The 55732-nt window shown below is 74.2% G+C and carries 54 protein-coding genes (2 of these 54 running past the window's edge); 28 read left to right on the forward strand and 26 right to left on the reverse strand.

The window, feature by feature from the left end; all coding sequences use genetic code 11:
* From ACF1AL_RS20655 to ACF1AL_RS20665, 3 genes are all read right to left on the reverse strand, one after another.
* On the reverse strand, positions 1 to 440 hold the 5' portion of the coding sequence (locus ACF1AL_RS20655) for a VWA domain-containing protein (protein WP_391826807.1). It extends 928 nt beyond the left edge of the window; 440 of the gene's 1368 nt are visible here — the first part of the coding sequence; its start codon is at positions 438 to 440; its stop codon lies beyond the left edge, outside the window.
* On the reverse strand, positions 437 to 1294 hold the full coding sequence (locus tag ACF1AL_RS20660; RefSeq protein ID WP_391658649.1) for an AAA family ATPase: 858 nt from the start codon (positions 1292 to 1294) through the stop codon (positions 437 to 439). Before ACF1AL_RS20660 ends, ACF1AL_RS20655 begins: the two co-directional genes overlap by 4 nt.
* Before the next feature lie 150 nt (positions 1295 to 1444).
* Entirely contained in the window at positions 1445 to 2290 is an 846-nt protein-coding gene (locus ACF1AL_RS20665) for an NAD(P)H-binding protein (protein WP_391826809.1), read from the reverse strand.
* Between the two features lie 97 nt (positions 2291 to 2387).
* On the opposite strand from ACF1AL_RS20665, the gene ACF1AL_RS20670 reads away from it, so the two are divergent.
* Positions 2388 to 2777 (forward strand): winged helix-turn-helix transcriptional regulator, encoded by a 390-nt coding sequence (locus ACF1AL_RS20670; protein ID WP_391826811.1) that lies wholly within the window; start codon positions 2388 to 2390, stop codon positions 2775 to 2777.
* A gap of 47 nt (positions 2778 to 2824) precedes the next feature.
* Here ACF1AL_RS20670 and ACF1AL_RS20675 read toward each other — a convergent pair whose 3' ends face one another.
* The 6 genes from ACF1AL_RS20675 to rhaI all read right to left on the reverse strand — a co-directional run bounded on the left by ACF1AL_RS20675 (position 2825) and on the right by rhaI (position 10551).
* The gene (locus tag ACF1AL_RS20675; RefSeq protein ID WP_391826813.1) at positions 2825 to 3466 is read right to left on the reverse strand and encodes a lactate utilization protein C; all 642 of its coding nucleotides are present in this window, start codon (positions 3464 to 3466) and stop codon (positions 2825 to 2827) included.
* Positions 3463 to 4941, reverse strand: coding sequence for a lactate utilization protein B (locus ACF1AL_RS20680; protein WP_391818265.1), 1479 nt, complete (start codon positions 4939 to 4941; stop codon positions 3463 to 3465). Before ACF1AL_RS20680 ends, ACF1AL_RS20675 begins: the two co-directional genes overlap by 4 nt.
* Entirely contained in the window at positions 4938 to 5693 is a 756-nt protein-coding gene (locus ACF1AL_RS20685; protein ID WP_391826815.1) for a (Fe-S)-binding protein, read from the reverse strand. The genes ACF1AL_RS20680 and ACF1AL_RS20685 overlap by 4 nt, the downstream gene beginning before the upstream one ends.
* 73 nt (positions 5694 to 5766) lie before the next feature.
* Complete coding sequence (locus ACF1AL_RS20690) at positions 5767 to 7155, reverse strand: rhamnulokinase family protein (protein WP_391826996.1); 1389 nt, start codon at positions 7153 to 7155, stop codon at positions 5767 to 5769.
* A 56-nt stretch (positions 7156 to 7211) separates the two neighbouring features.
* Positions 7212 to 9251: a bifunctional aldolase/short-chain dehydrogenase gene (locus tag ACF1AL_RS20695; RefSeq protein ID WP_391818263.1), complete on the reverse strand. Its 2040-nt coding sequence runs from the start codon at positions 9249 to 9251 to the stop codon at positions 7212 to 7214.
* Between the two features lie 139 nt (positions 9252 to 9390).
* The gene (rhaI, locus tag ACF1AL_RS20700) at positions 9391 to 10551 is read right to left on the reverse strand and encodes an L-rhamnose isomerase (protein ID WP_386417715.1); all 1161 of its coding nucleotides are present in this window, start codon (positions 10549 to 10551) and stop codon (positions 9391 to 9393) included.
* A 245-nt stretch (positions 10552 to 10796) separates the two neighbouring features.
* Here rhaI and ACF1AL_RS20705 point away from each other — a divergent pair, with 245 nt between their 5' ends.
* From ACF1AL_RS20705 to ACF1AL_RS20745, 9 genes are all read left to right on the forward strand, one after another.
* On the forward strand, positions 10797 to 12314 hold the full coding sequence (locus ACF1AL_RS20705; protein WP_366840260.1) for a sugar ABC transporter ATP-binding protein: 1518 nt from the start codon (positions 10797 to 10799) through the stop codon (positions 12312 to 12314).
* Between the two features lie 25 nt (positions 12315 to 12339).
* Entirely contained in the window at positions 12340 to 13413 is a 1074-nt protein-coding gene (locus ACF1AL_RS20710) for an ABC transporter permease (RefSeq protein WP_366840259.1), read from the forward strand.
* Positions 13406 to 14383, forward strand: coding sequence for an ABC transporter permease (locus ACF1AL_RS20715; protein ID WP_391826818.1), 978 nt, complete (start codon positions 13406 to 13408; stop codon positions 14381 to 14383). The genes ACF1AL_RS20710 and ACF1AL_RS20715 overlap by 8 nt, the downstream gene beginning before the upstream one ends.
* Positions 14384 to 14483: 100 nt before the next feature.
* Complete coding sequence (rhaS, locus tag ACF1AL_RS20720; protein WP_366840257.1) at positions 14484 to 15566, forward strand: rhamnose ABC transporter substrate-binding protein; 1083 nt, start codon at positions 14484 to 14486, stop codon at positions 15564 to 15566.
* Between the two features lie 16 nt (positions 15567 to 15582).
* Positions 15583 to 15903 (forward strand): L-rhamnose mutarotase, encoded by a 321-nt coding sequence (locus ACF1AL_RS20725; protein WP_366840256.1) that lies wholly within the window; start codon positions 15583 to 15585, stop codon positions 15901 to 15903.
* Positions 15904 to 16129: 226 nt separating this feature from the next.
* A complete protein-coding gene (locus tag ACF1AL_RS20730) occupies positions 16130 to 17152 on the forward strand; it encodes a LacI family DNA-binding transcriptional regulator (RefSeq protein ID WP_391826821.1) in 1023 nt (340 codons plus the stop codon).
* A gap of 206 nt (positions 17153 to 17358) precedes the next feature.
* Positions 17359 to 18660, forward strand: a complete 1302-nt coding sequence (locus ACF1AL_RS20735; RefSeq protein WP_391826823.1) for an alpha/beta fold hydrolase — start codon at positions 17359 to 17361, stop codon at positions 18658 to 18660.
* Positions 18661 to 18742: 82 nt separating this feature from the next.
* Positions 18743 to 19486 carry a PIG-L deacetylase family protein gene (locus ACF1AL_RS20740; protein ID WP_366840253.1) on the forward strand — a complete coding sequence of 248 codons (744 nt, stop codon included), beginning with the start codon at positions 18743 to 18745 and terminating at the stop codon, positions 19484 to 19486.
* A gap of 23 nt (positions 19487 to 19509) precedes the next feature.
* Entirely contained in the window at positions 19510 to 20418 is a 909-nt protein-coding gene (locus ACF1AL_RS20745) for a sigma-70 family RNA polymerase sigma factor (protein ID WP_391658635.1), read from the forward strand.
* A gap of 60 nt (positions 20419 to 20478) precedes the next feature.
* On the opposite strand, the gene ACF1AL_RS20750 is transcribed toward ACF1AL_RS20745, so the two are convergent.
* Positions 20479 to 22026, reverse strand: a complete 1548-nt coding sequence (locus ACF1AL_RS20750; protein ID WP_391826825.1) for a cytochrome P450 — start codon at positions 22024 to 22026, stop codon at positions 20479 to 20481.
* Between the two features lie 118 nt (positions 22027 to 22144).
* On the opposite strand from ACF1AL_RS20750, the gene ACF1AL_RS20755 reads away from it, so the two are divergent.
* The gene (locus tag ACF1AL_RS20755) at positions 22145 to 22753 is read left to right on the forward strand and encodes a TetR/AcrR family transcriptional regulator (protein WP_391826827.1); all 609 of its coding nucleotides are present in this window, start codon (positions 22145 to 22147) and stop codon (positions 22751 to 22753) included.
* Between the two features lie 150 nt (positions 22754 to 22903).
* Positions 22904 to 23629: a DUF2470 domain-containing protein gene (locus ACF1AL_RS20760; RefSeq protein WP_391818253.1), complete on the forward strand. Its 726-nt coding sequence runs from the start codon at positions 22904 to 22906 to the stop codon at positions 23627 to 23629.
* Here ACF1AL_RS20760 and ACF1AL_RS20765 read toward each other — a convergent pair.
* The 3 genes from ACF1AL_RS20765 to ACF1AL_RS20775 form a co-directional block, all read right to left on the reverse strand.
* Complete coding sequence (locus ACF1AL_RS20765; RefSeq protein ID WP_391818750.1) at positions 23597 to 24715, reverse strand: lactonase family protein; 1119 nt, start codon at positions 24713 to 24715, stop codon at positions 23597 to 23599. The genes ACF1AL_RS20760 and ACF1AL_RS20765 overlap by 33 nt on opposite strands.
* Positions 24716 to 25543: 828 nt before the next feature.
* Complete coding sequence (locus ACF1AL_RS20770; RefSeq protein ID WP_391826829.1) at positions 25544 to 26638, reverse strand: hypothetical protein; 1095 nt, start codon at positions 26636 to 26638, stop codon at positions 25544 to 25546.
* A 66-nt stretch (positions 26639 to 26704) separates the two neighbouring features.
* Positions 26705 to 28003, reverse strand: a complete 1299-nt coding sequence (locus ACF1AL_RS20775; protein ID WP_366840246.1) for an FUSC family protein — start codon at positions 28001 to 28003, stop codon at positions 26705 to 26707.
* 150 nt (positions 28004 to 28153) lie between these two features.
* Between ACF1AL_RS20775 and ACF1AL_RS20780 the strand changes: the two genes are divergently transcribed.
* Positions 28154 to 29494, forward strand: a complete 1341-nt coding sequence (locus tag ACF1AL_RS20780) for an erythromycin esterase family protein (protein ID WP_391826831.1) — start codon at positions 28154 to 28156, stop codon at positions 29492 to 29494.
* 123 nt (positions 29495 to 29617) lie between these two features.
* On the opposite strand, the gene ACF1AL_RS20785 is transcribed toward ACF1AL_RS20780, so the two are convergent.
* On the reverse strand, positions 29618 to 30112 hold the full coding sequence (locus ACF1AL_RS20785) for an FBP domain-containing protein (protein ID WP_391818247.1): 495 nt from the start codon (positions 30110 to 30112) through the stop codon (positions 29618 to 29620).
* Between the two features lie 198 nt (positions 30113 to 30310).
* On the reverse strand, positions 30311 to 30955 hold the full coding sequence (locus ACF1AL_RS20790) for a PAS domain-containing protein (RefSeq protein ID WP_391826998.1): 645 nt from the start codon (positions 30953 to 30955) through the stop codon (positions 30311 to 30313).
* A gap of 141 nt (positions 30956 to 31096) precedes the next feature.
* Here ACF1AL_RS20790 and ACF1AL_RS20795 point away from each other — a divergent pair, with 141 nt between their 5' ends.
* The 3 genes from ACF1AL_RS20795 (at position 31097) to ACF1AL_RS20805 (ending at position 36061) form a co-directional block, all read left to right on the forward strand.
* The gene (locus tag ACF1AL_RS20795) at positions 31097 to 34291 is read left to right on the forward strand and encodes a cytochrome P450 (protein WP_391826833.1); all 3195 of its coding nucleotides are present in this window, start codon (positions 31097 to 31099) and stop codon (positions 34289 to 34291) included.
* A gap of 117 nt (positions 34292 to 34408) precedes the next feature.
* Positions 34409 to 35698 carry an ROK family protein gene (locus ACF1AL_RS20800; RefSeq protein WP_386915321.1) on the forward strand — a complete coding sequence of 430 codons (1290 nt, stop codon included), beginning with the start codon at positions 34409 to 34411 and terminating at the stop codon, positions 35696 to 35698.
* 102 nt (positions 35699 to 35800) lie between these two features.
* Positions 35801 to 36061 (forward strand): hypothetical protein, encoded by a 261-nt coding sequence (locus ACF1AL_RS20805; RefSeq protein WP_391658627.1) that lies wholly within the window; start codon positions 35801 to 35803, stop codon positions 36059 to 36061.
* 194 nt (positions 36062 to 36255) lie between these two features.
* Here the strand turns inward: ACF1AL_RS20805 and ACF1AL_RS20810 are convergent, their stop codons facing one another.
* Positions 36256 to 37284, reverse strand: a complete 1029-nt coding sequence (locus tag ACF1AL_RS20810; RefSeq protein ID WP_391777527.1) for an SDR family oxidoreductase — start codon at positions 37282 to 37284, stop codon at positions 36256 to 36258.
* Positions 37285 to 37495: 211 nt separating this feature from the next.
* Here ACF1AL_RS20810 and ACF1AL_RS20815 point away from each other — a divergent pair, with 211 nt between their 5' ends.
* Positions 37496 to 38122 (forward strand): DUF1326 domain-containing protein, encoded by a 627-nt coding sequence (locus ACF1AL_RS20815; RefSeq protein ID WP_391826835.1) that lies wholly within the window; start codon positions 37496 to 37498, stop codon positions 38120 to 38122.
* A 107-nt stretch (positions 38123 to 38229) separates the two neighbouring features.
* Here the strand turns inward: ACF1AL_RS20815 and ACF1AL_RS20820 are convergent, their stop codons facing one another.
* On the reverse strand, positions 38230 to 39057 hold the full coding sequence (locus ACF1AL_RS20820) for a DUF2182 domain-containing protein (protein WP_391826837.1): 828 nt from the start codon (positions 39055 to 39057) through the stop codon (positions 38230 to 38232).
* Between the two features lie 150 nt (positions 39058 to 39207).
* Here ACF1AL_RS20820 and ACF1AL_RS20825 point away from each other — a divergent pair, with 150 nt between their 5' ends.
* Positions 39208 to 40041 (forward strand): alpha/beta fold hydrolase, encoded by an 834-nt coding sequence (locus ACF1AL_RS20825; RefSeq protein WP_391700139.1) that lies wholly within the window; start codon positions 39208 to 39210, stop codon positions 40039 to 40041.
* A gap of 101 nt (positions 40042 to 40142) precedes the next feature.
* Here ACF1AL_RS20825 and ACF1AL_RS20830 read toward each other — a convergent pair whose 3' ends face one another.
* The 4 genes from ACF1AL_RS20830 to ACF1AL_RS20845 all read right to left on the reverse strand — a co-directional run bounded on the left by ACF1AL_RS20830 (position 40143) and on the right by ACF1AL_RS20845 (position 44361).
* Positions 40143 to 41102, reverse strand: a complete 960-nt coding sequence (locus ACF1AL_RS20830) for an SDR family NAD(P)-dependent oxidoreductase (protein WP_391818748.1) — start codon at positions 41100 to 41102, stop codon at positions 40143 to 40145.
* Between the two features lie 273 nt (positions 41103 to 41375).
* On the reverse strand, positions 41376 to 42599 hold the full coding sequence (locus ACF1AL_RS20835; protein WP_391826839.1) for an aromatic acid exporter family protein: 1224 nt from the start codon (positions 42597 to 42599) through the stop codon (positions 41376 to 41378).
* A 31-nt stretch (positions 42600 to 42630) separates the two neighbouring features.
* Positions 42631 to 43287: an HAD family hydrolase gene (locus ACF1AL_RS20840; protein WP_391658621.1), complete on the reverse strand. Its 657-nt coding sequence runs from the start codon at positions 43285 to 43287 to the stop codon at positions 42631 to 42633.
* 39 nt (positions 43288 to 43326) lie between these two features.
* Complete coding sequence (locus ACF1AL_RS20845; protein ID WP_391826841.1) at positions 43327 to 44361, reverse strand: PHP domain-containing protein; 1035 nt, start codon at positions 44359 to 44361, stop codon at positions 43327 to 43329.
* A 339-nt stretch (positions 44362 to 44700) separates the two neighbouring features.
* Between ACF1AL_RS20845 and ACF1AL_RS20850 the strand changes: the two genes are divergently transcribed.
* From ACF1AL_RS20850 to ACF1AL_RS20860, 3 genes are read left to right on the forward strand one after another with little or no spacing between them, the layout of a single operon-like run.
* Complete coding sequence (locus ACF1AL_RS20850) at positions 44701 to 45510, forward strand: SDR family oxidoreductase (protein WP_386419220.1); 810 nt, start codon at positions 44701 to 44703, stop codon at positions 45508 to 45510.
* A gap of 10 nt (positions 45511 to 45520) precedes the next feature.
* Positions 45521 to 46546, forward strand: coding sequence for a DNA topoisomerase IB (locus tag ACF1AL_RS20855; protein ID WP_391826843.1), 1026 nt, complete (start codon positions 45521 to 45523; stop codon positions 46544 to 46546).
* A 35-nt stretch (positions 46547 to 46581) separates the two neighbouring features.
* Positions 46582 to 46818, forward strand: coding sequence for a hypothetical protein (locus ACF1AL_RS20860; RefSeq protein WP_366838522.1), 237 nt, complete (start codon positions 46582 to 46584; stop codon positions 46816 to 46818).
* A gap of 16 nt (positions 46819 to 46834) precedes the next feature.
* Here the strand turns inward: ACF1AL_RS20860 and ACF1AL_RS20865 are convergent, their stop codons facing one another.
* Together ACF1AL_RS20865 and ACF1AL_RS20870 are read right to left on the reverse strand one after the other, a co-directional pair.
* Positions 46835 to 48085 carry a ricin-type beta-trefoil lectin domain protein gene (locus ACF1AL_RS20865; RefSeq protein ID WP_391826845.1) on the reverse strand — a complete coding sequence of 417 codons (1251 nt, stop codon included), beginning with the start codon at positions 48083 to 48085 and terminating at the stop codon, positions 46835 to 46837.
* Positions 48086 to 48216: 131 nt separating this feature from the next.
* Positions 48217 to 48762, reverse strand: a complete 546-nt coding sequence (locus tag ACF1AL_RS20870) for a VanZ family protein (RefSeq protein WP_391826847.1) — start codon at positions 48760 to 48762, stop codon at positions 48217 to 48219.
* Between the two features lie 142 nt (positions 48763 to 48904).
* On the opposite strand from ACF1AL_RS20870, the gene ACF1AL_RS20875 reads away from it, so the two are divergent.
* The 6 genes from ACF1AL_RS20875 to ACF1AL_RS20900 all read left to right on the forward strand — a co-directional run bounded on the left by ACF1AL_RS20875 (position 48905) and on the right by ACF1AL_RS20900 (position 53046).
* On the forward strand, positions 48905 to 49225 hold the full coding sequence (locus ACF1AL_RS20875) for a hypothetical protein (protein ID WP_391826849.1): 321 nt from the start codon (positions 48905 to 48907) through the stop codon (positions 49223 to 49225).
* Positions 49222 to 49674 carry a monovalent cation/H+ antiporter complex subunit F gene (locus ACF1AL_RS20880; protein WP_386419224.1) on the forward strand — a complete coding sequence of 151 codons (453 nt, stop codon included), beginning with the start codon at positions 49222 to 49224 and terminating at the stop codon, positions 49672 to 49674. Before ACF1AL_RS20875 ends, ACF1AL_RS20880 begins: the two co-directional genes overlap by 4 nt.
* Before the next feature lie 228 nt (positions 49675 to 49902).
* Positions 49903 to 50172: a Na(+)/H(+) antiporter subunit B gene (locus ACF1AL_RS20885; protein ID WP_391658617.1), complete on the forward strand. Its 270-nt coding sequence runs from the start codon at positions 49903 to 49905 to the stop codon at positions 50170 to 50172.
* Entirely contained in the window at positions 50169 to 50930 is a 762-nt protein-coding gene (locus ACF1AL_RS20890) for an MnhB domain-containing protein (RefSeq protein WP_391826851.1), read from the forward strand. The genes ACF1AL_RS20885 and ACF1AL_RS20890 overlap by 4 nt, the downstream gene beginning before the upstream one ends.
* Positions 50931 to 50935: 5 nt before the next feature.
* A complete protein-coding gene (locus tag ACF1AL_RS20895; RefSeq protein ID WP_366838651.1) occupies positions 50936 to 51286 on the forward strand; it encodes a sodium:proton antiporter in 351 nt (116 codons plus the stop codon).
* Positions 51286 to 53046, forward strand: a complete 1761-nt coding sequence (locus tag ACF1AL_RS20900) for a complex I subunit 5 family protein (protein ID WP_391818235.1) — start codon at positions 51286 to 51288, stop codon at positions 53044 to 53046. Before ACF1AL_RS20895 ends, ACF1AL_RS20900 begins: the two co-directional genes overlap by 1 nt.
* Here the strand turns inward: ACF1AL_RS20900 and ACF1AL_RS20905 are convergent, their stop codons facing one another.
* A complete protein-coding gene (locus ACF1AL_RS20905; RefSeq protein WP_391777537.1) occupies positions 53047 to 53724 on the reverse strand; it encodes a DUF4230 domain-containing protein in 678 nt (225 codons plus the stop codon). It abuts the gene before it with no gap.
* A gap of 140 nt (positions 53725 to 53864) precedes the next feature.
* Here ACF1AL_RS20905 and ACF1AL_RS20910 point away from each other — a divergent pair, with 140 nt between their 5' ends.
* Positions 53865 to 54821, forward strand: coding sequence for a ribose-phosphate diphosphokinase (locus tag ACF1AL_RS20910; RefSeq protein WP_391700167.1), 957 nt, complete (start codon positions 53865 to 53867; stop codon positions 54819 to 54821).
* 3 nt (positions 54822 to 54824) lie between these two features.
* Here ACF1AL_RS20910 and ACF1AL_RS20915 read toward each other — a convergent pair whose 3' ends face one another.
* Both ACF1AL_RS20915 and ACF1AL_RS20920 read right to left on the reverse strand, forming a co-directional pair.
* Positions 54825 to 55205: an anti-sigma factor antagonist gene (locus ACF1AL_RS20915; RefSeq protein ID WP_391700170.1), complete on the reverse strand. Its 381-nt coding sequence runs from the start codon at positions 55203 to 55205 to the stop codon at positions 54825 to 54827.
* Between the two features lie 155 nt (positions 55206 to 55360).
* Positions 55361 to 55732, reverse strand: partial view of an amidohydrolase gene (locus ACF1AL_RS20920; protein ID WP_391826853.1) — the 3' portion only. The gene runs 1260 nt beyond the window's last position; 372 of the gene's 1632 nt are visible here — the last part of the coding sequence; the start codon falls outside the window, past its right edge; the stop codon is at positions 55361 to 55363.

A 55732-nucleotide genomic window follows, 5' to 3' on the forward strand; every position in this document is an offset into this window, starting at 1 on the left:
AGCGTCTGCGGCCGCAGCCGCTCCAGAGTCTGGTACGAGGAGAAGCCGTCCGAGCCGGAGGGACCGCCGTATCCGCCGAGCGCGTCGACGGCCTCGGCCGCCAGCCGGCCGAGCAGCGCGCTGTCGCCGGCCGCCAGGGCCGCCGTGAGCCGCTCCCGCAGCTCCTGCCGTCCGGCCTTCTCCTCGCCGCCACCGCCGACGGCCCGCGGGAAGTACAGGTCGAAGACCGGGTCGAACACCGGCCGCTGCCCGGCGGTGTGCAGCAGCGTGGCGGCCAGCCCCTCCCGCAGCAGCTCCCGGTCGGCCAGGCCCAGCGCCGCCACCGCCGAGGCCGCGTCCACGCTCTCCCCGGTGCCGATGCGCACCCCGTGCGTCCGCAGCGCGGCCACGAGGCCGGTCAGCCGCGCCGCGAGATCCGCCTCCCCGGCCGGGTGCGTCATACGGCGTCCAGGTCCAGCTTGGCCGCCGCCCTCAGCACGTCGTCCTGGTGCTTGAGCAGCACGCCCAGGGTGTCCCGTACGACGTCCTCGTCCAGGGTGTCCGCGCCGAGCGCCAGCAGCGTGCGGGCCCAGTCGACGGTCTCCGCCACCGAGGGCACCTTGCGCAGCTCCATGGCCCGCAGCGCGCCGACCACCCGCACCACCGACTCGGCCAGCGCCGTGTCCAGCTCCGGCACCTTCAGCCGCACGATCCGCCGCTCCAGCTCCTGCTCGGGGAAGCCGATGTGCAGGAACAGGCAGCGGCGGCGCAGCGCCTCCGACAGCTCGCGGGAGGCGTTGGAGGTGACCACGACGAAGGGACGGCGGGTCGCGGTGATCGTGCCCAGCTCCGGCACGGTCACCTGGAAGTCGCTGAGCACCTCCAGCAGCAGTCCCTCGACCTCGACGTCGGCCTTGTCCATCTCGTCGATCAGCAGCACCTTCGGCTCGTCGCCGCGGATCGCGGTGAGCAGCGGCCGGGAGAGCAGGAACTCCTCGCCGAAGATGTCGGTGCGGGCCTCGTCCCACGTCTCGTCGCGGCCGGCGCTGATCCGCAGGAGCTGCTTGGCGTGGTTCCACTCGTACAGCGCCCGGGACTCGTCCACGCCCTCGTAGCACTGCAGCCGCACCAGCCGTGCCTCGGTGACCTGGGCGACGGCCTTGGCCAGTTCCGTCTTCCCGACCCCGGCCGGGCCCTCCACCAGCAGCGGCTTGCCCAGCCGTGCGGCGAGGAAGACGGTGGTGGCCACGGCCGGCGAGGCCAGATAGCCGGTCTCGGCCAGACGGGCGGAGACCTCGTCGACGGACGTGAACACCTTCGCCTCCGTGGGGGTGCGGTGCGACTCGGGACGGGCTCCTATCTAAGCGCTTGTTCAGCCGCGTGTCACCCGGTGCCCGCCCCGCATGGGTCACTCCGCCGGCCGCGCATGTGCCACTCCGCCCGCCCCGCGATGCCCCGCTTCCCGTCAGCGGAACGCCTCGACGTGCCGGCGCGCCCAGTCGGCGAAGGTCAGCGCCGGCCGGCCGAGGAGACGCTCCACCTCCCCGGTCACCCGCCGCTCGGCGGCCGTCGGCGTACCGAGGATGTCCAGCGTGGTGTCCGCGACCGGCTCCGGCAGGAACGCCGGCAACTGCGCCCGCGCCTCCTGCCGGGTCAGTTCGACGAATCGCACCGGCTCGCCGAGCGCCGCCGCGATCGCCTCCGCGCGCTCGCGGGGCGTGGTCGGGGCCGGACCCGTCAGCTCGTGGATCCGCCCCGCGTGGCCGGGCTCCCGCAGCGCCAGCGCCGCGACGCCGGCGATGTCGGCCGGGTCGACGCTCGGCAGGCCCACGTCCCCGAACGGCGCCGCCACGACCCGCTCGGCGCGCACCGAGGCCGCCCAGGCGAGGGCGTTGGAGTGGAACCCGCCGGGACGCAGGACGGTCCACTCCGCGTCCGCCTCGCGCACCGCGTCCTCCACGGCCTTCACCGCCTGTCCGTGGGAGGGCGACTCCGGCCGGGTCGCGACCCCCTGGGACGACAGCAGGACGATCCGGCGCACGCCGCCGGCCTTCGCCGCGTCGACGATGTCCCGCGGCCTGATCTGCCCCAGGCTCGCCCCGCCGTTCTGCAGGAACACCGCGTCGGCCCCCTCGAACACCGGCCGCAGGGACTCCGCGTCCGTCAGATCCGCCGGCACCGCCCGCACGCCCGGCGGTACGTCCTTCGGCCCGATGCCGCGCGAGGTCGCGGTCACCCGCTCCTGCGACCCGGCCAGGATCCGCACCAGTTCACGGCCGACGTTCCCGGTCGCACCCGTCACCACGATCATGCTGAACTCCCCGTCCCGTACGTCTTGTTGGCGATGACGGGGACGCTAGCACCGGCGATATAGTAGGTACCTAGAGGAAAGTGACTTACCCAAGGGGATGCGCATGGCCGTCCGGACCCTCCGCGAGGAGACCGCCCCCGAACTGGCCTGCCCGGTCAGTCCGGTGGTCGACATCGTGTTCTCCCGCTGGACCACACCGATCCTGTGGACCCTGCACGCCCACGGGCGCCAGCGCTTCGTCGAACTGGAGCGGCGGATCACCTCCATCACGCCCAAGGTCCTCACCCAGCGGCTGCGCCGGCTGGAGCGCGACGGTCTCGTCACCCGCACCTATCACCCCGAGGTGCCGCCCCGCGTCGAGTACGAGATCAGCGCGCTCGGTCTCACCCTCGCCCCGCTCTTCGCCCACCTCGCCGACTGGGCCGCCGGCCACCTCCCCGAGGTCGAGCGGGCACGCGAGCGCTACGACGAAGCCCCCAACCGGTAGGCGCCGCCGACGGGGTCGCGCAGCGCCTACCGGTTGGGGGCCGCCGGTCAGCCGACGAGGACGACCTCCAGGGTGCGCGGGCCGTGGACGCCCTCGACGCGGTCGAGTTCGATGTCGCTCGTCGCCGACGGACCCGAGATCCACGTCAACGGACGCGTGGGGTCGAGGCGTTCGAGGGCCTGCGGGACCGAGGAGACGACCTGCTCGGGCACCCGCACCACACAGATGTGGTGGTCGGGGATCAGGGTGATCCGGCGCCGGCCCTGGTCGGGGGAGCCGTCGAGGACGAGGGTGCCCGTCTCGGCGATCGCCACGGCGCAGCCGGTGACGACGCTGTCGACCTGGTCCAGCTCGTGCGGGGTGCTCTCGGCCCGGTCGCCGACAGGGGTGGCCTCGGCTGCCGACAGCCACTCCGGTGGCAGTCCCTGCGGCACCAGCACCGTCCTCGACCCGTGCGCGGCGAGGATGCCCGCGACGGTCGAGGCCAGGTCCGCGGCCGAGGTGCGGTGCACCACCGCCCGGTAGTCCGCCAGGTTCTCCGCCAGCAGCTCCACCGTCTGCTCGACGGTCCGCTCGCCGTGCTCGGGCAGATAGTCCCGCGCGAGCACCTCCTCGTACGGCCGCTCGTCGGGGGTCACGTCCGCCAGGGCGCGCCGCACCCGGCCGAGGATCCGCTCCCTGCTGCTCACCTGGTCTCCTCCTTGCCGCCGCGCGTGCGCTGCCACCAGTCCCGGAACGGCTCCGCCGGCACGGCCGGCAGCTCCCGGCTGCCCGTCCACGCCCGGCCGGGTCCCGGCAGGGTGCGGGGATGGAACCGGCGGGTGCGCGAGGCGAGCCGCTGCCCTGCGCCCAGCGCCCCGGGGTGGGTGAACGCCCAGCGCGCCGCGCGCATCGCGGCCCGCTCGGCGGCGTGCCCCTTGGCGGGCTTGAGCACCACCTTGTTGCCGCCGCGTACCGCCGGGCCGCCCTCGACGACCCGCTCCCGCAGATGCACCAGCACCTCGGGGATGTCGATGGCGACCGGGCAGACCTCGTAGCACGCCCCGCACAGCGAGGAGGCGTACGGCAGCGAGGCGTCGATCTCGCTCCCGGTGCCGCGCAGCTGGGGGCTGAGGATCGCGCCGATCGGGCCGGGGTAGACCGAGCCGTAGGCGTGGCCGCCCGCCCGCTCGTACACCGGGCAGACATTCAGGCAGGCCGAGCAGCGGATGCAGCGCAGGGCCTGGCGGCCGACCGTGTCGGCGAGGGTGTCGGTGCGACCGTTGTCGAGCAGCACCAGATGGAAGGTGCGCGGCCCGTCCCCGTCCGTCGTCCCGGTCCAGGTCGAGGTGTACGGGTTCATCCGCTCGGCGGTGGAGGAGCGGGGGAGGGTCTGCAGGAACACCTCCAGATCCCGCCAGGTGGGCACCACCTTCTCGATGCCGACGACCGAGATCAGCGTCTCGGGCAGGGTCAGGCACATGCGGCCGTTGCCCTCGGACTCCACGACGACCAGCGTGCCGGTCTCCGCGACCATGAAGTTCGCGCCGGAGACGCCGACCTTGGCGCGCAGGAACTTCTCCCGCAGATGCAGCCGGGCCGCCTCCGCCAGCTCCGCCGGGGTGTCGGTCAGCCCCTCGGGCGCCGGGCGGCCCCAGTCGGCCATCTCGGAGCGGAAGATGTCCCGGATCTCGCCGCGGTTGCGGTGGATCGCCGGGACCAGGATGTGCGACGGCCGGTCCTTGCCCAACTGCACGATCAGCTCGGCGAGATCGGTCTCGTAGGCCCGGATGCCCTCGGCCTCCAGCGCCTCGTTCAGCCCGATCTCCTGCGTGGCCATCGACTTGACCTTGACGACCTCCGACTCGCCGGTGGCCTTGACCAGTTCGGTGACGATCCGGTTGGCCTCCTCGGCGTCGGCCGCCCAGTGGACGACGCCGCCCGCCGCGGTGACCGACTCCTCCAGCTGCACGAGGTAGCGGTCGAGGTGGCGCAGCGTGTGATCCTTGATCCGCCGGCCGGCCTCCCGCAGCTCGGCCCAGTCGGACACCTCGGAGACCGCCTTGGCCCGCTTGGCGCGGATGGTATGGGTGGCGTGCCGCAGATTGCCGCGCAGCGTCTCGTTGCCCACCGCCTCGCGCGCGGCCCGGGGAAAGGCCGGCATCCCCAGATAGGTCCCGCTCATACCGCCGGTTCCTCCTCCGTGCTCGCCAGGATCTCCGCGATGTGCACCGGCCGCATGCCGACCCTCAGCCGGGCCATGGTCCCGCCGATGTGCATCAGGCAGGAGTTGTCGGCCGCGCACAGCACCTGCGCGCCGGTCGACTCGGCGTTGCGCACCTTGTCCGCGCCCATCGCCGCCGAGACGTCGGCGTTCTTCACCGCGAACGTGCCGCCGAAGCCGCAGCACTCCTCCGCGCCCGGCAGCTCCACCAGTTCCAGGTCCTTGACGGCCCGCAGCAGCCGCAAGGGACGGTCGCCGAGCCCCAGCGAGCGCAGCCCGTGGCAGGTCGGATGGTAGGTGACGGTGTGCGGATAGCGGGCGCCGACGTCCGTCACACCCAGCACGTCCACCAGGAACTCCGTCAGCTCGTACGTCTTCGGCACCACCGGCGCCACCGCCGCGGCCAGCGAGTCCCCGCGTCCCTCGGCCCGGGCCCGCTCGCCCATCCGCGGATACAGCTCCCGCACCATCGCCCCGCACGAGCCCGACGGCGTCACGATCGCGTCGTAGTCGCGGAAGACCTCGGCGTAGCGCCGGGCCAGCGGCTCCGCCTCGTGCCGGTACCCGGTGTTGTAGTGCGCCTGCCCGCAGCAGGTCTGCGCGGCGGGGAAGTCCACCTCGACGCCCAGCCGGTTCAGCAGTTTCACCACGGCGCGGCCGGTGTCCGGATAGAGCGTGTCGTTGACGCAGGTCAGGAACAGGGCGACACGCATCGCGGCTCCTCGGGAATCGATCATCGGACGAGTGCAGGGTAGTCGGCGCCCTGGGGGCCCGGGGAGACCCGGCTCACGGGGCGGCGAGCCGGGTCTCGGCCTCCCGCCAGCGCTCCGTGCCGCCGCGCGGCTCGTACCGCGTGAGCGGCTGGGTGCGCACCAGCAGGCGCCGCATGCCGGTCAGATCGCCGACCAGCCCGTGCGCCCGGGCCTGCACGAGGACGTTGCCGAGCGCGGCCGCCTCCGTCGGGCCGGCCACCACCGGGAGCCCGCAGGCGTCGGCGGTGAGCTGGCACAGCAGCGCGTTGCGCGTGCCGCCGCCGACCACGTGCACGACGTCCACCGGATGCCCGGCCAGCCGCTGGGCGTCCTGGACCGCCCGCCGGTGGGCGAGCGCCAGGGAGTCCAGGATGCAGCGCGTGATCTCGCCCGGTGTGCCGGGCACCGGCTGCCTGGAGTCCCGGCACGCCGCGGTGATCCGCTCCGGCATCCGGCCCGGCGCCAGGAACGCCGCGTCGCCGGCGTCCACCACGGAGCGCAGCGCGGGCGCGGCGGCCGCCTCCCGCAGCAGCGCGCCCAGGTCCCGCTCGCCCCAGGCCCGCTGGCACTCCTGGAGCAGCCACAGGCCCATGATGTTGCGCAGGTAGCGGACCGTGCCGTCCAGGCCCAGCTCGTTGGTGAAGTTGGCGGCCCGGCTCTCCTCGGTCAGCACGGGCGCGTCCAGCTCCAGACCGGCCAGGGACCAGGTGCCGGTGCAGATGTACGCGAACCGTTCACCGGCCGCCGGGACCGCGGCCACCGCCGACGCCGTGTCGTGCGACCCGACCGCCATCACCGGCACCGGCCCGCGCAGACCGGTCTCCTCCAGCACCTCGGGCCGCAGCAGCCCGGCCGGATCGCCGGGCTGCCGCAGCGGCGCGAACAGCCCGAGGTCGATGCCGAGCCGCTCGGCGAGGCCGGACGCCCACGTCCGGGTCCGCGGGTCGATCAGCTGGGTGGTGGAGGCGTTGGTCAGCTCGGTGCCCTGCTCGCCGGTCAGCCAGTACGTCAGCAGGTCCGGCACCAGCAGCACCCGCGCGGCCTGGGCGAACTGGGCGGTGCCGGCGGCCGCCGCCAGCTGGTAGAGCGTGTTGAAGGGCGCGTACTGGACGCCGGTCGCCGCGTACAGCTCGGCCGCCGGCACGGTCGTCCACACCTTCTCCGCGACCCCGTCGGTGCGCCCGTCGCGGTAGTGCACCGGGTTGCCCAGCAGCGCCCCGTCGGCATCGAGCAGGCCGTAGTCCACGGCCCAGCTGTCGATGCCCACGGAGTCGGCCTGCCCGGCCGCCCGCAGCCCGTCCAGCACCCCGGCGTACAGCGCGAGGATGTCCCAGCGCAGCCCCTCGGGTGTCCGCACGGGCCGGTTGGGGAACCGGTGCGCCTCGGTCAGCTCCAGCGAGTCCGGGCTCACCCGCCCGGTCATCACCCGCCCGCTGGAGGCGCCCAGATCGACGGCGGCGTACGTCTTCACGCGCCCGCTCACCGCAGGAAGGCGGCGGCGACGCCGGCGTCGACCGGGACGTGCAGGCCGGTGGTGTGGGTGAGGTCGCCGCCGGTGAGCGCGAACACGGCGGCCGCGACGTGCTCGGGCAGCACCTCCCGCTTGAGGAGGGTGCGCTGGGCGTAGAACTCGCCCAGCTTCTCCTCCTCCACCCCGTACACCGCGGCCCGCTGGGCGCCCCAGCCGCCCGCGAAGATGCCGGAGCCGCGCACCACGCCGTCGGGGTTGACGCCGTTGACCCGGATCCCGTGCTCGCCCAGCTCGGCCGCCAGCAGCCGCACCTGGTGGGCCTGGTCGGCCTTGGTCGCCGAGTAGGCGATGTTGTTCGGCCCGGCGAAGACGGCGTTCTTGGAGGCGATGTAGACGATGTCGCCGCCGAGTCCCTGCGCGATCATCACCCGGGCGGCCTCCCGGGACACCAGGAAGGAACCGCGGGCCATGATGTCGTGCTGCAGGTCCCAGTCCCGGGCGGTGGTCTCCAGCAGCGGCTTGGAGATGGAGATCCCGGCGTTGTTCACCACCAGGTCGACCCCGCCGAAGGCGAGGACCGCCTCCCGGAAGGCGACCGCGATCTGCTCCTCGTCCGTGACGTCCACGGTCACGGCGACGGCCCGGTCCGGCCCGCCCAGCTCCTTGGCCACCTGCGCGGCGTTCTCGCCGTCGAGGTCGGCGACGACCACGCACGCGCCCTCGGCGACCAGCCGGTGCGCGATGGCCTTGCCGATGCCGCTGCCGGCTCCGGTGACCAGCGCCACCCGGGTGGCCAGCGGCTTGGGCTTCGGCATCCGCCGGAGCTTGGCCTCCTCCAGCGCCCAGTACTCGATGCGGAACTTCTCGGACTCCTCGATCGGCGCGTACGTCGAGACGGCCTCGGCGCCGCGCATCACGTTGACGGCGTTGACGTAGAACTCGCCGGCCACCCGGGCGGTCTGCTTGTCCTTGCCGAAGGAGAACATGCCGACGCCCGGCACCAGCACGATCGCCGGGTCGGCGCCGCGCATGGCGGGGGAGTCGTCGCTCGCGTGCCGCTCGTAGTAGGCGGCGTACTCCTCGCGGTAGGCGGCGTGCAGCTCCTTCAGCCGCGCGACGGCCTCCTCCAAGGGCGCGGTCGGCGGCAGGTCCAGGACCAGCGGACGCACCTTGGTGCGCAGGAAGTGGTCCGGGCACGAGGTCCCGAGGGCGGCCAGCCGTGGATGCTCGGCGCGGGAGACGAAGTCCAGCACCGTCTCCGAGTCGGTGAAGTGCCCGACCTGCGGCTTGTCCTGCGAGGCGACGGCGCGGACGTACGGCGCGAGCGCGGCGGCCCGCGCCCTGCGCTCGGCCTCGGGCAGCGCCTCGTACCCCTCGATCACCGGACCGAACGGCTCCGCCTTGCCGCGCTCGGCGAGGAAGCGCTCGGCGGTGCGGATGATGTGCAGCGAGTTGCGCTCGCACTCCTCGGAGGTGTTCCCCCAGGCGGTGATGCCGTGCCCGCCGAGGACGCACCCGACGGCCTGCGGGTTGGCCTGCTTGATCGCGGCGATGTCCAGGCCGAGCTGGAACCCGGGCCGCCGCCAGGGCACCCACACCACGGTGTCGCCGAAACACTCGGCGGTCAGCTTCTCCCCGTCGGCGGCGCAGGCGAGCGCGATCCCGGAGTCGGGGTGCAGATGGTCGACGTGGGGGGCGTCGACGAGGCCGTGCATGGCGGTGTCGATGGAGGGCGCGGCGCCGCCCTTGCCGTGCAGGCAGTAGTCGAACGCGGCGACCATCTCGTCCTCGCGCTCGACGCCGGGGTAGACGTCCACGAGCGAGCGCAGCCGGTCGAGCCGCAACACGGCGAGCCCGGCCTCGGTGAGGGTGCCGAGGTCGCCGCCGGACCCCTTGACCCACATCAGTTCCACGTCACCGCCGGTGACGGGATCGGTGGCGGTGCCCTTGGCGGAGGCGTTGCCGCCGGCGTAGTTGGTGGTGCGGGGATCGGAGCCCAGCCGGTGCGACCGGGCGAGGAGAGCGGCGGCTTGGGGGTGGGTGGTCATGAACTGGAGTCCTTTTCGACGAAGGGTGACTCGGCCAACTCAGGGGCGCGGGGCCGCATCGCCATGCGGCTCCACCGCGTGGGCGCGACCGGCCACGGCGGATCCGCACCCCGCAAGGGACAACAACCCGGCGGAGGCGTCACGCCCCCCAGCCGGCCTGCTCCCCACCCACCCGCTCGGCCACGATCCTCTCGGCCCACCCGGAACGGGCGTACGCGGCAAGGGGCTCGGGGTCCAGCCCCATCTCCTCGCGCACCTCCCGCAGCAGCGGCCGCACATCGGTGTTGAACGCGTCCATCAGCACCGCGTTGGCGCCGAGCACGTCACCGCGGGCCTGCGCGTCGGCCAGAGCGACGCGGTCGACCAGCAGTGCCTTCGCCGTGGCCTCCTGCACGTTCATCACCGAGCGGACGATCGCCGGGATCTTCGCCTCGATGTTGTGGCACTGGTCCAGCATGAAGGCCACCTCGGAGGTGAACCCGCCGCCGCGCACCACCTCGTACATGATCCGGAACAGCTGGAAGGGGTCGGCCGCGCCGACCATCAGGTCGTCGTCGGCGTAGAAGCGCGAGTTGAAGTCGAACCCGCCGAGCTTGCCCTCCCGCAGCAGCGTCGCCACGATGAACTCGATGTTGGTGCCCGGCGCGTGATGACCGGTGTCCACCACGACCTGCGCCTTCTCGCCGAGCCGCAGACAGTGGGCGTACGCCGTCCCCCAGTCCGGCACGTCGGTGGTGTAGAAGGCCGGCTCGAACAGCTTGTACTCCAGCAGCATCCGCTGCCCCTCGCCGAGCCGCTCGTACACCTCGGCGAGCCCCTCGGCGAGCCGGTCCTGGCGGGAGCGGATGTCGTCCTGCCCGGGGTAGTTCGTCCCGTCGGCGAACCACAGCTTCAGATCCCGGGAGCCCGTCGCGTCCATGATGTCGACGCACTCCAGCAGATGACCGACCGCCTTGCGGCGCACCGCCGGGTCCGGGTGGCAGATGCTGCCCAGCTTGTAGTCGTCGTCCTGAAACGTGTTCGAGTTGATCGCGCCGAGCTTCAGCCCGCGCTCCTCGGCGTGCTTGGCCAGCGCCCCGTAGTCGTCCACCTTGTCCCACGGGATGTGCAGCGCCACCGTCGGGGCGACGCCGGTCACGGCGTGCACCTGCGCCGCGTCGTCCAGCTTCTCGAACGGGTCACGCGGCACACCCGCCTGGGCGAACACCTTGAAGCGGGTGCCGGAGTTCCCGTACGCCCACGACGGTGTCTCGACGGCCTGGGTCTTGAGCGCGGCCTTCACCGCGGCGAGGTCGGTCACTTCCGGACTCCTGATGGCATCGGTGAAACGATTCAGAAAGCGAAGCTATGAGCCCCCCGGAAGCGTGTCAAGCCCCTGGTCGAGCCCTCTTCGTCGTAACCTGGGCGTGACCTTCTGGCGTCGAAAGTTTTTCGATACGAACCCATTGACGCGGGCGAGCGCCCCTGCCTACGGTCCCGGCAATCCAGTTGAAACCTTTCACGACGCGGCGAGGTTCGACCCGCCGGCGTCGTCGAGGAGCCCTCATGACCCACCCGTCCGCCTCGGGGCCGCCCCCGGTGCTGGCGCTGAAGGACGTCTCGAAGTCCTTCGGCGCCGTCCGGGCCCTGCGGGACGTCTGCCTGGAACTGTTCCCCGGCGAGGCACACGCCCTCGCCGGGGAGAACGGCGCCGGCAAGTCGACCCTGATCAAGACGCTCGCCGGGGTGCACCGGCCGGACGCCGGCCAGGTCCTGCTCGACGGTGAGCCCGTCGCCTTCCACGGCCCCGGCGACGCCCGCGACGCGGGGATCGCCGTGATCTACCAGGAACCCACGCTCTTCCCCGACCTGTCCATCGCCGAGAACATCTTCATGGGCCGTCAGCCCCGCCGCGCCCTCGGCCGGATCGACCACAAGGCCACCCACGCCGCCACCCTCGCGCTGATGCGGCGCCTCGGCGTCGACCTGGATCCCGACCGCCCGGCGCGCGGCCTGTCCATCGCCGACCAGCAGATCGTCGAGATCGCCAAGGCGCTCTCCTTCGACGCCCGCGTGCTGATCATGGACGAGCCGACCGCCGCGCTCACCGGCAGCGAGGTGGCCCGCCTGTTCGGCGTCGTGCGCACCCTGCGCGAACAGGGCGCCGCGGTGCTGTTCATCTCCCACCGGCTGGAGGAGATCTTCGAGATCTGCCAGCGCGTCACCACCCTGCGCGACGGCGCCTGGATCGCCAGTGAACCGCTGGCCGGCATGACCGAGGACGACCTGGTGCGCCGCATGGTCGGCCGCGACCTCGACGAGCTCTACCCCAAGCAGGAGGTGCGGCCCGGCGACGTCGCCCTCAGCGTGCGGCGGCTGACCCGCGAGGGGGTCTTCACCGACGTCTCCTTCGAGGTGCGCCGGGGCGAGATCGTGGGCCTCGCCGGCCTGGTCGGCGCGGGCCGCACCGAGGTCGCCCGCGCCGTGTTCGGCATCGACCGCTGGGACGCCGGCGAGGTCACCGTGAACGGAAAGCGCCTCGTCAACGGCGCGCCGTCGACCGCGATGGCGGCCGGCCTCGCCCTCGTGCCGGAGGACCGGCGCGCCCAGGGCCTGGTGATGGACATGTCGATCGAGCGCAACATCGGCCTGACCGGCCTGCGCACGACCGTGAAGGCCGGCCTCATGGACCGCTCCGCCGAACGCAGCCGCTCCCTCGACTGGGCCGTCAGGCTCCAGGTGAAGTACGCGCGGCTCGCCGACACCGTCTCCACCCTGTCCGGCGGCAACCAGCAGAAGGTCGTCCTCGCCAAGTGGCTGGCCACCGGCCCGCGGGTGCTCATCGTCGACGAGCCGACCCGCGGCATCGACGTCGGCACCAAGGCCGAGGTGCACCGGCTGCTGTCCCAGCTCGCCGCGGACGGGGTGGCGGTGCTGATGATCTCCTCCGACCTGCCCGAGATCCTCGGCATGGCCGACCGTGTCCTCGTCATGCACGAGGGCCGGCTGACCGCCGAGATCCCCCGCTTCGAAGCCACCGAGGAAACCGTGATGGCCGCCGCCACCGGGAGGGCCGCCGCATGACACCCATCGCAGTCAGGAGGGCGGCATGACGGTGCTCACCCCCGACCCCGCCCCGGTCGCCGACGTGCCCAAGTCCGGCGGCACCCGCCTCGTCGACCGCGTCTTCAAGATGCGCGAATTCGCCATCCTGGCCGTCTTCCTGGTGATGATCGCCGTCACCCAGGCGGGCAACAGCCAGTTCCTGTCCGAGCAGGGCATCAAGGACCTGCTGCTGAACGCGACCATCCTGGTGCTGGTCGCCACCGGCCAGTCCCTCGTCGTCATCACCCGCAACGTCGACCTGTCCGTCGGCTCCGTCCTCGGTATCAGCGCCTTCGCCGCCGGGACCTACCTCCAGGGCGGCGGCAACCCCGTCGTCGCGGTCGTCCTCGCCGTGCTCCTCGGCGTCGCCTTCGGCCTGCTCAACGGCCTGCTCGTCAGCCTCGGCCAGGTGCCCGCCCTCGTCGTCACCCTCGGCACCCTGTACATCATCCGCGGCATCGACTCCATCTGGGTGGGCTCCCGCCAGATCACCGCGGCCGACCTGCCCGCCTCCTTCGTCGACTTCGGCTCGGGCGGCATCTCGGCGGTGCCCTACCTGGCGCTGATCGCGCTCGCCGTCCTCGTCGTCACGGCGTACGGCCTCAAGCACTACGGCAGCGGGCGCGAGCTGTACGCGCTCGGCTCCAACCCGGAGGCCGCCCGCCTCGCCGGCATCCCCGTGCGCAAGCGGATCCTCGCCGCGTACACCGTCTGCGGCGCCCTCGCCGGACTCGCCGGCGCGATGTACCTCGCCCGGTTCGGCAACGTCGACTCCGGCACCGGCAGCGGCTACGAACTCACCGTCGTCAGCGCCGTCGTGGTCGGCGGCGTCGTCTTCACCGGCGGCTCCGGCAGCGTGTACGGCGCCGCGCTCGGCGCGCTGCTGCTCACCTCCGTCAACAGCGTGCTGCCCGCCCTCGGCGTCAGCAGCGTGTGGGTGCTCGCCATCAACGGCGCCCTGCTGCTGCTCGCGATCGCCGTCGACCGGATCGTCGCCCTCAGGGTGGCGGCCGCCCTGAAGAAGAAGTCGGCCCGCGTGGCGCCGCTCCCGCAGAAGGGGGAGACCCGACATGCCTGAGTCCCTGACCCGTGCCGTCCGCTGGGACACGGTGGTCGGTGCCCTGCTGATCGTCCTGCTCCTGCTGTCGTTCACCTTCGTGGACGGCTTCGGCAACGCGCTCAACCTGTCGTTCCTGATCGGCAACACCCTGCCGATCGCCCTCATCGCCCTGCCGATGACCCTGCTGGTCGTCTCCGGCGAGATCGACCTGTCGGTGGCCTCCACCGCGGGCCTGTCCGGCGCGGTGATGGGCCGGCTGTGGAACGAGGGCATGGCCATCGAGACGATCATCCCGCTGTGCCTGCTGCTCGGCGTGGTCTGCGGCCTGGTCAACGGCCTGCTCGTGACCCGGCTCGGGCTGCCCTCGCTGGCCGTCACCATCGGCACGCTCGCCCTGTACCGGGGCATCGCGCAGATCGTGCTCGGGGCGAACGCGGTGACCGACTTCCCGTCCCGGTACCTCGACTTCGCCGCCGGACGCCTCGGCGGCACCTTCCTGCCGCAGGCGTTCCTGCCCTTCCTCGTCCTGCTCGTCGTCGCCGTCGTCGTGCTGCACGCCACCCCGTTCGGCCGGTCGCTGTTCGCGATCGGCGCGAGCGAGGAGGCGGCGCGGTTCGCCGGCATCCGGGTCCGGCGCTCCAAGCTGCTGCTGTTCGTCGCTACCGGCTTCATGGCCTCGCTGACCGGCATCTTCTGGGCCCTGCACTACGCCAGTGCCCGCTACGACAACGCCACCGGGCTCGAACTCTCCGTCGTCGCGGCCGTGCTGCTCGGCGGCATCGACTTCGACGGCGGCAAGGGCACGCTGGGCGGCGCGATCGCCGGGGTGTTTCTGCTGGGTGCGCTGCAGAACGTGATGAGCCTGCTGAACGTTTCGGCGCAGTCGCAGATCGTCGTGACCGGGGTGTTGCTCGTCGTGTCCGTGCTCGGGCCTCGTGTGGCCCGTCAGGTCGCCGTCGCCCGCGCGGCGGCTCGCTCCGCCGGGTAGGCCGTTTTCGGCCGCGGGCCTGTCCGTGGCTTCTCCCCTCGTTCTCCGCGCCCCTCTCGGGGCGCGTTCAGCTCCCCCTCGTTTCAAAGGACCTCATGTCATGCACAAGCAATCCCTGCGCCGTACCTGCATCGCCCTCGCTGCCGTGACCACCCTCTCCCTCGCCGCCACCGCCTGCGGTGGCACCACCAAGAACGACGTGCAGAAGGAGGGCGCGGGCGCCGCGGCCGCCGCGGGCAAGGCCGACCCGAACGCCGCCACCAAGAAGGGGCTGACCGTCGGCTTCCTGCCCAAGCAGGTCAACAACCCCTACTTCACCACCGCCGACAAGGGCGGCGAGAAGGCCCTCACCGAGCTGGGCAGCAGCTACAAGGAGGTCGGTCCGTCCAGCGCCACCGACACCGCCGGCCAGGTCTCCTACGTCAACACCCTCACCCAGCAGCAGGTGAACGCGATGGCCGTGTCCGCGCAGGACCCCGGCGCGCTGTGCACCGCGCTGAAGCAGGCCATGAGCAACGGCATCAAGGTCGTCACCTACGACTCCGACACCAAGACCGACTGCCGCAACGCCTTCGTCTCGCAGGCCTCCGCCGAGGACCTCGGCCGCACCGAGGTGCAGCTGATGGCCCGGCAGATCGGCTACAAGGGCGAGATCGCGATCCTGTCCGCCGCGCAGACCGCCACGAACCAGAACACCTGGATCGGGTACATGAAGGAGGAGCTGAAGGACCCCCGGTACAAGGACGTCAAGCTCGTCAAGATCGCTTACGGCAACGACGACCCGCAGCAGTCCTTCCAGCAGACCCAGGGCCTGCTCCAGGAGCACCCGAACCTGAAGGGGATCATCTCCCCGACCACCGTCGGCATCAAGGCGGCCGCCCAGTACCTGTCCGGCTCCAAGTACAAGGGCAAGGTCAAGCTGACCGGCCTCGGCACCCCCGACGACATGCGGGGGTACGTCAAGAACGGCACCGTCGAGGCGTTCGAGCTCTGGGACCCGGCCAAGCTCGGCGACCTCGCCGCGCGGGCCGCCGTGGCCCTGGCCTCCGGCCAGATCACCGGCAAGGAGGGCGAGACGTTCAAGGCCGGCTCGACGACGTACACCATCGGCAAGGACGGCGTGATCAGCCTGGGCAAGCCGACCGTGTTCGACGCCGAGAACATCGACCAGTACCACTTCTGACCGCCGGGGGACACCGATGCAGCGCGTCTGCTTCCTGCTGAAGGTCCGCGCGGACCGGACCGCCGCCTACCGTGAACGTCACGCGGCCGTATGGCCCGAGATGTGCGAGGCGCTCACGGCCACCGGGTGGCACAACTACTCGCTCTTCCTGCGCGACGACGGCCTGCTGGTCGGCTATCTGGAGACCGAGGACTTCGAGGCGGCCAAGGCCGGCATGGAGGCCACCGAGGTCAACGCCCGCTGGCAGGCCGAGATGGCCCCCTTCTTCGAGTCGCTCGACGGGGCCCGCCCCGACGAGGCGATGAAGCCGCTCACCGAGGTGTTCCACCTTGCCTGAGCCACCCCCCGCCCGCCGTGACCCCGCCGCGCCGTGGCCGGATCGCCGCGGCGTCGCGGGCCCGCGGGTCCACCGGCCGGCGCCTGCCGGGCGACGGCGGCCCGCTGAACGCCTTCGCCGAAGGGGCGGCAGACGAGACGCGGATCGGGGCGGACTCCGCCCTTGCGGGGTGACGTACTGTGAAGCTCTCCCCGCCGCTCCCAGAACTGCAGGAGGTTCCCGCCTGATGGCCCAGTCGGTGGGTATCAAGGACGTGGCCCGTGCCGCCGGAGTCTCCGTCGGCACCGTGTCGAACGTGATCAACCGGCCGGACACGGTCGCCAGCGAGACACGGGCGCGGGTGCTCTCCGCGATCGACCGGCTCGGCTACGTCCGCAGCGAGTCCGCGCGCCAGCTGCGCGCGGGCCGCAGCCGGATCATGGGGCTGCTCGTGCTCGACATGGGCAACCCGTTCTTCGTCGACGTCGCGCGCGGCGCCGAACGCGCGGCGCGCGAGGCCGGGCTCGGCGTGATGGTCTGCAACAGCGCGCAGAGCGCGAGCGAGGAGGCCGAGTACCTCTCGCTCTTCGCCGAGCAGCGGGTGCGGGGCGTGCTGCTCACCCCGACCGACGCCTCCGGCCGCAACATCGGCACCTTCCGCCGGCACGGCATCCCCTTCGTGCTCGTCGACCGGGTCGCCGAGGGCGCCGCCGAGTGCTCCGTCTCCGTCGACGACGTCGCCGGCGGCGCGCTCGCGGTGCGCCACCTGGTGGACGCCGGGCACCGCGCGATCGCGTACGTCAGCGGGCCGCCCGGCCTCAACCAGGTCCGCGACCGCCGCACCGGCGCGCTCCACGCCCTCGCCGAGGCGGGGCTCGGCCCGGACGCGCTGCGCGAACTGCCCACCGAGCGCCTCGATGTGGCCGCGGGCCGGGACGCCGGCGCTCGGCTGCTCGGCCTCGCCGACCGGCCCACGGCCGTGTTCTGCGCCAACGACCTGCTCGCCCTCGGCGTGCTGCAGGCCATGTACGCGGCCGGCGTCGGCGTGCCCGACGACCTCGCGATCGTCGGCTACGACGACATCGAGTTCGCCGCCGCCGCGGCCGTCCCGCTCACCTCCGTCCGCCAGCCCGCCGTCACCATCGGCGCGCTGGCCGCCGAGCTGCTGCTGGAGGAGACCGAGGAACGCGGCGGACAGCCGCACGAACACCGCAGGGTGGTCCTCCAGCCGGAACTGGTGGTGCGCCGCTCCAGCCTGCCCGGCCGCTGACCCACCGGCCGGCGGTGACCGGCCTGCCGGCCGGCAGCGGGTGACCCGCCGGCCGGCGACGAAGGCGTCCACCGGGCGGCGACCCGGCGGCGCCGGACGGTCCGGCATGTGCTGAACTGGACCGGCCCGCACACGGGCCCACCCCCGCCCGTACACCGGGCGGACCCGTCCGCACACCGCTCGCACCCCAGAGCCCGGGAGACGCGTTGACCGACAGCTACCGCCAGCCCGGCGTCGTGCTCACCGACCGCCGCTTCACCGTCCCGCTCGACCACGCCGACCCGCACGGGGAGACCATCGAGCTGTACGCCCGCGAGGTGGTCGCGAGCGACAAGGCCGGGCAGGACCTGCCGTGGCTGGTCTACCTCCAGGGCGGCCCCGGCTTCGGCGCGCACCGCTTCGTCGGCCGCGCGGCCTGGCTGGAGCGGGCGCTCCGGGAGTTCCGCGTGCTGCTGCTGGACCAGCGCGGCACCGGAGCCTCCACGCCCGCCAACCGGCAGACGCTGCCGCTGCGCGGCGGCCCCGCCGAACAGGCCGCCTACCTCACCCGCTTCCGCGCCGACTCCATCGTCCGCGACTGCGAGGCGATCCGCCCCCAGGTCACCGGCGGCGCCCCCTGGACCGTGCTCGGGCAGAGCTTCGGCGGCTTCTGCACCGTCACCTACCTCTCCCTCGCCCCCGAGGGCCTGTCCACCGCCCTGATCACCGGCGGGCTGCCCTCCCTGGACGCGCACGCCGACGACGTCTACCGCGCCGCCTACCCGCGCGTCGAGCGCAAGGTCGCCGCGCACTACGCCCGCTACCCGAGGGACGTCGAGCGGGTCCGCCGGATCGCCGACCACCTGCTGCACCACGACGTGGTCCTGCCCGGCGGGTACCGGCTCACCGTCGAGGCCTTCCAGTCCCTCGGCATCCTGCTCGGCAGCGGCGACGGCAGCCACCGCCTGCACTACCTGCTGGAGGACGCCTTCGTGCGCACCCCCGGCGGATCGCGGCTGTCCGACGCCTTCCAGGAGGAGGTGCGGTCCCTGCTGTCCTACGCCGGACACCCGCTCTACGCCCTCGTCCACGAGGCGATCTACGGCCAGGACGAGCGCCCCACCGCCTGGGCCGCCGAACGGGTGCGCGCGGAGTTCCCCCGATTCGACGCCGCGAAGGCGCTCGCGGGCGACGGGCCGGTCCTGCTCACCGGTGAGACCGTCCACCCGTGGATGTTCGACTGCGACCCGGCGCTGCGCCCGCTGAAGGAGACCGCCGACCTGCTCGCCGCCCGCACCGACTGGACGCCGCTGTACGACCGTGAGCGGCTGGCCGCCAACGAGGTCCCGGTCGCCGCGGCCGTCTACCACGACGACATGTACGTCGACACCGCCCACTCCCTGGCCACCGCGCGGGCGATCCGCGGCCTGCGCACCTGGGTGACGGACGAGTTCGAGCACGACGGGGTGCGCGCGGGCGGCCCCCGCGTCCTGGACCGGCTGCTCGCGCTCGCCCGCGACGAGGTGTGACCCCTCCCCGGGCCGCCGGGCGACCCCGGCAAGATCCACAAATGGGGGGCCGCCGCCGGGTGCCGCGGGCTAGTCTGCGGCCATGACCGAGCCCACGACGCCCCCGCTGCGGCCCCTGCCGGACGACTGGCAGCGCGCCCTGGCCGTGGTGGCCCACCCCGACGACCTGGAATACGGCTGCTCGGCCGCCGTCGCCGCCTGGACCGACGCCGGCCGGGAGGTCGCCTATGTACTGGCGACCCGGGGAGAGGCCGGCATCGACACCCTCGACCCCGCCCGCTGCGGCCCGCTGCGCGAGCGCGAACAGCTCGCGAGCGCGGCCGCCGTCGGCGTCTTTCGCGTGGAGTTCCTCGACCACCGGGACGGGGTGATCGAGTACGGCCTCGCGCTGCGCCGGGACATCGCCGCCGCGATCCGCCGCCACCGCCCCGAGCTGGTGATCACCCTCAACCACCGCGACACCTGGGGCGGCGTCGCCTGGAACACCCCCGACCATGTGGCGGTCGGCCGGGCCACCCTCGACGCCGCCGCCGACGCGGGCAACCGCTGGATCTTCCCCGAACTGACCGAACAGGGCCTCGAGCCCTGGAACGGGGTGCGCTGGGTCGCGGTCGCCGGCTCCGCCTCGCCCACCCACGCCGTGGACGCGACGCCCGGCCTGGAGCGCGCGGTGCGCTCGCTGCTCGCCCACCGCACCTACATCGAGGCGCTGACCGACGAGGACCCCGAGACGTACGCCCGCGGCTTCCTCACCGCGAACGCCCAGGCGGTGGCGGAACGCTTCGGCGGCCGGCCGGCCGTGGCCTTCGAGCTGTTCAGCCGATGACGACCTCCGGGGGAGACGCGCGCATGGACACGACCAGGGAACTCGCCGACCGCTTCGAGGAGCACCGCGGCCACCTGAGGGCCGTGGCCTACCGCATGCTCGGCTCGCTGGCCGAGGCGGAGGACGCGGTGCAGGAGACCTGGCTGAAGCTCAGCCGCACCGGCGCCGACGGCATCGACAACCTCGGCGGCTGGCTGACCACGGTGACCGGCCGGGTCTGCCTGGACCAGCTGCGCTCGCGCGCCGCCCGCCGCGAGGAGTCGATCGACGACCGCGTCGACACCTACGTCCCCGACCCCGAACTGCGCCCGCTGTCCCGGTTCGACCCGGAGGAGGAGATCCTGCACGCCGACTCGGTCGGTCTCGCCCTCCTCGTCGTCCTGGAGAACCTGGAACCGGACGAGCGGCTCGCCTTCGTGCTGCACGATCTGTTCGCGGTGCCGTTCGACGACATCGCGCCGATCGTGGACCGCACCCCGGCGGCCACCCGCCAGCTCGCCAGCCGGGCCCGCCGCCGGGTGCGCGGCGCCGAGCCGGCCGCCGAGCCCGACCTGGGCCGGCAGAAGGAGGTGCTGGACGCCTTCCTCGCCGCCTCCCGCGCCGGCGACTTCGAGGCGCTGGTCGGGCTGCTCCACCCCGAGGTCACCCTGCGGGTGGACTCCGGGACCCTCGTGCGCGGCGAGGCCTCCTCCCGGGTGCTCCAGGGCGCCAGGTCCGTGGCCGAGCAGGCGCTGCTGTTCGCCCGGTTCGCCCCGTCCGCGCGGATGGTGCTGGTCAACGGGGCGCTCGGGTTCGTCAACGTCCCCGAGTCCGGGCCGCGTTCGGTCATGGCCGTCACCGTGGCCGACGGCCGGATCACCGGCCTGTACATCCTGGCCGACCCCGAGCGGCTGGACCGCCTCGACCTCGACCTCGACGGTCTCACCGGCTGACGGGGCCTCGGCCCGCGGCGCCGCAGGATCCGCCCCGCGGCGCCGCCCGGGAGGAAGGGCTCAGCTCCCGGCTCCGTGCACGGGGCAGCGCGGGGTGTCCGGCGCGGCCGGCGCGACGGCGTGCTCCCCGGTAGCCGGGTGCGGGACCGCCGGGGCCGGGGCCGGGGTCCGGCGTTCCAGGCGCAGCCGCAGGCCCTCCGGCATCAGGGTGAGCCGCTCGGCCACCCGCAGCCGGTAGCCGGGGTCGGGCAGGAAGGAGTAGCGGCGCAGCAGCAGGCCGAGGACCAGGGTCGCCTCGTGCAGCGCGAACTGGCGGCCGATGCAGGCCCGCGCTCCGGTGCCGAACGGCTTGAACACGTGCGCGGGCCGCGCCCGGACGGCCTGCGCGTCGAAGCGGTCCGGGTCGAACCGCTCGGCGTCCGCGCCCCAGACCGCCGGGTCGCGGTGCAGCATCGGCGTCAGCACCAGGGCCCACGCACCCCGCCGCATCGGATGCTCCCCGGCCAGCACCGTGTCCCGCAGGGCCTCGCGGGCGTACGCGGGCGCGGTCGGCCACAGCCGCAGTGACTCGTCGAGCACCCGGCGCACGTACCGCAGCTTGGCCACCTGCTCGTAGGCGGGTGTCTCCGTGCCGCCCCACACCCGCTCGACCTCGGCGCGGGCGCGGGCGGCGACCTCGGGGTGCCGGGCGAGGTAGTACAGCGCGAAGGAGAGCGCGCCCGAGGTGGTCTCGTGCCCGGCGACGAGGAAGGTGATGACCTGGCGCCGCACGTTGAGCGCGGACAGCCGCTCCCCGGTTTCGGGGTGGGCGGTCTGCAGCATCCGGTCGAGCAGGTCGCCGCTCCCGCCGCCCGCCGCGCGACGGGCCCGCACCACCTCGTCCACGGTCGTGTTCAGATACGCCATGTCGGCCGCGTTGCGCCGGCTCGCGCCGCGCAGCAGCAGCCGGGCCGCGGGCGCCGGCACGGTGTTGAGCCGCTGCGCGTAGCTCAGCGTGCCGACCATCGCGGTGACGAAGGGGTGCAGCCGGGGCCGCTCGAAGGAGCCGAAGTCGTACCCGAAGCCGGTGCGGGCGATCGTCTCCAGGGTCAGCTTGGTCATGTCCCCGGGCACGTCCACCTCCCCGCCCGCGGCGGCGGCCCGGTCCCAGTGCTCGGTCAGCTGCGCGGCGACGTCCAGCATCATCGGGTGGTAGCCGGCCATCGCCTCCCGGCCGAAGCCGGGCGCCAGGACGTCGTGCGCGAGCTGCCAGTTGGGCTCGTGGTTGTACGCCGTGAACAGCGCGTCCCCGACGACCGGGCGCAGGTTGGCGATGCCCAGGCCCACGTGCTTGGCGAAGCGCGACTCGTCGGACAGGTCGGCGACGAGCCCGGCGCCCCACACGAGCACGAATTCCTTGCCGAAGGCCCGCCGGCGGAAGATCGGGCCGAGCGCGCGGGCGTACCGCAGCGAGTCCTGGACCGGGGTGGTCCGGTGGGCGCCGAGGACGTCGCCGAGCAGGGGCAGCCGGTGCGGCGGATGCGGAATGCGGTGCAGCTCGGGCCAGCCCAGCTCGGCGCTGCGGAACCCTCCGGTCGGGCGGCCGTGGTCTGCCCTGGCGTCGGCCATGACGCGATCTCCCTTGATCCAGCGGCATGTTGAGCGTGATGCGGCGTGTTGTACATGGGTTCAATAACGTGTTTCAGTCTGGTCCCGTTGTTGAATCCGCGTCAAGTAAAGTGCGGGCATGGCCGCGAACCAGAGCGGGCGCACCCGCCGCCGGCTCAGCACCGAGGAGCGCCGCGAGCAGCTGCTGTCCGTGGGCGCGCGGCTGTTCTCGGAGAGCCCCTACGACGACGTGTGGATCGAGCAGGTCGCGGAGATCGCCGGGGTCTCGCGCGGTCTGCTGTACCACTACTTCCCGACGAAACGGGACTTCTTCGCCGCGGTCGTGGAGCGGGAGAGCGCGCGGATGCTGCGGATGACGGCCGCGGTGCCCGGGGTGCCGGTGCGCGAGCAGCTCACCGCGGGGCTCGACACGTATCTGGAGTACGTCCACGCGCACGCGCACGGCTACCGCGCCTTCCATCGCGCCGACGCGGCCGGCGACCAGGCCGTACGGCGGGTCTATCAGCGGGCGCTGGCGGCGCAGGAGCGGCAGATCCTCGCGGCGCTGGCGGCGGACCCGGAGTTCGGGCCCGTCTTCGAGCAGCGCCCCGACGTCCGCCTGGCCGTCCGCGGCTGGCTGGCGTTCACCACGGCCGTGTGCCTGGAGTGGCTGCGCGGTGCGGAGCTGAGCCGGGAGCAGGTGCGGGACCTGTGCGCCCGGGCGCTGCTCGGCGTGCTCACGGACTGAACGCCCGCCGATCCCTGCCCGGGCCGCCGATCTCTCTCCGGGCCCGCCGATCTCTCTCCGGGCCTGTCACTCCCTGTCCGGGTGGGGGCGTGGTTGGCGTGCACCTCGATCTCCGATAGGTTAGGTGAGCCTTACCTAAGGAGGTTTCGGATGGGTGACAGCCAGACGTGGGCCGCCGCGCCCGCAGCGGCCGAACGGGCCCGGTCGGTGCTCGCCGCCGCCTGGTCCTGCGCGGTGACCGCCGAGGGCGGCCGCGAGGAGTTCATCGGCGCGCACGAGGTGACCGGCGGCGGACGGGTGCTGCTGCGCCTGCCCGAGGACAGCGCACTGTGGGCCGCCGCGATCTGCGCGCCCCGCGGGGAGCCGTCCGCGGTGCTGGAGTTCGCCGACGTCGCCCCCGTCCCCGTCCGCCGGCGCATCCGCGCCCGGCTGTGGCTGGCCGGCTGGTTCGCGGCCGAGGACGACCACCTCGTCTTCCGGCCCACCCGCGTGGTGCTGCGCCGCCCCTCCGGCGCCGTCGTCGTCGGCCTCGACGACTTCGCCGCCGCCGCGCCCGACCCGCTGGCCGGTGCAGAGGCCCACCTGCTCACCCACCTCGCCGACGCCCACCCCGACGCCGTCGAACGCCTCACCCGGCTCGTCGACCCGGGCAGCCTGCACGGCGCCGTACGGGTCCGGCCGCTCGCCGTCGACCGGCACGGGCTGACGCTGCGCATCGAGTGCGCCCGCACCCACGGCGACGTACGCCTGCCCTTCCACACGCCCGCCGACGACGTCGGGCAGCTCACCGAGCGCATGCACCACCTGCTCGCGCAGGCGAGCGCCGCCGGCTGCCCGCGCGCCCTACAGCGGCAGCGCGCAGACCGCGACCGGTGACGGGAACGGCTCTCCGGCGAGCCGCAGATCACCGGTGCGGCCGTCGACGTGGAAGACGCTGACCGTGCCCGACTTCTGGTTCGCGGCGAACAGCAGCCGGCCGTCGGGGGAGAGGGCGATCTGCCGGGGGAAGTCGCCGGAGACGGGCACCGTGCCGAGCAGCCTCAGCCGTGCGCCGTCCGCCTCCACCGCGTACCGGGCCAGGCTGTTGTGGCCCCGGTTGGCGAGGAAGACGTACCGGCCGTCGGCCGTCACGACGCACTGGGCCGGGTAGTTGGTGCCGCCGTCCGCGCCCGTGGACTGCGGCTCGCCGACCGTCAGCCGGCCGCTCGCCGGGTCGTAGCCGCATACCGTCACCGAGTTGCCGACCTCGCCGACGAGATAGGCGTGGCGGCCGCCCGGATGGAAGGTCAGATGGCGCGGGCCGGTGCCGGGGCGGGTGCGGGCCTGCGCGACCTCCGTGAGCTTCCCGGTGCGCGGGTCCAGACGGTAGGTGTACACGGTGTCCGTGCCCAGGTCGACGGCGAGGACGTGACCTCCGTCGGGGCTCGTGACGACCTGGTGCGCGTGCGGCCCCTCCTGGCCCGGACCGGGCGCCGGACGGGTGTGCGTGACCAGGTCGGCGCGCTCGCCCGGCGCGCCCGAGGCGCCGATCGGATGCACCGCGACACTGCCCGAGCCGTAGTTCGCGCTCAGCAGCCACCGCCCGCTCGGATGCACCGACAGATGACAGGGCGCGGCGCCCCCGGTGCCACGGCTGCCCAGCACCCGGCGGTCGGCGAGCCGGACGGCGGTCACCGCGCCGTCGTCCCGTTCGTCCACGGCGTACAGCGTCCGCCCGTCGGGATGCAGCGCCAGATACGACGGGTCGGCGACGCCCGTCAGCGTGTCCCGCCCGGTGATGCGGCCCGTCGCCGGGTCGTACACCGCCAGCCCGATGCCCGTGCCGCCGCCGGGCACCGAGGTGTAGGTGCCGAGGCACAGGGGACGCGGCGCGGGCGCGCGATCGGCCTGCCCGGAGGGGCGGGCCGCCGTCCCGGGCGCGGCGGACGCGCCGGACTCCCGCCCGCTCCCGCACGCCCCCAGGGCCCCGAGGGCGGCGACACCGCCGAAAGCCCCCACGATCCGACGGCGACTCCAGCGGGTGTCACCGACGGCCGGCGGCTGTGTCCGACGGGCCGCGGCGAGCCACCGGTCCGGATCGACGCCACGCCCGGCCGAGGGCTCCCGTCCGTCGGTTCGGCGGTCCGTTCCGTCGGCCCCGCCCTGCGCGGAGGGGCGGTGCGCTCCGTCGGTCCCGCGCGCCGCCGGGCCGGGACTGCGCCGGCTCCCGCCGGCTCCGCCTGCCGTTCGCCCGCCACTGACCATGCCCGCACCTCAGCTCGTCGCCCCGCCGATCGTGGCAGCCACCCTCGCAACCCGCCCCCACACGACGCAACCCGGCACCGCCGGCCACCCGGGGCTGGCTCGGGCCGGCCGTGATCCGTCCGAGTGGGGGAGCGCGCGGACGGCGATGCCGCCCCGGGCGACCGTCCAGGTCCCGACCGGCGCGCTTAGGCGACGGAGCCACGGCCGCCCGGCGAGCCGTTGGGCAGCGCCGGCCACCGCGGGGGCGGCCGGTTCGGGGAGAGGCGGGACCCGTCCGAGTGGGGGAGCGCGCGGACGGCGACGCCGGCCCGGGTCGTCCTTGCAGGTGCCGACCGGGGGCGCCTCGGCGACGGGGCTACCGCCGCGCGGCGCCCCTACGGGCAACGCACGCCACGCCGCGGGCGGCCGATTCGGGGACAGGCGGGATCCGGCCAAGTGGGGCGCGCGGGCGGCGGGTCCACCCGCGCTCCTCCCCCCGGAGCGCGGGCCCGGCGGCCCGGCGCTCGGGTGAGAGGGCCCCGCGCACCCGGGGGTGGGCGTGCGGGGCTACCAGTCGCCGTCCGTCACCGGCTTGCCCGGCTGCAAGGGGTGGATCTGGTGGGGGGCCGGGGGGTGCCAGGGGGTGTGGTCGTCGCCGAGCCAGTCGCCGACCGGCTTGACCGACTGCAGGGGGTCGGCGGGGGCCAGGTCGGCGGCGTCCGCGTCGTAGTAGTCGTACCAGGGCAGGCCCGCCCGGGTGTACGCCGCGCGGTCCACCGGGGACGGCGGGGGAGCCTCACCGGTGATGCGGCGCCACTCGGGCGGGGTCACCAGGTGCACGAAGACCCGCCCGGCGGGCTCCGGTGCCCAGTCGGTGAGCGGGCGGTCGTCGCGGTAGACCTCCTGGCGCATGGACCCGCCGACGCCCAGCCCCATCGCCGCGGCGGCCCGCGGCGCGGCGCCCGGAGGGGCGGGCGCGGCACCCGGCGCGGCCGCCATCGCGGGCGGGCCGCCCGGCGCGGGCATGCCGTAGCCCCCGGCGGGCGCGGCGCCGGGCGCGGGCATGCCGTAGCCCCCGGTCGCCGCGGCGGACCGCGCCGCCTCCGCGAGGCGCCGCTGTTCCTCCCGCCACCGCTGGAGGGCCGGCTCGCCGAGCGGGAAGGACTGCAGCTGGACGCCGCCCCACACCTCCTCGCCGGTGACCTGTCCCTCCACCGTCGCCCCGAGACCGAGCGGCACCGCGACGAACTGGCGCACCGTGCCCCTGCCGGAGTTGATGCCGTCCAGCCAGGGCTGGCGGGGCAGCACGACGTAGTTCTGCGGGTCCCGGGACAGCCGGCCGGTCCACGGCTTGCCGGAGACCGCGCACACCTTGCCCACCCCGACCTGCAGGGCGGCCGGCTCGGTCGTACCGGCGAAACTCAGCCACATGGCCTCGCGCAGATACACCGGCAGCATCACGCCACCGCGCGCCCGCCACGCCTCGGGCACGGTGTCCGGGTAGTCGGCGACCCGCCGCACCGGGAACTCGCCGAGCCCCGGCGGCAGCGCATGGGTGCCCGACTCGGGCAGCCGCAGCGTGCGGATGAACCGCACCACCGCACCACCCGGCAGACGCAAGGTGTTCCCGTCGATCCGCACACCGCCACCGTCACCGCTCATCCGCACGCTCCTCGCCCGATGCTTTCCGGACACCGCGCAGGGGTGCCGGCGCGGTGTCGTGACTCGTCAGGAAGAACGCCGGGCGGCGGCCTCGCGGTTCCGCCGCAGCGGCCGCCGCATCCGCTCGCGCAGCCGGGCTCCCCGCTGCCGCAGCCGCCGCGGCAGGCCCAGGTGGTCCCGCAGCCAGGTCACCCACGGCAGCCGTTCGCGCTGTTCACGGGTGTGCCGGTCGAGTTCCTCCAGCAGCCGGCGCGAGCGGTGCTCGGTGTCCAGCTCGTCGATCATGCGGTTGGCCTCGGTGAGCACGGCGCCGCCGAGCTGCCAGTTGCGCGGGTCGCGCTGGACCTCCTCCAGCAGCAGCTGGGCCACCTTGTCGCGGGTGGCCGCGGCCTGCCGCAGCTGGGTGGTCAGCCGTTCCTCGGCGGACTCGGCGCTGAGGCTGGTGTGCGTGGTGACCAGCACCGCGAAGCTCACCACCGCGTTGGCGATCTCGGAGAGCAGTTCCTCGACCGCCGCGCCCGTCGCCGGCGGGAACAGCGGCTCCGGGTCGCGCTCCTTGGCCAGGTCGGTCAGCGAGCGGGCGAGCACCCGCAGCACGACCGTGCAGATCTCCAGGGTGTCCAGGCCGGTGCGCAGCACGACCCGGTGCAGCAGTCCCTCCCGCACCCGCGGATTGAACCGCAGACTGTCCTCGGCCTGCCGCAGCGCCGCGTCGACCTCGGAGATGTCGTGGTCCAGGCGGCGCGCCTCGTGCAGCCGGGCCGCCGCCAGCTCGAACGGGGTGCGCCCGGCGGCCTGCTCGCCGATGCGCAGCATCAGCTGCCGGACCCGGCGCGCCAGGCCGTCGATGGACTCGCCGGCCTCGTCCACCCACACGGGCGGGGCGAGCAGCAGGTTGAACGCCATGCCGACCACCGCGCCGATCAGCGTCTCCAGTACCCGCGCCCAGGCGGTCGCCCCGTGCGTGGTCACGCCGAGGATCAGCATGGCGCTGATCGCGACCTCCTGGACGTACTCCTCGACGCGCACCAGGTGCCCGACCGCCAGCGCGGCCACGATCACCAGCGCCAGACTCCACCAGGTCAGGCCCACGAGCAGGCTGAACGCGATCGCCACCAGCACCCCGGCCACGACGGCGTTCACCCGGCGGATGCCGTTGGTGAGCGTGGCGTACAGGGTGACCTGGACGACCAGCAGGGCGGTCAGCGGCGCGGTCAGCGGGGCGGGCTCGGGGCTCAGCCGTACCGCGACGACGTAGGCGACCGTCGCCGCGGCCGCCGAGCGCAGGGCCTGGACGACCGCGGGGTCCCGGCGCCACGCCCACAACCGCGCGAGGGCAGGCGTCCACTCACGTACATCTCGCATCCCTTGGCCTGTTCCCGTTCCTCCCGAGCCTCGAACGCCCCATGGCCGAAACCCGACGCCTACGGCTCTGCCTCCGTGGGGGTAACCCCCCGCCGGCGCTGCGGACCGCCGGATGGTCCGCGCGGGGTGCGCCGCGCCAGCGTGGAGGGCATGAACCGACACCGCACCGCAGTCGCCCTCACCCTGCTCGCCGCCCTGGCCGGCGGATCCGTCACGGCGCCCGCCGTGGCCGCCGCCACCACCACACGGGACGCCTCCGTGGTCTCCGCCCTGGATCGCGCCGCCCGGCCGTTACGCACCGTCGAGCCCGGCGGCGACACCTCCGACCTGCGCGCCCTTAGCCGCATGATCGGCGGCGCCCGGGTCGTGGGCCTGGGGGAGGCGACGCACGGCTCGCACGACTTCTTCGCCCTGAAGGACCGCGTCTTCCGCCACCTGGTGCGCGAGCAGGGCTTTCGCACCTTCGCGCTCGAGGCGCCGTGGAGCACCGGCCTGCGGCTGAACGACTACGTGCTCAACGGCAAGGGGGACCCGCGGCGCATCATGAGCGAGGAGTTCCAGCGGGACTACCGCTGGTGGAACAACACCGACTACCTGCGGCTCGTGGAGTGGATGCGGGCGTACAACGTCCACCACCCCGGCGACCCGGTCCGCTTCCTCGGCGACGACACCGCCTGGACGGGCCCGGAGGTCTACGACCAGGTCACCCACTACGCGGCCACCCGCCGGCCCGGTCTCGGCACGCGCCTGGCCGCGCTGTACGCGGGCCTGCGGCCCACCACGCACACCGGGGAGTACATCGAGCGGTACCTCGGCGCCCCGCTCGCCGAGCGCCGTGCCAGCGCCGAACGCGCCGGCCGCGCCCTGGAACTGGTGCGCGCGCTGGGGCCCGGCCGCAACCCGGCGGCCCACGCGTGGGCGGTGCGGCAGGCGACCGCCGTCGAGCAGACCACCCGCCAGTACGCCTTCGACCTGGACGACCCGGCCGGGATCGCCGCCGCCATGCGCTACCGCGACGAGACGATGGCCGCGAACGTGGTGTGGTGGCAGCGGCACACCGGCACCAAGGTGCTGCTGTCCGCGCACGACGCCCACGTCGCCTACGTACCGGACGACCCCGAGCACTATCCGAGGATGCAGGGAGCCTTCCTGCGCGACCGGCTCGGGGCGGGCTATGTGAGCGTCGGCCTGACCTTCGACCGGGGCTCGTTCAACGCCACCTCCCCGGACGGGGCGGTCCGCCGATGGACACTGCCCCCGGCCGGACCCGGCAGCAACGAGGAGACCCTGGACCGGGTCCGGTACGACGACTACGTGCTCGACCTGCGCGCCGCCGGCACCCCGGCGCGGGAGTGGCTGGCGCGGGCCCGCCCGACCCGCAGCATCGGCACCGCCTGGCCGGAGGATCCGCACGCCGTCGCCCTGTCACGCAGCCACGACGTGCTCATCCACCTCCACCGGGTGGAGGCCTCCCGCCTGCGCGACCGGTAGCGCCGGCAGACGGACGACCCGACGCGCCCCGGCCGTCGGGGTGGGGCGCCCGGCCGTCGGGGTGGGGCGCCCGGTGGTGGGGGTGGGGCGCCCGGCGGTCGGGGTGGCTCGCCGCGGCGGCGCTCAGGCGTGGAGCGAGTCGAGGAAGGCGAAGAGACGGTCCGTGATCCGGGCGATCTGCTCCTCCTGGGTCAGGCTCTCCTCGAAGCGGGTGCCGCCCGCCGGCATCTTCTTGCCGCGCACGTACAGGGAGCAGGCCAGGTCCGTGCACATGTACAGCCCCACGGAGTTGCCCTCGCGGCCCGCCGTGCCCGCCTTGCGCGCGGTCATCAGCGACACACCGCCGCGCGGGTGGGAGGTCAGGCACAGCCCGCACAGACTGCGCTGCATCAGGGTGCGCTGGGCGGGCGGGAAGCGGAAGGTGACGCCGACCGCTTCGCCGTTCCGCTCGGTGACCAGATAGCTGCGGTCGGGGGCGCCGGGATCGCGCCAGCCGAGGAAGTCCAGGTCGCCCCAGGGGCGCTCGTCGAGATCGCGGGGGACCGTCAGGCGCTTCGCCTCGCCCTTCGAGCAGTTGATGAACGAGTCGCGGATGTCCCGCTCGGTGAGTGACCTCATGACCGCTTCCTGACTAGCCGAACCTAGGAGCTCTAGGTTTTCGCCTAGGTTAGGCAGGCGCAGCGACGGGGCGCCAATGAATTTCCCGGGTGCCCCGGGACGCCGCGGCATACGCACCCCGGACGCCTGGGCCCACGCCGCCGGGACGCCGGGACCACGCCCCACCCACACCGGGACAACGCCCCGGGACGCCCGCGCCTACGCACCGGTGGACGCGGCCGGCGCCGGAGGCCACACCCCGGCCGTCAGCACCCCCGACGCGTAAGCACGCGCCACCAGTTCCGTACGGTTCGCCGCGCCCCAGCGGGCCGACAGGCGCCGCAGGTGGTACGTCACGCCGTCCGGCGTCAGGCCCGTCTCCCGGGCGGCGCGCGCCGTGGTGGCGCCCCCGGCCAGCAGCGCCAGGATGCGGGCCTCGAACGGCGTGACCTGCGCCGACGGCGCGTGCCGCGGCTCGCGCTCGCCCAGCACCCGCAGCATCACCAGCAGCGCGGGCGTGTCGTCCGCCGTGTCGCTCACCGGATCCGCCGTCAGCTCCCCGAACCGCTCGGTGGCCCCGCCCGGGGCGTCCCAGCGCACCGACACCTGGTAGCGGGAGCGGTGCCGCAGCCGCAGCGCCTGCGCGATCCGCTCGACCTGCGCCTCCTGCAGCGGCCGGAACAGCTCCAGCACGGGCCGGCCGCGCAGCCGCCCCGGCGTCGTACCGCACTCCGCGGCCATGGCCGGATTGGCCAGCAGCACACCGCCGTACACATCGCACACGGCGACCGGCACCGCCACCCGGTCGAAGAGCGTCAGCGCGCGGTTGCGCCACACCACGGCCTCCTGCCGGCCCCAGTCCACCAGCACCTCCCGTCCCTCGGCGCAAGGGCGACGCGCGTTCGTGCACTACACAATCATGTAGTCGCCCGGCGCGGAGGGCCGGGGCCGGTCGATGAGTCTGGAGCGCAGTACGTCCTTACCGCGAAAGGCAGTTGTCGCGCCATGCCCCCCACCGCAGCGCATCCGAAGACCGCAGCCGCCCACCCCGGCGTCCCCGTCGTCGACATCACCGCCACCGGTCCCGGCCTCACCCCGATCCAGCAGGTCATGGACCTGATGCGGGAGCACGGTCCGGTGCTGGTGCGCCGATTGCACGGACGGGACACGCTGTTCGTCGCCGACCTGGACCTGGTCGCCGACCTCGCCGACGAACAGCGGTTCGCCAAGCACGTCGGCCCGGCGCTCGAGAACGTCCGGGAGTTCGCCGCCGACGGCCTGTTCACCGCGTACAACGACGAGCCCAACTGGGCCAAGGCGCACGACATCCTCATGCCGGCCTTCGCCCTCGGCTCGATGCGGACCTACCACCCCGTCATGCTGCGGGTGGCGCGCCGGCTGATCGCCGCCTGGGACCGCGCCGCCCGCGAGGGCCGCCCGGTCGACGTGGCCGACGACATGACCCGGATGACCCTGGACACCATCGGACTGGCCGGTTTCGGCTACGACTTCGGCTCCTTCACCCGGCACCAGCCGCACCCCTTCGTCGAGTCGATGGTCCGCTGCCTGCACTGGAGCATGACGCGCCTGGCCCGGACCCCCGGTGAGGACCACTCGGCCGCCGACGCCGCCTTCCGGGACGACGCCGCCTACCTCGCCCAGGTCGTCGACGACGTCATCGCCTCCCGCGCCGGTGCCACGGACGCCGGAGCCACGGACACGGACGCCACCGACCTGCTCGGCCTGATGCTCGGCGCCGAGCATCCGGCCGACGGCACCACGCTGGACGCGGCCAACATCCGCAACCAGGTCATCACCTTCCTGATCGCCGGGCACGAGACCACCTCCGGCGCGATGTCGTTCGCGCTGTACCACCTGGCCAAGCACCCCACCGCCCTGCGCCTCGTGCAGCGGGAGGCCGACGCGCTGTGGGGCGATACCGCCGATCCCGAGCCGACGTTCGAGGACGTGGGCCGGCTGACCTGCACCCGGCAGGTGCTCAACGAGGCGCTGCGGCTGTGGCCCACCGCCGCCGCGTTCAGCCGGCACGCCCGTGCCGACACCCTCCTCGGCGGCCGTATCCCGCTGCGCGCCGGGCAGGCCGTCACCGTGCTCGCGCCGATGCTGCACCGCCAGCCCGTGTGGGGCGACAACCCCGAGCTCTTCGACCCCTCCCGCTTCACGCCCGAGGCCGAGGCGGCCCGCCCCGTGCACGCCTTCAAGCCCTTCGGCACGGGCGAACGCGCCTGCATCGGCCGGCAGTTCGCCCTGCACGAGGCGACCATGCTGCTGGCCCTGCTGGTCCACCGCTACCGGCTCCACGACCACGCCGGCTACCGGCTCGACGTCAAGGAGACCCTCACCCTCAAGCCCGACGGCTTCACCCTGACCCTGACCCGGCGGGAGGCCGCCGACCGCGTCCACCCGCCGCTGCCGGGGGCCGCCCCCGCGCCCGTCACGGCGGGCCCCGCCCCGGACTCCCTCCCGGCCCGGGTCCGCACCGGCACCGGCGCCCTGTTCCTGCACGGCAGCAACTACGGCACCTGCCGCGACCTCGCCGGACGGCTCGCCGACGAGGCCGCCGACATCGGCTGCGCCCCGCAGGTCGCCGCGCTCGACGCCCAGGTGGACGCGCTGCCCACCGACCGGCCCGTGATCATCGCCGCCGCCTCCTACAACGGCCGCCCCACCGACGACGCCGCCGCCTTCGCCGCCTGGCTGGAGGAGGACCACGACCTCACCGGTGTGACCTACGCCGTCCTCGGCGTCGGCGACCGCAACTGGGCCGCCACCTACCAGCAGGTGCCCACCTACATCGACGAGCGCCTCGCCGCGCTCGGCGCGATCCGGCTCACCGAACGCGCCGCCGCCGATGCCTCCGGCGACTTCACCGGCACCGTCCGCGACTTCACCGTACGGCTGCGCGCGGCGCTGCTGGAGCGGTACGGCGACCCCGAGGCGGTGGCCGGCGAGCCGCCCGCACCGGCCGCGGCGTACGAGGTGCGCACCCTCACCGGCGGCCCCCTCGACGCGCTCGCCGAGCGGCACGGACTGCTGCCGATGACGGTGACCGAGGCGCGCGACCTGACCGCGCCCGGCCACCCGCGCCGCAAGCGGTTCGTCCGGCTCGCGCTGCCCGACGGCGTCACCTACCGCACGGCCGACCATCTCACCGTGCTGCCCGCGAACGCGCCCGCCCTCGTCGAGCGCGCCGCCGCGGCCTTCGGCGTCGGCCTCGACACGGTCCTGGACATCCGGCCCGTCCGCCGCCGTCGTGACGGCCTCGCGGTCGACCGCCCCGTGACGGTGCGCGAACTCCTCACCCACCACGTCGAGCTGCAGGAGCGGCCCGGACCCGGCCGTGTCGCCGCCCTGGCCGCCGCCAACCCCTGCCCGCCCGAGCGCGCCGCGCTCGCCGCTCTCGCGGACGACGACCCGCGCACCCTCGTCGAGCTGTTCGAGGACCACCCGGCGCTGCGCGGCGCCCTCGACTGGCCCGCGCTGCTCGACCTGCTCACGCCCCTGCGGCCGCGCCACTACTCCGTCTCCTCCTCGCCCGCCGCCGACCCGCGCCATGCCGACCTGATGGTGTCGGTCCTGCACGCGCCGGCCCGCTCCGGCAAGGGCGACCGCATCGGCACCGGCTCCGGCCACCTCGCGTCCCTGCGGCCCGGCGACACCGTGTACGCGCGGGTGCAGCCGTGCCGGGAGGCCTTCCGTATCGACCACTCCGGGCCGGTCGTCATGATCGCCGCCGGGACCGGCCTCGCGCTCTTCCGCGGCGCGATCGCCGACCGTGTCGCGGCGCTCGCCGCCGGGGCCGACCTTCCGCCCGCCCTCCTCTACTTCGGCTGCGACGCCCCCGACGCCGACTTCCTGCACGCCGGGGAGTTGCGCGCCGCCGAGGCCGCCGGCGCGGTCTCGCTCCGACCCGCCTTCAGCGCGGCCCCGGTCGACGGGCTGATGTTCGTCCAGCACCGCGTCGCCGCCGAGGCCGGAGAACTCGGCCGGCTGCTCGACGCCGGCGCCCGCGTGTACGTCTGCGGCGATGGCGCGCGCATGGCGCCGGGCGTCCGCGAGGCCTTCCGCGCCCTGTACCGCGACCGCACCCCGGGCGCCGACGAGACGGCGGCGCGGCGATGGCTCGACGGCCTGGTCGCCGCCGGACGGTACGTCGAGGACGTGTACGCGGCGGGCTGACGGGCGCGAGGACGGCCCGAGCCGCTTCCCTTTCTGCGTGAACTAAGAGGTGGGAAAAGTGCGCTCCCACCCCGCGCGGGGATAGGGTGCAGGTCGGCAGGGGTGGAAGGGAGCCACATGGCGGGGCGGAACGGGCGCACGGTACGGGATCTGAGGCGGGCCAACCGTGCCGCCGTACTCCAACGCCTGTACTTCGACGGGCCGCTCAGCCGCTTCGAGCTCGGCCCGGCCACCGGGCTGAGCTCCGGCTCGATCAGCAATGTCGTCGCCGACCTCATCGCCGACGGCCTGGTGGAGGAGGCCGGCAGCGTCGACTCCGACGGCGGCCGCCCCCGCACCCTCCTGCGCGTCGCCCCCGGCAGCGGCCACATGATCGGCGTCGACGTCGGCGAGACCCGGGTGCGCGTCGAGCTGTTCGACCTCACCCTCACCGAACTGGCCCGCGCCGAGCGGCCGCTGGAACAGCGGGGATACGCCGTCGAGGAGATCGTCGGCCACATCCGCGACGGCATCGCGGACGTGCTCGGCGCCTCCGGCATCGACGCGCAACGGCTGCTCGGCGTCGGCATCGGCGTCCCCGGCATCGTGGAACACACCCCGGAGCAGGGGGCCGTGGTGCACGGCCAGACCATCGGCTGGGACGCCGCCCCGCTGGAGGCGCTGCTGCGCGCCGGCTCCCCGCTGCCCGAGACCGTCCCCTACGTCATCGACAACGGCGCCAAGACCCTCGGCCAGGCCGAGATGTGGTTCGGCGGCGGCCGCGGCGCCCGCAACGCCGTCGTCGTCCTCTTCGGCTCCGGCGTCGGCGCCTGCCTGGTCACGCCCGACGTCGAGCACGGGCGGGCCGTCGAGTGGGGGCATCTGACCGTACGCGTGCGGGGCCGGCGCTGCCGGTGCGGTGCCCTCGGCTGCCTGGAGGCGTACGCCGGTGCCGAGTCGCTGCTCGCCCGCTGGGCGGAGGAGGGCGGCAGGCCCCCGTCGGGCACCGACGAGGAGGCCGCCCTCACCGCGATGCTCGCCGCCGCCTACCCGCCCGAGGGCACCGAGGCGGACCCCGTGGCGCTCGCCGTGCTGGAGGAGACCGCCGAGTACCTGGGCGCCGGCCTGTCCGACCTGATCAACCTCTTCCAGCCCGAACGCATCCTGATCGGCGGCTGGGCCGGCCTCCAGCTCGGCGCCCGCTTCCTGCCGGCGGTCCGCCGCCACGCCGCCGCCTACGCGCTGCGGCACCCCGCCGAGAAGGTCCGCATCGAGCTGGGGCGGCTCGGCCCCGACGCGGTGACCGTCGGCGCGGCGATCCTCCCGCTGGCCGGCTTCTTCGCCCGCGGCGGCCGCCGCCCCGAGCGGGAGGCCCCGACCCCGGCGCCGGCCTGGCGCACGGCCCTGCAGGAGCGGACGCCGCGCTGACCGCCGTACCCGCAAGCCGGTCGCTTCCTTGATCGCGCCGGGTTTCGCCGCTCCCCGGGGAGGTACTCGGCGGGGCCGGACGAGCACGGAAGGGAGCATGTCGTGGCCGCACATCGTGCCGAGACACCCGGCGGGAACGGCGACCCGGTCCCGCGCGACCTGCCCGACCAGCAGGCCGACGCGGGCGAGGACCCGTGGGAGGTCCCCACTCCCGCGGCCGGCCGGGACACCGACGAGGAGACGGGCAGCGGGGACGACACCGACGTGCCCGACACCGACGAGGCCGGCACCGGCCGCGACGGCACTCCGCGGACGGCCGCCGCCAACCCCGACCAGCCGACGCCGGACGAGCCGTCGGGCTGACCTGCGGGAACAAGCCCCGAGGAGAAGGGCCGCCCCAAGGAGAAGGGCCGCCGCCCCAAGGAGAAGGGCCGGGCCCCCGACACACCGTCGGGGGCCCGGCCCTTCTCCTGATCCACCGTGCAGGGCTCGGCCCTCGCCGAGCCGCCGCTGCCTGCCGCGCGGCCCGGCCCCGCGACAGGGCGGCAGGCAGCCGCTCACCCCACCTTGCGCCCCGCCATCGGGGCCGTCTTCGCGCCCGCGCCCTGCTGCAGGCCCTCCAGGAACTCCTGGATCACGTCCGTCGCGGAGCGCTCCGGGCGCCAGCCCAGTTCCACCCGGGCGCGGGTGCAGTCCATGAGCGGCAGCCGCAGCACCGCGTCGAACAGGTGCGGGGAGGCCGGCAGCAGATGCAGCCCCCACGCCGCGGCGATCGCCGAGCGGGCCGCCGTGCGCGGCAGCCGTACCGTGCGAGCGCCGAGCAGCTCACCGAGCACCCGCGCGTCCAGCGGGGGCTCGGCGGCCAGGTTGAACGCGCCGCGCGCGTCCGAGGCCACCGCCAGCTGGTACGCCCGCGCCGCGTCGTCCGTGTGCAGCGCCTGCACCCGCAGTCCCGGGACGTCCGGCAGGAACGGCAGCAGGTCGGGCCGGGCCAGCGGGCCGGGCAGGAAACGCCCGCCGAAGATCCGCCGCTGCTCGCTCGCCGACTCCCGCTTGAACAGGAACGCCGGCCGCATCCGCACCACCCGCGTCTCGGGATGCTCCCGCTCGAAGGTGTCCAGCGCCCGCTCCAGATACGCCTTCTCCCGGCAGTACGCGGCGTCCGGCCAGCCGTGCGTGGGCCAGGACTCGTCCACCGCGTGGTCCTTGGGGCCCGGCGAGTACGCCCCCACGGAGGAGGCGTGCACCAGCGCCGGCACCCCCGCGGCCGCCACGGCTTCGAACACCTTGATGCTGCCGAGCACGTTCGTCCGCCACGTCGTCGCCGGATCGTGTGTCGGCTGGAACGCCCACGCCAGGTGCACCACCGCGTCCGCGCCGGCGAACCGCTCCGCCAGCCCCGCCCGCTCCGACGCCAGGTCCACCGCCTCCCACTCGGTCTTCGGCGGCGCCCACTGCGGCACCCTGCGGGCCAGCCCCAGCACCGACCCGACCTGGGGGTCCTCCGACAACAGCCGCACCACGCTGGTGCCGACGTTGCCGGTGGCGCCCGTGACGACGACCCTGCTGCCCGAGGTGCTGCTCACCTTCGGCTCCCTTCCTCGCTGCGGCCGGACGGTCCGGGTACCCTCCGCCCGGCCGGACACGCAGCGAGGAAGGGGCGGTGGCCGGGCTCCCGGCCGAGCGGCCGTTTACAGCGTCAATTGACCGACTTAACCTGGAAGGACACAGCAGACACAGCGGACACAGCGGACACGCGTGCGCCCGCCGCCGTGGGAACGAGGAGGCGGAGGAGCCATGGGATGGACGATCTCCGGGAACTACGTGGCGGGGTGTTCCTGTGCGGTGCTGTGCGGCTGCCCCTACGACGGGCCGCCCATGGACAAGCACGGCAACATCGGATGCCTGGGCTCGGCGGTGTTCCACGTGGCGGAGGGGCACCTGGACGACGTCGACCTGGCGGGCGTGGACTTCGCGTTCTACAACGAGTTCCCCTCCAACCTCAGCTCCGGCGGCTGGAAGGTGGGGCTGATCGTGGACAGCGGCGCCGGCGACGAGCAGGCGCAGGCCCTGGAGCGCATCCTGTCCGGCCGTGAGGGCGGCCCGTTCGGCGCGCTGTCGGAGTTCTACGGCGAGTACCTGGGCATGGAGCGGGCCGCGGTGTCCGTGCAGGAGGACGGAAAGCCCGTGGTGAAGGTCGAGGGCCACACCGAGTTGTCGTACGAGCCGCTGAAGGGTCCCGACGGCACGCCCACCACCGTCCGCAACGCGATGTTCGGCTTCGCGCCCGAATTCGGGGTCGGCACCACGACGGGCACCTCGGACGCCTTCGGGCTGCGCTACGAGGCGTCGTACGGCGAGTCGGCCCACTATGTGTTCAGCAGCGAGGAGGGCGAGGGGGCGGCCACCAAGGGCCGCGCGTGACGCAACGCGTCACCGCCCGCCCGCCGACCGGGGGGCACCCCTCACAATCCGGCCCGCCGACCGGGCGGCACCCGTCACATCCGGCCCGCCGACCGGCGCGGCACCTGTCACATCCCGCCCATCGACGGTGCCGCCTGCTGCAGCCCGGGCAGCAGCCACCGGTGGAACGGCGCCAGCACCGCCAGGACGAGGAAGGCCACGCCCAGCGCCCGGCCGAGCAGGACGCCGCCCGGCCACAGCTTCTCCGCGAAGATCACCACGGCCAGGCCCGCCATCGCGGCCACGTTCATCACGCCCAGCGGGACCAGGACGACCATCAGGCCCGCGCAGCAGCCGACGCAGTACGCGCCGTGGTGCAGGCCCACCCGCAGATCGCGGGCCGGAGGCCGGAAGGCCGCGTAGCGCATCAGCTGGCTCATCGGGTTGCGGCAGTGCCGCAGGCACAGGCTCTTCAACGGGGAGAGCTGGTAGATCCCGGCCAGGGCGAACGCGGCGGCGCCGATCCAGCGCCCGGCGTCGGGATGGCCGTCGACCAGGCTGCCGGTCCACGCCAGTGCCCCGTAGGCGAGCAGGCCGAACGCCGTCCAGATCAGCAGATAGCCGCACACGAACTCCGTCGTGCGTGCCGTGCGCGCCCAGCCGGAGGAACGGCGGCTGATCGACCGCGCCCAGGTGATGGCGACCGGGGCCATCGACGGCAGCATCATCGCCGCCATCATCGTCAGCCACAGCAGCAGGAACAGCGGCAGCGCCATGCCCATGGTGCCGGGCTCGACGCCCATGTCGCGGGCCTGGCCGACGGTGAGCACCCAGGCGAGCGCCGCGATCAGCACGATCAGGGACCAGGCGAACGCGAGGTCCCGCGCGGGCGGCAACGGCCTGGCCGCACCGTTCGGTCCGGCAGGCGAGGGGCGGATGGGGGAGAGGTGGCCCATGACGACTCCAGGGGACCTTTCCAGCACACCACCGCGCCGGGCCCTTCGCCACCGGGCGGACGGCCATGACCTCCGGGGTAATCGACCCGCGTCCGCACCGCCGGAAGGATGAGGGACGTACCCGCCCACCGCACCGCAGGAGGACGTCCCATGCCGTACTTCGCCAGCCCCGTCGACGGCACCCGGCTGCACTTCGTCGACTACGGCCCCGCCGACGGACCCGTGATCGTCTTCGTCAACAGCGCCTACTTCGGTACGGAGATGTGGGAGGCGCAGATGATCCCGCTGGCCGAGGAGGGCTTCCGCTGCGTCGCCCTGGACCGGCGCGGGCACGGCCGCTCGGACGACGTGTGGGGCGGCTTCGACCTGGACGGCCTCGCCGACGACGTGCACGGACTGCTCGACCACCTCGACCTGCGCGCGGTCACCCTCGTCGGCCACTCGGTCGGCACCGTCGAGTGCGTCCGCTGCCTGACCCGGCACGGCACCGCGCGGATCGCCCGGCTCGCCCTCGTCGCCGGTGTCGCGCCCGGCCTCGTCCGCTGCGCCGACCTCCCCGAGGGCTTCGACCCGGAGGGCATGCGGGCGGCCAACGACACCGTCCGCCGCGACCGGTCCGCCTTCTTCGCCACCGGCGCGGACTCCTTCTTCGCCCGCGACCTGCCCGGCAACGAGCTCTCCGAGGCGTACGTGCAGTCGATGGTCCGCGCCTGCCACGTCTCCACGCCCCGCGCGGGCATCGCGCTGCGCGAGCTGATCGCCGAGCTGAACGTGGCCCCGGAGGTCGCCAAGCTCGATCTGCCGGTCCTGGTGATCCACGGCACCCACGACACCTCGGCGCCCCTGGAGCTCACCGGCCGCCGCGCGGCCGCCCTGGCCCCCGACGCGACCCTGAAGGTGTACGACAACGGCGGCCACGGCCTGTTCGCCACCCACGCCGCGCAACTCCTCGCGGATCTGCGCGCGTTCGCGACGACCGCCTGAACGGCCCGCCGCGGGCGGGACCGGCCGGCCCGGGAACCGGACCTCGCCGGCCGCCCCCCTCGGGCCGGCGAGGTCCGCCAAAGGCCCGGGGTGCGGACGGTTCAGGCGGCGAAGGCGTTCACGCCGGTCAGCTGCGCCGAGACGTCCCACAGGCGGGCCGCCTGCTCCGGATCGGTGGCCCAGGGCTTGACGCCGGTGGTGCCGCCCTCGGCGGCCGGCTCGGCGATGTCGCAGTCCTCCAGGTAGACGCCGCCCATGCCGTCCAGCTGCGGCGAGGTCGCCGCCCACACCTGGGTGGCCGCGCCCTGCTCCGGGGTCTTGAAGCCCTCCGGGTTGAGCACCGTGCCGTGCTCGTCGATCCAGCCGCGCTCGATCATCTCCTCCTTGGGGAGGTGCCGCTGGAGCGGGGTGAGGATGCCGCCGGGGTGCAGGGAGAAGGCCCGCACGCCCCGGTCCCGGCCGAGCCGGTCGAGGTGGACGGCGAACAGCACGTTTGCCGTCTTCGCCTGGCCGTAGGCCTGCCACTTGTCGTAGCCCCGCTGCCAGTGCAGGTCGTCCCAGCGGATGCCGGAGAAGTGGTGGGCGCGCGAGGAGACCGAGACGACCCGGGCGCCGCCCGGCTCGATGGCCGGCCACAGCCGGTTGACCAGCGCGAAGTGACCGAGGTGGTTGGTGGCGAACTGCGCCTCCCAGCCGGGCCCGACCCGGGTCTCGGGGCAGGCCATGATGCCGGCGTTGTCGATGACGTAGTCGAGGGTGCGGCCCGAGGCGAGGAAGCGCTCGGCGAAGCCGCGCACGCTGTCCAGGTCGCCGAGGTCCAGGTCGTCGACCTCGACGCCGTCGATGCCGGCCAGGTTCTCCTGCGCGGCGGCGGGCCGTCGCGCCGGGACCACGACCCGGGCGCCCGCCTTGGCGAGGGCCCGGGTGGTCTCCAGGCCGAGGCCCGAGTAGCCGCCGGTGACGAGGGCGAGCTTCCCGGTGAGGTCGAGGCCGGCCAGGACGTCGTCCGCGGTGGAACGGGCGCCGAAGCCGGAGCCGATCTTGTGCTGTGCGGTGATCACGCTGTCGCTCATGCCCGGCACGCTATGAAGTGGAGTGCACTCCAAGTCAAGCGCCACTCGCGGCAGGACGGGACGCGCCGCTCGCGGCGGAACGAAAAAGCCCCGACCGGACGGGGGGATCTCGGTCGGGGCGGTCCTAGGTGTGGGCGCGGATGGCGGTCGCCTCTCGGCGAAAGGCTCCACAGGGCTTCAGCCGAACGATCGTCCCTGTGGGCAAAAGGTGAGGCCCGGGGACACTGTCCCATCCGCACCCACGGTTGGTTCAACGGGTGACTACCTGCGGGTGTTCCCCGGCTTGTCGCTGTTTGAGGTGATCTGCGTCACGCGCGCGGAATCGCCCCCGTCGCCCGGGTCGTCCTGCCCAGGTACGGCCTCCGCCCAGATGTTCTCCGCCTGCAGCAGCAGCGTCCCGAGGACCGTGGCGACCGAGGCGCCCAGCCCCACGTGTTCCTCCAGGCTCTTCTGGAGCCGCGCGCGCAGCTCCTCCATCTCCGCCTCGCGGCGCGCGTCGCCCACCGCCGGCCCGGCATGAGGGTCGCCGAACCGGTCCGCCTCCGCGTGGCAGGCGTCCCCGATCAGCTCCAGCAGGTCCGCGTACAGCCGCAGCGCCTCGCCCTGCGGCGGGGCGGGGGTGCGCGTGTCGTCGGCGGCGACGGCGAGCGCGCGGGTGAGCGCCGTGACATGCCCGGCGACCCGGCCGAACCGCTCGTCCTCCGTCGTCGGCGGCACCCCCTGCGGCACCCGGTGCAGCGCCCGCAGCGGGGCGGAGGTCAGCCGCAGGCTCTCCTCGCTCCACGCCCGGGCCGAGCCCAGGGCCCGGCACCGCCGCTGCAGCCGGTCGGCGGCGCGCGACCACTCGGCGGTCACCGAGGCGTCCCAGTCGCCCTCACGCAGTCCCGACGCGACCAGGTGCAGTGTGTCGCCCGCCTCCCGGGCCAGGGCCGACAGGTTCTCCCGTACGTCCCGCAGATGCACCGGCGGCAGCACCAGCGCGTTCACCCCGACCCCGATCACCGCGCCGAGGGCGGCCTGGCCGATGCGGTGACCGACCGTGGAGGCCGACACCGAGCCCGCCGTCAGCGTGAAGATCGCCGTGGTGGCCGCGTACACACCCTGGTCGCCGAAGCGCGGCCAGTTCGCGAGCAGCATCAGCAGCGGCAGCGACAGGGCGAGCGCGCCCGTCGTGTCGTCGGTCACCGCCTGCGCCGCCGACGCGATCAGCGCGCCCGCGCAGATCGCGGCGAACTGCTGGGTGCCGCGCCGCAGCGAGCTGTAGACCGTCGCCTGCACCAGGACGACGGCCACCCAGGGCGCCATCAGCGCCATCGGGTCGTTCAGCCACAGCCGGGCCACCACCCACGCCAGCAGCCCGGCCCCCGCCGCCTTCAGCGACTGCACCACCAGATCGCGCTCTCGTCCCGGGCCCCGTACGGCCGCGCCGGCCGCTTGGCCGACAGCCCGTACCTCACCCCGCAGGGCGTCCGTCGCTCGTGTCATGCGCGACGGGTATCCCGGCGGGGCGTTCCGATCACCCCAGCGGGCTGTCCTCCAGCCGGGCCAGCAGATCGGCGGGGTCGGCATAGACCTCCTGCGCGCCCGCCTCCTCCAGGTCGGCGCGCGGGATGCCCCCGCACAGCACGCCCACACAGCGCACCCCGGCGCGGCGTCCCGCCCGCATGTCCCACACCGTGTCGCCGACGAACACGGCCCGCTCGGCCGGCACCCCGGCCAGCTCCAGCGCGTGCTCGACGGGCTCCGGCGCGGGCTTGCCCTGCTCCACGTCGTCGGAGCTCGCGGTCGCCGTGATGGCGTCGTCGGCGTCGATGGCGCGGCGCAGGGCCTCCAGTTCGGGGCCGCTCGCGGAGGTCGCCAGCACCACGGCCCAGCCGTCGCCGTGCAGCCGCTTCAGCAGCGCGCCGGCCTCCGCGAAGGCGGGCAGCCGGTCGAAGTACTGGCCGTACAGCGCGGTGTGCGCGGCGCTCAGCTGGTCGTCCTGGTCCTTGTCCCGGTCCTCGCCCAGCAGGTGGGCGATCAGATCGTCGGAGCCGAGGCCGACCGCCCGGTGCACGGCGTGCATGGGCACCCGGTGGCCCGCCTGGCGCAGGGCCTCCCACCAGGTGACGACGTGCAGGTGGTTGGTGTCGACGAGGGTTCCGTCGACGTCGAACACGGCGGCTCGCTCCATGCGGTCATCCCTTCTCTCACGGCCCGCCCGGGTACCACGTCAGCCGTCCGTCACGCCGGACGGCACCCGGCGGGTACGGGTCCAGGCGAGCAGGTCGTCGGCGGACCAGGTGGTGACGACGCGTGCGGGGTCCACCCCGCACTCCTCGGCGCGGGCGCACCCGTTGATCTGCCAGTCCAGCTGGCCCGGCGCGTGGGCGTCGGTGTCGATCGAGAACAGCACGCCCGCCTCGACCGCGCGGCGCAGCAGCCGGCGGGGCGGGTCGAGCCGTTCGGGCCGGCTGTTGATCTCCACGGCGGTGCCGGACTCGGCGCACGCGGCGAAGACCTCCTCGGCGTCGAACTGCGACTCCGGCCGGCCCCGGCCGGTGACCAGGCGCCCGGTGCAGTGGCCGAGGATGTCGGCGTGCGGGTTGCGGACGGCGGCCACCATGCGGCGGGTCATGGCGCCGGCGTCCATGCGCAGCTTGGAGTGCACGGAGACGACCACGACGTCCAGCTGGGCCAGCAGTTCGGGCTCCTGGTCGAGGGAGCCGTCGTCGAGGATGTCGCACTCGATGCCGGTGAGCAGCCGGAACGGCGCCCAGGTCCGGTTCAGCTCCGCCACCACGGCCAGTTGCTCGCGCAGCCGCTCGGGGGAGAGGCCGCGGGCCACCGTCAGCCGCGGGGAATGGTCGGTCAGGACGGCCCACTCGTGGCCGAGCGCGGCCGCGGCCCGGCCCATCTCCTCGATCGGGCTGCCGCCGTCTGACCAGTCCGAGTGCAGATGGCAGTCGCCGCGCAGCAGCGCCCGCAGCCCCTCACCGCCGCGTACGGCCGGGGCCAGCTCCGCCGCCTCCTCCAGCTTGCGCAGGTATCCGGGGACCTCGCCGGCCAGCGCCTCCCGCACCACCTGCGCGGTCTTCGGCCCGACGCCCTTGAGGGACTCCAGCGCCGGCGCCCGCTCCCGCAGCTCCTCCTCGGGCAGTTCGCGCACCACGCGTGCGGCAGTACGGAAGGCCCGCACCCGGTACGTCGGTTCCTGGGCCCGCTCCAACAGGAACGCGATCCGCTCCAGAGCCGCCACGGGATCCATCGCCACCTCCTGCCCCCAGGGTTCCCCAGCACCCCGCGCACCGCACGACGACGGGACGCCGGGCGCGGCGCCGCGTGTTCCGCCGGCGGCACGGGGGTGGCGACGCGAGACGCGTGAGCTGCCCGGCCGCCGGCATCCGCCGGGGGAGGGCGTGTCGTGCGGGCCCACTGCCGTCGGGCGCCGGGTGCGGCCGCGTGACGTGCGAGGCGCCGCAAGGCGGGGCGTCCGTGGCGGCCCGGGGTGGCGACCGCGTGCGTGCGGGTGGTGGCTGTTTGTGCCCGGTGGGGCCGGGTACTGCGATGGCTCGACCGCGTGTTCACCCAGACGAGGAGGCTCGCCATGGCCGGCCCGACCCCGACCCGCCGCAAGGTCGCCGTGATCACCGGTGCCGACTCGGGCATCGGCCGGGCCACCGCCGTACGGCTGGCCCGGGCCGGACTGGACGTCGGGATCACCTGGCACGAGGACCTCAAGGGCGCCGAGGAGACCGCCGAGGAGGTCCGCGCGCACGGGCAGCGCGCCGAGGTGGAGCGGATGGACCTCACCCGGCTGCCGGAGGCCGCCGACGCCGTCGACGCGCTGTGCGAGCGGCTCGGCCGCATCGACGTGCTGGTCAACAACGCCGGCACGGGCACCATGACCCCCTTCCTCGACCTGGAGCCGGACACGGTCCGCGAGGTGCTGGAGGTCGATCTGGTCGGCCCGTTCCTGTGCGGGCAGCGGGCCGCCCGGCACATGGTCCGGCAGGGCGACGGCGGCCGGATCGTCAACGTCACGTCCGTGCACGAGCACCAGCCCCGTGTCGGCGCCGCCCCCTACTGCGCGGCCAAGGGCGGACTCGGCCTGCTCACCCAGGTGATGGCGCTGGAGCTGGCCGAGCACGGCATCACCGTCAACGCGGTCGCCCCCGGCGAGATCGCCACCCCGATGACCGGGCAGGAGGACATCGACGTGCACGGGGAGTCCCGGCCCGGCATCCCCCTCGGCCGCCCCGGCGACGCCCGCGAGGTCGCCGCCGTGATCGCCTTCCTGGCCGGACCGGACGCCTCGTACGTCACCGGCGCCTCCTGGAGCGTGGACGGCGGCATGCTGCGCATGGGACCGCAGGCCGGATCGCATCTGACCGGCGACGACTGGCGCCGGCCCTGATCGGCCGGCCATGCGTCTGCGTACCGTCTCCTGCGACCGGCCCGGCTACCGGCGCGTCCGTCACGGCCGCGGGTTCCGCTACCTCGACCAGCAGGGGCGCCCCCTGACCGACCCCGGGCAGCTGGCCCGCATCCGGGCCCTGACCATCCCGCCCGCCTGGCGGGACGTGTGGATCTGCCCCTGGCCCAACGGCCACCTCCAGGCCGTGGGCACCGACGACGCCGGGCGCCGCCAGTACCTGTACCACGAGGAGTTCCGCGCCCGGCAGGAGCAGGCCAAGCACGAGCACGTCCGCGAGGTCGCCCGCACCCTGCCCGAACTGCGCCGCCGGGTCCGCGCCGACCTCGCCGGCCGGGGCCTGAGCCGCGCCCGCGTCACCGCCTGCGCGGTACGCCTGCTGGACCTCGGCTTCTTCCGCATCGGCAGCGACCGGCACACGAAGAACAGCGAGACCTACGGCCTGACGACCATGTTGCGCGAGCACGTCGGCTGCGGGCGCGGCGAGATCTCCTTCCGCTTCCCCGCGAAGGGCGGCATCGAGCTCGTACGCGCCCTGGTCGACGAGGAGGCCCACGCCGTCGTACGGGCCCTGTTGCGGCGTCGGCGCGGTGGCGAGCGGCTGCTGACGTACTGGGAGGGGGGCGCCTGGCACGACCTGCACGGCCCCGATCTGAACGAGGCGCTGCGCCGGCTGTCGGGCGCGGAGATCACCGCGAAGGACTTCCGCACCTGGCACGCCACGGTCCTCGCGGCGGTCGCGGTGGCCGTGACCGCAGAAGCCGGCCGCGCCACGCAGACGGCCCGGCACCGCCAGACCGTGCGGGCGGTCAAGGAGGTCAGCCGCTATCTGGGCAACACGCCCGCGGTGTGCCGCGCCTCCTACATCGACCCGCGTGTCTTCGAACTCTTCGAGCAGGGCCGGACGATCGCCCCCGCGCTCACCCGGCTGGGCGAACACGGGGCGTTCGGGCGTCCGGCCACCCAGGGCGCCGTGGAGGCGGCGGTGCTGGAGCTGCTGGACGGACGCCCTGGATGACCCGTTCGTCCGGGTTCCGCTCTACTCTCGATGACATGACCGAAGTCGCGAGCCCTCACATCTCCCAACCGCGGATCACGGTGCTCGGGGTGCAGCCGGGCACGCCACCGTTCCGCATCGTGGAAATCGACGGTCAGGTCGTCGGTGAGGCGACGAGTGTGATCGGCGTCCTGGAGGCGGCCGCCGCGTTCGGGATCACGGTCCACGACCTGGACGATCCGGACGTCGTCCGCTGGGTGGGCGGAGGCAAGTTCACCTGGGCCCTGCACTGAACCGCCGGGCGGCGGCTCAGCCCAGGGTCCACTTCTGGTTGGCGCCGCCCGTGCAGGTCCAGATCTGCAGCCGGGTGCCGTTGGCGGAGTTGTTGCCGGTGACGTCCAGGCACTTGTCCGCCTGCGGGTTGACGATGTCGTGCGCCGCGGTGACCGTCCACCTCTGGTTGGCGCCGCCCGTGCAGTCCCACAGCTGTACCGTCGAGCCGTCCGCCGTCCCGCGGTCGGTGACGTCCAGGCACTTGCCGAGCGCGCGCAGCGTGCCGTCCGCGCCGGCCGTCCACGCCTGCGCGGCGGTGCCGTTGCAGTCGTAGAGCTGGACCGGGGTGCCGTTGGCGGGGTTCGCGCCGGCCACGTCCACGCACTTGCCGGCCAGGCCCCGGATCGGCACGGCCGCCGCCGAGTCGCCGGTCGTCACCGAGACGTGGTCGACGACGAGCTGCTGCGGGAAGACCGTGGAGCCGTCCGGGTCGCCGGGCCAGTAGCCGCCCACCGCCAGGTTCAGGATGAGGAAGAACGGCTTGTTGAACACCCAGGTCTTGCCGCCCAGGTCGGCGGGCGTGCGCCGCTGGTAGACCGTGCCGTCCACGGACCAGGTGATCGAGTCGGGGGCCCAGTCCACGGCGAAGGTGTGGAAGGCGTCGGCGAAGGCCTGCCCGCCGGGCAGGGTGTAGGGGGCGCCGATGCCGCCGGAGCCGGAGTAGCCGGGGCCGTGGATCGTGCCGTGCACGGTGGAGGGTTCGTAGCCGACGTTCTCCATCACGTCGATCTCGCCGGAGTCCGGCCAGTTCACCGGGGTGCCGAGCATCCAGAACGCCGGCCACATGCCCTGCCCGCGCGGGATCTTCATCCGCGCCTCGACGTGCCCGTACTGCGCGGTGAACTTGCCCGCGGTGTTCAGCCGCGCGGAGGTGTACTGGCAGGTGCCGTACCAGCACTGGTAGCCGGCCGGGTTCTCGCGGCGGGCCGTGATGACCAGATGGCCCTGTCCGTCGAGGGCGGCGTTGTGCGTGCCGGACGTGTAGTACTGCCGTTCGTGGTTGTTGACGTTGTCGCCGGTCTCCAGCTGCCACTTCGAGGAGTCCACCGGCGCGCCGGCGGGCCCGTCGAAGGTGTCGGAGAACATCACCGCGGCGGCCGCCGCGTCGGTGTTCGGGGCCGTCGTGCCGGTGCTCTGCGCCCGAGCCGGAACGACCGCGGCGGACGCGGCGAGCAGGGCGGAGGCGGCGGCGAGGAGACATCTGCGGAGCGTGCGCGGACGGGGCACGGCTCTCCCTTCCGTCCGGCGCTCCCGGTGGGCGGGGCGCCGGATCCAGTGGGGGGCGGGGATCGTGTCGCCTCTTGATTCAAGGCATGAACTAAGGGGTCGTCAAGACCTTGGTACGGACCACTCGTCGGTCAGCTGCGCCCGGCCCGCGCGTGCACGGCCCGTCCCAGCCGCCGCCCCAGCAGCACGTAACCCACCAGCGCCCCGGTCGTGTTGAGGATCACGTCGTCGATGTCGAAGGCCCGCCCCGTGATCATCGCCCCCTGTGCCAGCTCCACCAGCAGCATCACCACCGCCGTGAGCAGCAGCACCCGCAGCAGCCTCCGGGCCCGGGGCGCGACCAGCGGCACCAGCACCCCGAACGGCACACCGAGCAGCAGGTTGCCGCCGATCTGCTTCACCGCGTCGCGCAGCGAGGGCTGGTCCAGATACGCCTTCAACGAGCGTCCGGGATGCAGATTGGTGTGCGTGAAGGCCGCCGAGGCGGGGGACGGGCGCAGTGTCAGCTTCGCCAGCACCACGGCGAACGCCACCATCAGGACGAACGCGCAGGCCATGACGAGCAGTCGTACGGCCAGCCGCAGCGGACCCTGCGACGTCTCCTGCTTGCGGGCACGGGGCCCGCGCCGCGCGAACGGCAGCCGGGCGATGGTCGATTCCCTCCAACTTCCCTGCATGGCACGGCGGTTACCCGCGATCCGCCGGGCCACTCCGCCGCCGCTGCCACCGGGCCGCGCGCTCGGGGGCGGTTTCCGTTCGGTCGCCCGGGGCACTGTGGGTGAAGACCCGCGCGTGCCGCCGCCCGGCGGGACACGCGCGGTGCTTGGATGCCCGCAGGACCGGGACCGGGACCGGGACCAGGACCGGGACCGGGACCAGGACCAGGACCAGGACCAGGACCAGGACCGGGACCGGGAGACCGGGACCGGGCGACGGCGGGCGGCGAGGAGGTGGCGCGTGGACGGGCGGACGGCACTGCGCGCCGTGGGTGAACTCCTCGCCTGGTGGGTCGCGCTGGCCGTGCTGTGGCTGGTGCTGATCAGCAGCGTCTACCCGCTGGAGTACGCCGTGGGCGGCGCCGTCGCGGCGGTCGGCGCGCTCGCCGCCCGGGCCGCCCGGCGGGCGGTGACGAACCGGTGAACGGCTGGCTGCTCGCGGCGGCCGTGGTCCTGGCCGGCGGGGCCGGGGCGACGGTGTGGGGCGTGGCGACCGGGCCGCTGCGCCGCCGGGCGATCGCCCAGAACCTCTCCACCGCCCTGGTCTGCCCCGGCCTGCTCCTGCTCGCCCAGGGCTACCAGCGCACCTCCTACGTCGACCTCGCCCTGCTGCTCGCGCTGCTGGGCCCGGTCGGCACCCTCGTCTTCGCCCGGCTGCTCGCCGACGAACTCGCCGACGACCCGCCGCGCGCCCGGGCCGCGACCTGGGCGGCCGCCGGAGTCGGCGCGGTGACCGTCCTCGCGCTGTGCGTGGCCACCGGTCCGGGCCGCGCGATGGTGAAACTGCTGGTGATCGGGGCGCTGCTGGTCGGCGGCAACCTGGTCGCCTCCCGCGCCCTGTCCGGCGGGATCGGCGGGGTGCGCGGTGGCTGACACCCCCGGCACGACATGGCCGGTGCCCGACGTGCGGGAAGACGACCGCACGGCGACCGGCACGCGCAGAGGCGCCGCGGTGACCGACGTGCGCCAGCAGCCCTCTGCGGTGACCGACGTGCGCCAAGGGCCCTCTGCGGTGACCAAAGTGCGCCCACAGCCCTCTGCGGTGACCGACGTGCGCCAAGGGCCCTTTGCCGTGACCGCCGTACGGAAGGAGGCCGGGCGATGACCGACGCCGTCATCGTCGTCGCGCTGCTGCTCGTGGCCGTCGCCGCGACCGCCGCCGTGGTCACCCGCGATCCCGCGCGCCAGTCCCTGGTGCTGTCGGTGCTGGGCGTCGTGCTCGCCGTACTGTTCACCGTGTTGCAGGCACCCGACGTCGGCCTGTCGCAGCTGGCCGTGGGCGCCGCCGTCACCCCGCTGCTCCTGCTGCTGACGGTCCGCAAGGTCCGCCGCCGCGCCCGGGACACGGACGGCGAGGGGAGCACCCGGTGAGCCGGCGGGCCCGCCTGTGGCTCGTCGCGCTGGGCGGCGCGGGCCTGACCGCGCTCCTCGTCGCCGCCTGCCTGGATCTGCCGTCGTTCGGCGGCGCCCAGCACCCCTACGGCTACCGGGCCGTGCGCGCCGCCCTCGCCCGGCACACCGCCAACACCGTCGCCTCCGTCAACTTCGACCTGCGCGCCTTCGACACGCTCGGCGAGATGAGCATCCTGTTCGCCTCGGTGCTCGGCTGCGCGGTCCTGCTGCGCCAGGCCCGCGACGAGCACCGCGCCGCGCCCCGGCCCGCCGAGGTCGCCCGCCCGGTGCGCCGTTACGCGCTCGTCGTGCTGCCCGTCGCCGTGGTCACCGGCCTGTACGTGATCGCCCACGGCCAGCTCAGCCCCGGCGGCGGCTTCCAGGGCGGCGTCGTCACCGCGACCGCCCTGCACGTGCTGTACCTCGGCGCCGACTACCGCGCCCTGGAACGCGTCCGCCCGCTCGGCCCGTACGAGGCGGGCGACGCGCTCGCCGCCTCGGCCTACGTCGTCACCGGGCTCGCCGGGGTCCTCGCGGGCACCGCGTTCCTCGCCAACACGCTGCTGCCGTACGGCACGTTCAACACGCTCTCCTCCGCCGGCACCGTCCCCCTGCTGAACGCGGCCATCGGCATGGAGGTCTCCTGCGCCGTCGTCGTCCTGCTGGCCGGCTTCCTGGACCAGGCCGTGGAGATCGTGGAGGAGCCCGCGAACGGGCAAGGGAGAGGGAAGGGGTGACCGGCGTGCTGCACGTCCTGCCGTATCTCGTCGCCGCCTGGGTGTTCCTGGCCGGCGTCTGCGGCCTGGCCACCAGCCGCAACCTGATCCACGCCGTCGGCTGTCTGTCCGTCTGCCAGGCCGGCACCTACGTCCTGCTGCTGGCTGTCGGCTACCGCGACGGCGCCACCGCGCCGGTGTTCTCCGACATCGAGCCCGGCTCGCGGCCCGTCGTCGACCCGGTCGTGCAGGCCCTCGCACTGACCGACGTCGTCGTCGGTGCCACGGTCACCGCCCTGCTGCTGGCGTTGATCGTGCAGATCGCCAAGCGGCACGGCACGGTCGACCCCGACGAGCTGTCCGAGCTGCGCGGCTGATGCACCACCTCATCCCGCTGCTCGTCGCCGTCCCGCTGCTCGGCGCGGGGTTGCTCGTCGCGGGCGGCCGGCGGATGCCGCGCCCGATCGCCGAGACCGTCGGCTGCCTGGTCTCCGGCGGGACCGCGGCCCTGGCTCTCGTCCTGCTGCTCGACTCCGCGCCGCCCATGGTCGAGTGGGTCGGCGGATGGCTGCCGGTGAACGGGGAGAGCGTCGGCATCGTCCTCGTCGGCGACGGTCCGGGCCTCGGCCTGGCCGCGCTCGCCTCGCTGCTCACGCTCAGCGCCCTGGTGTACTCCTGGCACTACTTCGACGAACCGCCGCGCCGGCATGCCGGGTCCTTCCCCGCGCTGATGCTGCTCTTCCAGGCCGGCATGTGCGGCTTCGCGATCGCCGGCGACCTGTTCAACGCCTTCGTGTTCTTCGAGCTGATGAGCGTGGTCGCCTACGCCCTGACCGGCTACCGCATCGACGAACCCAGCGCCGTCCAGGGCGCCCTGACCTTCGCCGTGATCACCTCGCTCGGCGCGTACGCGATGCTCATGGGCATCGGACTGCTGTACGGGCGCACCGGGGAGCTGTCCCTGACCGGCATCGGCCGCGGCCTGGACGCGCACGGCCCGCCGGACGCCCTGGTGCTCACCGCGTTCGTGCTCGTGATGACCGGACTGCTGGTCAAGGCGGCCGCCGTGCCCTTCCACTTCTGGCTGCCCGATGCGCACGCCGTCGCCCCGACCCCGGTGTGCATGCTGCTGTCCGGGGTCATGGTCGAACTCGGCGTCTACGGCGTGTGGCGCGTGTACTCCACGGTGTTCTCCGGCCCCGGCGGGATCCCGGTGGCGGACGCCGCGCACGCGATGGTGGTGCCGGGCGCGCTGAGCGCCGTGATCGGGGCGGTGATGTGCTGGTACCAGCGGCACGTCAAGCGGCTGCTGGCCTACTCCACCGTCGCCCACACCGGCCTGTTCCTGCTCGGCGTCGGGCAGCTCACCCCGGAGGGCGACGACGGGGTCGCCCTGTACCTCCTCGGGCACGCCGGGGTGAAGGCGGCGCTGTTCGCGTGCGCGGGCATCCTCCTCGACCGCTTCGGCTGCCTCGACGAGCACGTGCTGCACGGCCGGGGCCGCGGGATGCGGCCGGTCGCGGTGATGTTCGCGGCCGGCGGGCTCGCCCTGGCCGGGCTGCCGCCGTTCGGCACCGCCCTCGGCAAGGCGGTCGGCGAGGAGGCGGCGGGCGGCCCGCTCACCGTGCTGTACGTCGCCGTCTCGGCGATCACGGCGGGCGCGGTGCTGCGGCTGACCGCGCGGATCTTCCTCGGGCTCGGGCCGCGGCCGCCGGAGAGCGCGGAGTACGAGACGACCGGCGCCGACGAGGAGCCGGAGACCGGGCGCCGGCTCACCCGGATCCCCGACACGATGACCGTGGTGCCGGCGGTGCTGCTGGCCGCCTCGCTCGCCGTCGGCACGGTGCCCGGCTTCGCCGGCGTGGTCGCCGACGCGGTGAACACCGCCGGCTCCGGCGGGGTGCGCGCCGAGGTGCACTGGACCCTGCCCGGGGTGCTGCTGGGCCTGCTGTCCGCGGGGCTCGCCGTGGCCCTGGCCTCGGTCGCCGTCACCCGCCCGCACCTCCTCGCCGCACCCGGCTGGGCCCTGCCCCTGCGCCGGCTGCAGTCCGGGCACATCGGCGACTACGTGGCCTGGATCCTGGTGGGCACGACGCTGCTCGGGGCGCTCGTCCTGCCCGGTGTCCTCGGCGGCTGATCAGCCGTAGGAGACGCGCACCTGGGTGAAGCCCAGGGAGCGCAGCAGGCCCTGCAGCATGGCCGTGGTGTTGCTCTCGGCGCGCGCGGTCAGCCCGCTGCCCTGCGCGGCCTGGCCGATGTGCCGGACGGCGAGCTTCTGCACGGCCTGCTCGCTGTTGGGGTTGTCCGAGAACAGGTCGCCGAGCCGGTCGAGCAGGCCCCGCTGCTTCGACACCGCGTAGGAGTGGTCGGCGTCGAGGGCCGGCCGGCCCAGTCGCGCGTGCGGCAGCCGCAGGGTCGCCGCGGTGCGGTCGCCGTTCACCGTCACGTCCCGCTCGCCGACCTGCCCGAGGTCGACGTAGGCGTCGACGGTGCCCGTGCCGACGTACAGCGTGCGGGTGCCGCGGATCGCGTCGGGCAGGAACCGGGCGTCCTTCTCCAGGTCGACGACGACCTGGAAGGTGCCGGAGGCGGCGTCGAAGCGGCTGAGGTCCCGGACCGACTTCAGCAGGGCCGGTCCGGAGCGGTCGTGGGTGTCGGTGCCGAACAGGTCCCGCAGCCCCGGCAGCACGCTGAGGCGCAAGCCCGCGAAGAACACGGCGATCACCAGCACCACCGACAGCAGGACCTTCGCCCAGCCGGGCAGGCGGCGGGACGGGCGGGCGGGGGCGGGGGCATCCGTGGCAGACGTCGTCATGGCGACGGCCCTCCTTCCTGACATCCACCTGCCCGCCAAAGCCGTTGTCAGGCCCCGGAGTTCGGCGGCGGGGAGCCCGGGTGCCCGGCGGGTACACCAGTCGGCGGGACCACCGGCCGACCTGCCCACGAGGAGCCCCAGTGCGCGACATCGCCGTCTTCAGCGGAAGTGCCCATCCCGAGCTGGCCGAGGAGGTCTGCGCCCAGCTCGGGGTCCCGCTCAGCCCGACCCGGGTGAGCCGGTTCGCCAACGACTGCCTGGAGGTCCAGCTGCGGGCCAACTGCCGGGAGCGGGACGTGTTCCTGATCCAGCCGCTGGTCCGGCCGGTCCAGGAGCACCTGGTGGAGCTGCTGCTGATGTGCGACGCCGCGCGCGGCGCCTCGGCGGCGCGGATCACCGTGGTCCTGCCGCACTACTCCTACGCCCGCTCCGACAAGAAGGACGCGCCGCGCATCTCGCTCGGCGGCCGGCTGGTCGCGGACCTGCTGGTGGCGGCCGGGGCAGGCCGGGTGCTGGCGATGACGCTGCACTCGCCGCAGGTGCACGGCTTCTTCTCCGTGCCGGTGGACCATCTGCACGCCCGGCGGGAGTTGGCCGCGCACTTCGGGCAGTACGACCTCAGCCGCACCACGGTCGTCTCGCCGGACCTCGGCAACGCAAAGGAGGCCGCCGCCTTCGCCCGGATGATCGGCGCGCAGGTGGCCGCCGGGGCCAAGCAGCGCTACGCCGACGACCGGGTCAGCATCAGCGCGGTCATCGGCGACGTCGCCGGACGGGACGTGATCGTCCTCGACGACGAGATAGCCAAGGGCAGCACCGTCCTGGAACTGCTGGCGCGGCTGCGGGAGGCCGGGCCGCGCTCGGTGCGGGTGGCGTGCACGCACGGGCTGTTCGCTGCGGGCTCGCTCAAGCGGCTCAGCGAGCAGCCGGACGTACTGGAGATCGTGTGCACCAACACCGTGCCGGTGCCGCCCGGGGAGCGCACCGGCAAGCTGCGCGTCCTCACCGTCGCCCCGGCCCTCGCCGAGGCCGTGCGGCGCATCCACAACGGCGAGTCGGTCAGCGCCCTGTTCGACGCGCCGCGCGCCACACCGTGACGGTCACAGGGAGCCGGACGTGGCCCCGGGCCGGCCGAGGGCCGCTTCCCGGGTCGGCCGGGGCGGCAGCAGCCTGGCGAGGCCGGTCACCCGCAGCACCCGCAGGGTCAGCGGGTGGGTGCACACGAGCAGGATCCGCCCGTCCCGCTCCAGCACCCGGCGCCGGGCCCGGTACAGCAGGCGCAGTCCCGAGGCGTCGAAGAACTCCACCCCGCTCAGGTCGATCACCACGCGCGGCCGGGGGCCGGCGGTGGCGCGGTCGAGGTGCGGGATGATCTCGGCCGCCGCGGCGATGTCGATCTCGCCGTGGAACTCCAGCACCGTGTGACCCCGGTCGGCGCGGACACGCACATGGCGCGTGGGCGGAGCAGGGTCCTGCTGCACGACGGCATCGCCTCCAACCCGCTGCGTGGGCGGGAGCCCCAAGTGGGGCCCCCGCACTGCAAGTTACCCTCGGCCGACGCTATTTGAGCATGTTCGATTGACATATGTCGTCGAATTGCGACCGAGTTTGATCGGGTGGTGGCTGAAGGTGCCGGTCAGGCGTCGGCGGCCGCGTGGACCCGCGTCCCTCCGACATAGGTCAGCGCCACCCGCATCCGGCCGAGCGTCTCCGGCGCGACGGCGAACGGGTCGCCGTCGAGCACCACCAGGTCGGCCAGGGCGCCCACGCGGACCTCACCGGTGTCGTCCAGATGGTTCACGAACGCCGAGTCCGCGGTGTAGGCGGTGAGCGCGGCCGCGAGCGGGAGACGCTCGCCCGGCAGGAAGACGGGCCCACCGGCGCCCGGTTCCACCCGGTTCACCGCCACATGGATGCCCTGCAGCGGGTCGGGGCTGCTGACCGGCCAGTCGCTGCCCGCGGCGAGCCGCGCGCCCGAGCGCAGCAGCGACGCGAACGGGTACTGCCA

This window comes from Streptomyces sp. NPDC014801 (genome assembly GCF_043082085.1).
GTDB lineage: Bacteria > Actinomycetota > Actinomycetes > Streptomycetales > Streptomycetaceae > Streptomyces.

Coding starts and splice junctions, on each gene's coding strand:
- ACF1AL_RS20665 (WP_391826809.1), bottom strand. CDS start 2,290: ATGATCGTGGTGACGGGTGCGACCGGGAACGTCGGCCGTGAACTGGTG.
- ACF1AL_RS20670 (WP_391826811.1), top strand. CDS start 2,388: ATGCGCATGGCCGTCCGGACCCTCCGCGAGGAGACCGCCCCCGAACTG.
- ACF1AL_RS20680 (WP_391818265.1), bottom strand. CDS start 4,941: ATGAGCGGGACCTATCTGGGGATGCCGGCCTTTCCCCGGGCCGCGCGC.
- ACF1AL_RS20685 (WP_391826815.1), bottom strand. CDS start 5,693: ATGCGTGTCGCCCTGTTCCTGACCTGCGTCAACGACACGCTCTATCCG.
- ACF1AL_RS20690 (WP_391826996.1), bottom strand. CDS start 7,155: ATGACCGGGCGGGTGAGCCCGGACTCGCTGGAGCTGACCGAGGCGCAC.
- ACF1AL_RS20695 (WP_391818263.1), bottom strand. CDS start 9,251: ATGACCACCCACCCCCAAGCCGCCGCTCTCCTCGCCCGGTCGCACCGG.
- ACF1AL_RS20705 (WP_366840260.1), top strand. CDS start 10,797: ATGACCCACCCGTCCGCCTCGGGGCCGCCCCCGGTGCTGGCGCTGAAG.
- ACF1AL_RS20710 (WP_366840259.1), top strand. CDS start 12,340: ATGACGGTGCTCACCCCCGACCCCGCCCCGGTCGCCGACGTGCCCAAG.
- ACF1AL_RS20715 (WP_391826818.1), top strand. CDS start 13,406: ATGCCTGAGTCCCTGACCCGTGCCGTCCGCTGGGACACGGTGGTCGGT.
- rhaS (WP_366840257.1), top strand. CDS start 14,484: ATGCACAAGCAATCCCTGCGCCGTACCTGCATCGCCCTCGCTGCCGTG.
- ACF1AL_RS20725 (WP_366840256.1), top strand. CDS start 15,583: ATGCAGCGCGTCTGCTTCCTGCTGAAGGTCCGCGCGGACCGGACCGCC.
- ACF1AL_RS20730 (WP_391826821.1), top strand. CDS start 16,130: ATGGCCCAGTCGGTGGGTATCAAGGACGTGGCCCGTGCCGCCGGAGTC.
- ACF1AL_RS20740 (WP_366840253.1), top strand. CDS start 18,743: ATGACCGAGCCCACGACGCCCCCGCTGCGGCCCCTGCCGGACGACTGG.
- ACF1AL_RS20745 (WP_391658635.1), top strand. CDS start 19,510: ATGGACACGACCAGGGAACTCGCCGACCGCTTCGAGGAGCACCGCGGC.
- ACF1AL_RS20750 (WP_391826825.1), bottom strand. CDS start 22,026: ATGGCCGACGCCAGGGCAGACCACGGCCGCCCGACCGGAGGGTTCCGC.
- ACF1AL_RS20755 (WP_391826827.1), top strand. CDS start 22,145: ATGGCCGCGAACCAGAGCGGGCGCACCCGCCGCCGGCTCAGCACCGAG.
- ACF1AL_RS20760 (WP_391818253.1), top strand. CDS start 22,904: ATGGGTGACAGCCAGACGTGGGCCGCCGCGCCCGCAGCGGCCGAACGG.
- ACF1AL_RS20770 (WP_391826829.1), bottom strand. CDS start 26,638: ATGAGCGGTGACGGTGGCGGTGTGCGGATCGACGGGAACACCTTGCGT.
- ACF1AL_RS20775 (WP_366840246.1), bottom strand. CDS start 28,003: ATGCGAGATGTACGTGAGTGGACGCCTGCCCTCGCGCGGTTGTGGGCG.
- ACF1AL_RS20780 (WP_391826831.1), top strand. CDS start 28,154: ATGAACCGACACCGCACCGCAGTCGCCCTCACCCTGCTCGCCGCCCTG.
- ACF1AL_RS20785 (WP_391818247.1), bottom strand. CDS start 30,112: ATGAGGTCACTCACCGAGCGGGACATCCGCGACTCGTTCATCAACTGC.
- ACF1AL_RS20795 (WP_391826833.1), top strand. CDS start 31,097: ATGCCCCCCACCGCAGCGCATCCGAAGACCGCAGCCGCCCACCCCGGC.
- ACF1AL_RS20800 (WP_386915321.1), top strand. CDS start 34,409: ATGGCGGGGCGGAACGGGCGCACGGTACGGGATCTGAGGCGGGCCAAC.
- ACF1AL_RS20815 (WP_391826835.1), top strand. CDS start 37,496: ATGGGATGGACGATCTCCGGGAACTACGTGGCGGGGTGTTCCTGTGCG.
- ACF1AL_RS20820 (WP_391826837.1), bottom strand. CDS start 39,057: ATGGGCCACCTCTCCCCCATCCGCCCCTCGCCTGCCGGACCGAACGGT.
- ACF1AL_RS20825 (WP_391700139.1), top strand. CDS start 39,208: ATGCCGTACTTCGCCAGCCCCGTCGACGGCACCCGGCTGCACTTCGTC.
- ACF1AL_RS20835 (WP_391826839.1), bottom strand. CDS start 42,599: ATGACACGAGCGACGGACGCCCTGCGGGGTGAGGTACGGGCTGTCGGC.
- ACF1AL_RS20840 (WP_391658621.1), bottom strand. CDS start 43,287: ATGGAGCGAGCCGCCGTGTTCGACGTCGACGGAACCCTCGTCGACACC.
- ACF1AL_RS20845 (WP_391826841.1), bottom strand. CDS start 44,361: ATGGATCCCGTGGCGGCTCTGGAGCGGATCGCGTTCCTGTTGGAGCGG.
- ACF1AL_RS20850 (WP_386419220.1), top strand. CDS start 44,701: ATGGCCGGCCCGACCCCGACCCGCCGCAAGGTCGCCGTGATCACCGGT.
- ACF1AL_RS20855 (WP_391826843.1), top strand. CDS start 45,521: ATGCGTCTGCGTACCGTCTCCTGCGACCGGCCCGGCTACCGGCGCGTC.
- ACF1AL_RS20860 (WP_366838522.1), top strand. CDS start 46,582: ATGACCGAAGTCGCGAGCCCTCACATCTCCCAACCGCGGATCACGGTG.
- ACF1AL_RS20870 (WP_391826847.1), bottom strand. CDS start 48,762: ATGCAGGGAAGTTGGAGGGAATCGACCATCGCCCGGCTGCCGTTCGCG.
- ACF1AL_RS20885 (WP_391658617.1), top strand. CDS start 49,903: ATGACCGACGCCGTCATCGTCGTCGCGCTGCTGCTCGTGGCCGTCGCC.
- ACF1AL_RS20900 (WP_391818235.1), top strand. CDS start 51,286: ATGCACCACCTCATCCCGCTGCTCGTCGCCGTCCCGCTGCTCGGCGCG.
- ACF1AL_RS20905 (WP_391777537.1), bottom strand. CDS start 53,724: ATGACGACGTCTGCCACGGATGCCCCCGCCCCCGCCCGCCCGTCCCGC.